Raw genomic sequence first — 54,078 nt, 5'->3', positions numbered from 1 at the left:
AACCACCATGGACGGCAATTCCGTGGTGCTCGAGGAACAGATGCTGAAGATGGCCGAAAGCCGCATGCAGTTCGACGCGGCGGTCGGTTTTTATCAGAAGTCGCTGGCCATGGTGCGCATGGCGGCGAGGCCCCCGGGACGGTAACTCCCTGAAAGACGATGGCAAGTAGGAGTATCAAATGGTAAAGCCGGTTATTCATTCCGATCAGACCATGGCGGTCGCGGCCTCGGCGCTGAAGGCGCAGCAGGCACGGATGCGTATCATCGCGGAAAACATCGCCAATTCGGATTCGACCAGCCGCGTGAAGGGCGGGGATCCCTATCGCCGCCAGCAGCCGGTCTTCACCGCGGCGCCGATCGATGGCGCAACCGGCGTCAAGCTGGCCCAGGTCGTTCCGGACACGTCCGAATTCACCATGGAATACGATCCCGCCCACCCCGCGGCCGACGCGGAAGGCTACGTCAAGAAGCCGAATGTCAATTCGCTGATCGAAACCATGGACATGCGCGAAGCGCAGCGCGCCTATGAGGCCAACCTCAACGTCATCGACACGGCGCGCGCCATGAAAACCAAGACGCTCGACATCCTCCAGCAGTAAGAGATTAAACCATGGATGCCCTGATCGCCGCCCGCGCCTATGGCGCCGCCATCAAGCAACAGGCCGCCGCCATCAGTGATGACGGGGCGCAAGCTGCGCAAGGTCCGGACTTCGGCAAGATGCTGCAGGGCGCCCTGGAGCAGACCTACAAGGCGACGCAAGGCGCCGAAACCATGATGGCTGGCCAGCAGTCAGGCCGGGTCGAGCTGATCGACGCCGTCACCGCCGTCGCTTCGGCCGAGACGCAGTTGCAAAGCGTCATCGCCATCCGCGATCAGGTGATCTCGGCCTACCAGGAAATCATGCGCATGCCCATCTAGGCCACGCTGCTGGTCTGCAAACCGCAATCGTCTTCCGCGCCCTTGCTCGTGTACCTAAGTACACGTCGCTGCGGGTGCTCATGCAATCACGGTTTTCGACTCAGCATCACGGCCTAGCTCCCAAGTTATTCAATCCATCTTGGGCGCGGGCCCGTCCGGGACTTTTCCTTCCCCGTTCACGGGGAAGGTGGCATCGAGGCCTTTGGCCGATGATGACGGAAGGGGGAAGGCCGCCTGATATCCCACTCGCCTCCTACAAAGAATCTCTCCATCCTTAATGCGCTATTAACCGTGCACAGGGCAATTTCCGCAGGGTATGCCCGGCAAGTTTTGCCGGGTGCGTAGACCAGGGTAGTAACGATGAACGGTGGCGAGGTTCTGGCTTTTGGACGCGATGCAATCTGGCTGACGATCCAGCTGTGCACGCCGATCCTTCTGGTAGGCCTCGTTGTCGGGGTGGCGATCGGCCTGTTCCAGGCCCTGACCCAGATCCAGGAACAGACCCTTATCTACGCCCCGAAGATCATTGCCATCTTCGTTGCCCTGCTGCTCTTCCTGCCCATGATGGGGGCCCTGTTGTCGAGCTTCATGCACCAGGTCATGAACCGCATCGCGAGCATGTAAGATGCTGTTGGCGGCGCCTCCGCTGCGCCTGGCACCCCTGGCGGCCACGCCGGGCAGCGAGCTCACGTCCATGTTTGGCACCTCCGCCGAGCTGTGGGCCGTCGGATTGATCTTCATCAGGCTGTCCAGCCTGATCATGCTGATGCCGGGCGTCGGTGACCAGGCCGTGCCGCCGCGTTACCGCCTGAGCTTCGCGCTGGTACTGGCCGTCGTTGTGACGCCGATCGTGCGCCATACCCTGCCGCCCATGCCGCTGACCCTAGGCGGCATGACGGGCCAGGTCCTGCACGAAGTCATTATCGGCCTGATGCTGGGAACCCTGATGCGCGTGCTCATGTACGCCATGGTCACCACCGGAGAAATCATGTCGTTGCAGACGACCCTATCCTTCGCCCAGACCGCCAACCCGGCCCAGGCGCAGCCGTCGACCAGCCTCGGCACCTTCATGGCCATGCTCGGCCTGGTGCTGATCTATGCGACCAACCTGCACCACCTGTTCATCCGGGCCATGGTCGATTCCTTCACCGTCTTCCCGGCCACCAAATCGGTGATGGTCGGCGACGCGGTGACCCTCATGGTCCAGACGGTTTCGCGCAGCTTCGTACTGGCCATGCAGATGGCGGCGCCGCTGCTCGCCTTCGGCCTGATCTTCAACATCGCGGTCGGCTTTGTCGGCCGCATGATGCCGAACTTTCCGGTCTTCTTCGCCGCCACCCCTCTCAGTGTCCTGCTGGGCCTAGCGCTGATGGCGCTCAGCCTTGGCGCCATCGGCATGCTCTTCATCGAGCACTACCAGGATTTCCTCGCTGTCTTCATAAGGAACGGAAATGGCTGAGGGTGGCGAACATATTTGTGCTCAGGCGCCGCACGGGCTCGCTGCATTGGGCGATGCGCTAACGCTCTGCTCCTTGAGCGCGCCCGCAGCGACGGCCGCTTGGCCTTGCCTGATCGCCACAGGAGGCCTGAAACATGGCTGAGGGTGGCGATCAGGAGGACAAGACCGAAGAGGCCTCGGCCCGAAAACTCCAGCAGGCGCGGGAGAAGGGTGACGTTGCAAAGTCGCAGGACCTGCCGCAGGCCATGTCGCTCATCGGTGCGGTGGGTGTCCTGGCCTTTGCCGGACCGTCCATCTGCATGGACCTGGCGCGCGACCTGCTGCCCTTCATAGCGCATCCGGAACAGCTGCTGAACTCGATGGACGGCGACGGTGGCATGACCATCTTCCGCGATCTGCTGATGAGCGTGTTGCCGGTCCTGATCCTGGTCATGAGCGGCGCCCTGTTCCTGGGTGTCGCCGGCAATGTCATGCAGACGGGCTTCATGTTCACGCCGTCAAAGCTGAAGCCCAACTTCGCCGTCCTCAACCCGATCGCGGGACTGGGAAAACTGTTCGGGCCCGACGCCCTCATCCAGTTCGGCAAAACCCTGCTTAAGCTGATCGTCACCGGCATCATCGTCTGGAATGTCCTCAAGGACCGGCTGAATGGCATTGTCAGCCTGACGCATGTGTCGCCGGCGCTGATCCTGCCCTACTGCCGCGACATCCTGCTGGTCCTGGCCATCTCGGTCTGCATCTTTCTGTTCGTCGGCGGCGGCGCCGACTACATGCTGCAACGTTTCCGCTTCATGCAGAAAATGAAGATGTCGAAGGAAGAGCAGAAGGAAGAATACAAGCAAACCGAAGGCGACCCGCACATCAAGGCCAAGCTGCGTCAACTGCGCATGGAAAAAGGCCGCCGCCGCATGATGGCGAATGTCGCCACCGCCACCGTGGTCGTCACCAACCCGACCCACTACGCCGTCGCCCTGCGCTACGAGGCCGGTGAAACCGCCGCGCCCGTCTGCGTCGCCAAGGGCGTCGACGCGCTGGCCCTGAAAATCCGGGAAGAGGCCGGCAAGCATGAGGTGCCGATCGTCGAAGATCCGCCCCTGGCGCGCGCGCTTTATGCCGCCATCGATATCGACGAGGTCATTCCGGAAGAACATTTCGCCGCGGTCGCCAGGCTGATCAGCTTCGTTCTGACCCGCAAGCGCAGAGGTTTTTAAGGCAACCTTTCTTGACGCGCGCGAATTCTCCAAATGCGCTAAACTCATCCGTGATTCGCCGCGTCCCTGTACCGTGAGGTAACCGTTTTGTCCGCACGACCGATGAACCCTGCCGACCAGCCCGAGGTCGCATCTCCCAGCTGGCGTGACCGCTTTACCGTGGCGCGCTTCCGCGAGGCGGTAAATGTCTGGACACTGAGCATTGTGTCGGCCGTCGTGGTCTTTGCCTGCATCGCCGTGTGGCTGGTCGCCGGTCACCTGCCGGCCGGGCTGCTGCTGGCCATCTTCCTGATGACCTTCGCGGTCGTCATCTTCCTCAGCATGTTCACCTTTTCCAGCGACACCGAAATCCTGACCAATGAAGGTTTTCGCGCCGCCGATCTCGTCGGCTCCCTTGAAGAAGCCGCTGCGGTCGCGGGCTATGATGGTCATATCGTCGCCGCCAACGCTGCCTGGACCGAGGCCGGCGGGGGGGCGAAACGCCTGCCGCAGGGTGATGAGGCGCCGTCGCTCTTCGTCGCCATGCGCGAAGCCAAGGCCAATGGCATGGGCCGCGCCCTCGTCAAGCTGGGCGGCTTTGATTTCGAAATGGTCGTGTCGCGTCTGGGCGAAGACCTGGTGCTGGTGCGCGCCGGATCGCAAGGCGTGCTGGGCCAGGGCGTCATGCTGAAGCACGAAGGCCGGGTCGCCGGCGATGCGCCGCAGTCCAACCCGCAACCGGAAACGCCGCCAGAGCCGCTGGCCGAAGCCAAGCTCGACACGTTTGCCGAAGCCGCGCCATTCGGCGCCGCCTTGGTCATGGGCGACGACGTCTTTTCTGCCCACATCAGCGAATTCAACCGCGTCTTCGCGCAATTGACCGAGCAGAACCCCGACACGCTGGCCGGGCGGACGTTCGGCGAACTGGTCCACGACAATTCGCGCGCCGACCTGATCGAGCGCCTGGCTGTCAGTCGCGATGGCGGCAAGACCGGGCCGTTCGACATTTCACTGCGCACCAAGGCCGATCGTCCGATCCAGATTTATGTCTCGCCGGTAGCCGGTGGATTCACGCTCTATCTCTTCGACGTCTCCGAACAGAAGAAGCTGGAGACCACGCTCATCCAGTCGCAGAAGATGCAGGCCATCGGCCAAGTCGCGGGCGGCATGGCGCACGACTTCAACAACCTCCTGACCGGCTTCAAGTTTCGCAACGACCAGCTGCTGCTCAACCACCCCCTCGGCGATCCGTCCTATGAGGACCTGAACGGCATTCGCCAGATCATCGCCCGCGCCGAAGACCTGGTGCGCAACCTGCTGGCCTTTGCGCGCAAGCAGACGGTCAAGCGCGTGACGCTCAATGTCGGTGAGATGGTCTCCGAAGCCGAAGTTCTGTTGCGCCGGTTGGTGCGTGAAGACGTGAAGCTGGAGACCGAATACGGCCGGAACCTGCCCAATGTCCATGTCGACAAGGGGCAGATGGAAATGGTCATGATGAACCTGGTCGTCAACGCCCGCGACGCCATGCGCGCCCAAGGGGGCGGCAAGGTCATGATCCGCACGGCACCGCTCAGCCAGGCGGAAGCCAAGGCGCGCGGCTGGCCCGAAGCGCCGGCACAAGGCGCCGCCCTGATCGAAGTCAGCGATACCGGTCCAGGGATCCCACCGGAAATCATTTCGCAGGTCTTCGAGCCGTTCTTCACCACCAAGCCGCTGGGCGAGGGCACGGGGCTTGGCCTGTCGACCGTGCATGGCATCATCAACCAGGCCGGTGGCCATATCCTGATCGATTCGAAGATGGGGCAGGGCGCGACCTTCCGCATCTTCTTACCCGTCTGGATCGAGACCGAAAAGGAACTGGCGGCGCCCAAGCCCGTGGCCGAAGCCAAGCCGGTGCCGAAGGACCTGTCGGGCGTCGGCCGCATCCTGTTCGTCGAGGACGAGCAGATCGTACGCGGCATCGCTGCCCACCTGCTGCGCCAGCGCGGCTACGAGGTGCTGGAGGCCGAGGACGGCGAACAGGCGCTTGAGATCATCGAGGCCGAGGGCGGGCGTTTTGACCTGCTGATTTCTGACGTCATCATGCCCGGCCTCGACGGTCCGTCGATGCTGAAGCGCGCCCGGCCGCTGATCGGCAATGTGCCGGTCATGTTCATCTCGGGTTATGCCGAATCGGAATTCTCGGATCTGCTGGAAGAGGAAAAGAACGTCTCATTCCTGCCGAAGCCGTTGGACATCAAAACTCTTGCTGAAAGAGTCAAAGAGCAACTCGCTGCTTAGGAATCGTTATGCGCGATCGCTCCTCCCTGTCGCGTAGCGATGGGGAGGAGAGATCGCACAAGGCGGTGCTTTGGCTGCCGCCGAGGCCACCGGCGCGATGCGGTGGTGGGGTATTCCGTCGGAGCCGCCCCCCACCGTCATCTTCGCTTACGCTCGATGCCACCTCCCCATCGCTGCGCGACAGGGAGGAGGGTTTTCAGCGCGTTTCTACTATTTCCTTAAGCCGCCGGATTACGCTTTCCTTCTCCAACGCCAAGCCTTTGTATTCCAATTGCTCGGGCGTCAGTTCGCGGATTTGCGTGATCAGAGCGCGCGCAATCGCAGGCCCGTCGGCGTGGCTGTCCAGCGCCTCCAGCGGATCGACATAGATGCGGATGGTGAACAGGATCGCGCCCGATTGCGGCAGCTTGCGCAAGGTCTGGCGCTCGACGCGCAGATAAACGTGCTCGGCGATTTCGCCCTCGCCGAAACGGCGGCCGCCATTGCCAGCTTCGGGATGATGCAGCACATCGTCGCCATACAGCGACCAGTTCCAGCGCATCACCGGCATTTCGGGTTTCAGGTTATCGAACATGCGCTCGATCATCATGGCGTTGCGCGTACCGGCGTTGAAGTCCGGCACTGGACCATGGACATCGTGCATCGGCTTGCCCAGCTTGTCCGACAGGCGCCACGACGACGGAAAGGCCAATGCGCCTGCCGTCACCGTCCAGCCATCCTCGCGTTTTTGCAGGATGACCAGATCTTCCTGCACCAACGCGGACGCCAGAAGCAGGCGCGGCATTAGCGGGTCATCGAGCCGGATGCGGCGAAAGGCCGGCACAATATCGATCTGTGGCCCCATGCGCTGATAGATGTCGGGGAAACGTTCGGGCAGGTAATCGGCCAGCAGCATCAGGACTTCGTCCTGCGCGGCTTCGCTGCCAGGCAAGGCGGCGAAAACCTCATGCGGCACCCGGGTCATCAGCCGGTCTTTTTCGTCGAGATAGGCGCGTAAAGCTTGGTCGCACTCGATCCAGTCGGCGAGGTCGAGCGGCTTCAGACCGATCGTGAACAGTTTGGACGTGCCGTCATAGGGGGTGTGCATCTCGCCTGATTAACACAGAATCAGGCGATGCGCTCGCGGCGTGCGGCTTCGACGACCAGGGCAAGGATGGCGCCGGCCGTATAGAAGACAAGGTCCTTTACGTCGAACACGCCGCCAAGCGTGAACCGCACCAATGCGCTGTCGGACAGGTCGAGCAGGTCGCGGATGTGGAACAACTGTCCAAGCTCGATGGCAAACGCGACACCCAGCGCCGTCAAGGCCGCCGGCAGTGGCCGCCACGGCAAGATGGTCCGCAAACCCAGATACACGAGGATAACCGCCAGGGCATCGCCGACGTGCGGTCGGATCAGGGGATCGTTGAGAAAGATGGCGATCGCCAACTCGATGCAGAACACCGCGGCCGTGGCCAGCGCGTATCCCCAGCGAAACACCATGCTCTTCCTCCAAAACAAAAATGCGGCGCCCGAGGACGCCGCATTTTCCAATTTCGCTTGTCGCTTACTTCTTGAGGAAGCCGGCGAACTTGTTGTTGAAGCGCGAAACGCGGCCGCCACGGTCGAGCAGCGTGCCCGTGCCGCCCGTCCATGCCGGGTGCGTACGGGGGTCGATATCGAGGTTCAGCACGGCGCCTTCCTTGCCATAGGTCGAGCGCGTCTTGTAGCTCGAGCCGTCGGTCAGGGTGACGGTGATCCAGTGATAGTCGGGGTGGCCTTCTTTTTTCATTTTCGCGATCCTTCACGTCCAGCCAGCAGAGTGCGGACGCCGAATTGTTTGAGCTGTGGTCAGCGGAAGCGGCGCTCTTACATGAAGGCGCGTTGCCATGCAAGGAAATTACTCGCCCGTAGCTCCTCGTTACTCGGCAGATGGTGGTGGGGGCATATGTCGCAACGCCCGTTCAACAGACCGGTTCCAATTCCCCGGCCAATCCTCTAAAGCACGGCGGATGCCCGATAATACTCCTCAAAGCGATATTCAGGACCGCCCAAGCACTGGCGCCGAACTGGCCGGCCAGATTCGCCACGCCGCCGGCCGCCGCGAAAAGACGCGTGACCTGCGGCCATTAATCCGCCTTTGGCCCTACATGAAACGCCAGGCCGTCGATCTTGCCCTGATGCTGGTCTTCCTCGTCATTTCGGCGACGACCACGCCGGCCATGACCTTCGTGGCGCGCGAACTGATCGACAGCGGTTTCGGCTCCGGCGACATTGCCGTGCTTAACAGGTGGTTCCTGGTCCTCGGCGGCGTCGCGCTCCTGATGGCGGTCGCCACCGCCTTGCGTTACTTCTTTATCACGCGCCTGGGCGAGCGCGTCGTTGCCGATATACGCGAAGATGTCTTTGCCCATATCCTCAAGCTCGATCCGGCCTATTTCCTGAAAATTCGCACCGGTGAAGTGATCTCGCGTCTGACCGCCGACATCCAGATTATCGAGACCCTGGTCGCGGCCTCGATCTCGATCGCCTTGCGCAACCTGTTGATGTTCGTGCTGGGCCTGATCATGATGATGGTGGTCAGCCCGAAACTGACCCTGATGGTGCTGGCCATCTTCCCGCTGGTGCTGGTGCCGCTGATCGTTTTTGGCCGCCAGGTCGGCAAGGTGACGCGCGAGACGCAGGACCGCTTCGCCCGCGCTGTTGGCTTCGCCACCGAGTCGCTCGATGCGCTGGAGACGGTGCAGGCATTCGTCCGCGAACGCTTCACGCAAACCCGCTTCAACGACAGCGTCGAGGACGCCTACAGGAAGTCGGTCAGCCGCATCGCCACCCGCGCCACCATGACCGCCATGGTCATCTCGCTTGTCTTCGGCGGCACGGCGATTGTGCTGTGGTTAGGGGCGCAGGACGTCCTGGCCGGCAGGATGTCGAACGGCGTGCTGATCCAGTTCGTCATGCTGGCCGTCTTTACCGCCGGATCGGTCGCCAATCTCAACGAGACCTGGGGCGATGTGCAAAAGGCTGCCGGCGCCATGAGCCGGATCGACGAGCTGCTGGGCTCCGAGCCGTTGATCAAGGCGCCGGAAAGGCCGGCTACCCTGCCGGAGCCGCGCGGCGAGATTGCGTTCACGGGCGTGACCTTCGCCTATCCGTCGCGGCCAGACCAGTTGGTGCTCAACGACTTTTCGCTTGAAGTGCGCCCGGGCGAGACAGTGGCCCTGGTCGGGCCGTCGGGCGCCGGCAAATCGACTGTCTTCAAGCTGCTGCTACGCTATTACGACTTCGAAAGCGGCGTGATTACGCTCGACGGCGTCGATATCCGTAATGCCGATCCGAAAGATGTCCGCGACCGCCTGTCTTTGGTGGCGCAGGACACGGCGCTGTTCTCAGGCTCGCCTGAGGACAATATCCGCTTTGGCCGCGAGGACGCCTCCGATACCGAGGTCCGGCTCGCGGCCGCCAAGGCGCAGGCGCTTCAGTTCATCGAGGCCCTGCCGGAAGGCTTCAAGCAGCCCTTGGGCGAGCGCGCCAAGTCCTTGTCCGGCGGCCAGAAGCAGCGCCTGTCGATCGCGCGCGCCCTCGTGCGCAACTCGGCGGTCCTGTTGCTCGATGAAGCGACCTCGGCGCTCGACGCCGAAAACGAACGCCTGGTTCAGGCGGCGCTTAATGAAGCCATGCGCGAACGCACGACCCTGGTCATCGCCCATCGATTGGCGACCGTACTCAAGGCCGACCGCATCGTTGTCATGGATGGCGGTCGCGTGGTCGATAGCGGCACGCACGCCGAACTGATGGCGCGGGATGGGCTGTATCAGCGGCTGGCGTCGTTGCAGTTCGAGAGCTAATTCCTTCTCCCTGCTGGCGCTATACCCCGCAAGCAGGGAGAGGGAGCTACCCCGCGAACTGACCCGTCGGCAGGCCGGTATGGCCGCGCAGCAGCGCTTTCGGGACTTCGAACAGCGTCCCGGCTTGCGGATCATCGGCGTCGACCGGCGGTTGGGCGGCCGTCGTGACGAACATGCGATCGAGATTCGGGCCGGCAAAGGTCATGCTGGTCGACTGCTTCGCCGGAATGGGAATGACGAAGTCGATCGAGCCGTCAGCGTTGAAGCGCGTCACCCGCCCGCCGTTGTAATGCGAAATCCAGATGCCATTCTGTGCATCCACGGTCACGCCGTCCGGCAGGCCTTCGCCCTTGCCGAATTTCATAAACACGCGCTTGTTCGACAGCGACCCGTCGGGTGCGACATCGAACTGGTACGAAATGCCTTCGGAGGTTTCGTTGTGGTACATGCGCGTGCCGTCGGCATTGAAGCCCGGACCGTTGGTGCAGAGATAGGGCGCATCGACCTTATGCAGGCTCAGGTCCGGATCGATGCGATAAAGCGCCGCCGTCTTTTTATTGAACGGCATGTGCATGGTGCCGGTCCACAGCCGGCCATGGGGATCGACCTTGGCGTCGTTGAGGCGATTGTCGGTCTGCTCGGCTTCGATTTCGAACAGCGGCGTCAGCTTGAAGGGATCGAGCGTCAAGGCATGGACTGTGCGCAGGATGCCGACCAGAAAGCCGCCGGACTTGCGCAAAACGATCCAGTCGATCAGGTCCGGCATATCCCAGCTTTTGACGCCGAACGAATCCGCGCCCTCAAGCGTAACGCCGATACCCAGCGCGTTGAGCTTCTTGCCGCGGATATCGACCCAGTAGAGCGTGCTGTCGCGCTCGGACCACAAAGGCCCTTCGCCCAGAATCGCGCCGGATTTCGAGCGCGGAACCGGAACCTCCCCGGCGGTGGCGGCGAAAGGCGCGGTGGCCAGGGCGGCCAGTCCCGCGCCGATAGCGGTGCGGCGGGTGAGTGTCATGATTGTCTCCCAATATGTTTTTTTGGGAGTGTGCCTCACATGACGGCGCTGTCAATCACAATGCTGGTATAACAAATCGGGAAATTTACTTCGCAAGCTTCAGCTTTTCGAGAAGTTGCGGGTAGATTTCCGGATTGCCGCAGACGATCTCGCCTGAGTTCATCGGCGACTCCTCGGTATCGATGTCGGTGATCTTGCCGCCCGCTTCCTGGATCATCAGGATGCCGGCCGCCATGTCCCAGGGCTTCAGGCCGCGTTCCCAGTAACCGTCGAACTGGCCGGCGGCGACATAGGCCAGGTCGAGCGAGCAGGCGCCGTTGCGGCGGATGCCGGCGGTGCGCTGCATGACCTGGTGCAGTTCCTTGAGAGCCTGGGCGTGGCCGGGCTTGCCAACGAAGGGCAGGCCGGTGCCAATCAGGCTCTCATCGAATTGCTTGCGCTGCGAAACGCGCAGGCGGCGGTCGTTCTGATAGGCGCCCTTGCCCTTTTCCGACCAGTAGAGGTCATTGAGGATCGGGTTATAGGTGACGCCGGCGACGATTTCGCCGTCGCGTTCCAGGGCGACCGTGCAGGCAAAGTGCGGGATGCCGTGCATGAAGTTGGTTGTGCCGTCGATCGGGTCGACGATCCAGCGGTGGGTGCGGTCGGTGCCTTCGACAAAGCCCTGTTCTTCCCCCAGGAAGCCATAGCCCGGACGGACGCGTAAGAGTTCTTCGAACAGGGCGGCTTCGACGCGCTTGTCGGCGGCGGTGACGAAGTCGCCCGGACCCTTCTTGGAGACCTGAAGTTCGGTCACCTCGCCGAAGTCGCGCGAAATGCCCTTGCAGGCCTTGCGCACGGCGCCGACCATGACCTGGATGAGTGAGGATTGAAGAACGGTCATGGGAGTGTGTCCGTGTCAGGCGCGAAGGCGCGCATTACCAAAAAGAGTCAAACCTGGGCGAAGACGCGCTTCGAGCCCAGGTTTGCCGTTACTGAATTCCATGCACATCGGATCGATGTGCGAACGCATTAATCCGCGCGCTTCATATATTCGCCGGTCTCGGTCGAGACCACGATGCGTTCGCCGACGCCCATGAACGGCGGGATCATGACGCGCATGCCGTTGGAGGCCTTGGCGGGCTTGTAGGACGAAGACGCGGTCTGGCCCTTGATGGTCGGCTCGGTCTCGACGACTTCGAGGACGACGGTGTCGGGCAGGCTCATGCCGATCGGCTTTTCGTCGTGCGATTCGATGACGACGATCATGCCATCGTGCAGGAAGCGGACCTGGTCTTCGCCGACCCATTCCTTGGACAGGCTGATCTGTTCGTAGTTTTCCTGATCCATGAACACCAGCATGTCGCCGTCTTCGTACAGGAACGAGTGGTCGCGCTGTTCCAGCACGGCACGCTCGACCGTATCGTCGGAACGGAAGCGCTCATTGAGCTTGGTGCCGGTGACCAAGTTCTTCATTTCGACCTGGGCGAAGGCTCCGCCCTTGCCCGGCTTGACATGCTCGGTCTTCACAACCGCCCACAGGCCGTTCTGATACTCCAGGATCATGCCCGGCTTGATGGTATTGGCGTTGATTTTCATGGATTCAACTTGTCAAAGAAGGAGGTAAGTTGGCCGCGTTACTACTGGTTACGGGTGCGGAAGGCAAGGGGACTTTGCGGCGAGGAGGTTAACGCCTATAGTCCCGAGCCAAGGGGAAGCTTTGATGCGATCATATCCTGTAATCTGTGCATTGGCCGTTCTGGCCTTCAGCGGTTGTTCGGACAAGGCGGACGGCCCGAGCAAGCCGGTCAAAGCCACGTCCGAGCGGTGGGTGCCGGTCCCAGCCGAGGGCGAGCCTTCCGGTAAACCTGCCGAAGCCGTCAGCGCCAATAAGATTGACTGCCTGACGCCGGTGCATGTCGGCGACACCTATCAGTCTCTTGCGGTCGCTTATGGCAACAATGCGCAACTGGGCATGATCCCCGGCGCCGAAGGCACCGAAAGCCGGGGGCTGCTGCTCTACGCCATGGTGCCATCGCGCAAGCTCTATATCAGCTTCTGGGACGCGGCCATGCGTCACGTATCGCGGATTGAACCGGCGGATCGCGCCGTCGCCTGGACGGGGCCTGAAGGCATCCACGTCGGCTCGACGCTCGACTATGTCGAAAAGGTCAATGGCAAGCCCTTTACCATCAGCGGCTTCGGATGGGACTACGGCGGGTACGCCGCCGACTTCAAGGGCGGGCGGCTTGAGCATTTGAGCGGCGGCTGTTCGATCTCATTGCGCTTCGACAGCGATATCCTGCCAGAAGGCGTCAGCGGCGATGGCGTCATGGTCGAATCGAACGATCCGCGTTTGAAGGACGCCAAGCCCAAGGTGGTTGAAATGTCGTTCGGCTGGCCGCTGCCGGCTGGTGTGACGCCCGCGGAATAAGGAACGGATATGCGCAACCTTCGTTTGTTGGCGCTTGGCGCCGTGTCGTTGCTGATCCTGGCTTCGTGTACCGATCCGCAATCGACGCAGGACCAGACCGATGCGTCCAGCGAGGCCGCGCCCGAACCGCGCGTGTCGGACCAGCCGCTGAGTTGTGATCATCCGGTCAAGCCGGATGCGACGGCTGAAAGCCTGCTGGCCGAATATGGTGAGCGCGCGGTCACGGGTCTGCTCAGCATGCCGGACAATGAGGTGGTCAATGGCGTGGTGCTGTTCCGCGACAAGCCCGATGAGCGCATCGAGGTCATCTTCCGCGACAAGGAGATGACCAAGGTGGCCGAGGTCCGTCTGGGTGAAGCCGCAACCGCCTGGCGCGGTCCGGGCGGCGTGGGGAAGGGCACGACACTTGCCGAGGTTCAGGCGGCCAATGGGCCCTTCCTGATGTCGGGCTTCCGCTTCGACTGGGGCGGCGAGGTCATCGACTGGCGCGGCGGCAAGCTGGAAACGCTCGAAGGCGGCTGCGCCTTGAAGCTGCGGCTGCAACTGCCGGCCGGAGCGAAAGCCAGCGCCGACGAGGAGATCGAGTCGAACGACGAACGGCTGAAGGGGCTTGATCCGGCAGTGGTCGATATGGCGATCGTGTGGAAGAAGAAGGGCCTGTTTGGTGGCTAGGAAATCTCCTCCCTACCGAAGGTGGGGAGGGGGACCGCCAGCGGCGCGAAGCGACTGCGCAGCGGTGGAGGGGGATTGCTACCGGAGTCATCCCCCCTCCGTCAGCGACGCTTCGCGCGCTGCCACCTCCCCATGCCTTCGGCACAGGGAGGAGAATTAAGAAATCGCCTTCAGCAGCGCCTTGACGCCTTCGGCCGGTCCTTGTGGATGGTTCCAGACCGCGCCCGAGACGGCGATAAAGTCCGCCCCGGCCTTCGCGACGTCCGTGGCGTTTCCAGCGGTGATGCCGCCGATGGCGACGCATGGCGTTTCCATGGTTTCCTGCCAGATCGACAGGGTTTCCAGTTCCGCCATGTGTTCGACCGTCTTGGTCGCGGTCGGATAGAAGGCGCCAAACGCTACATAGTCGGCGCCGGCTTCGGCGGCGTCCATGGCCAGGTGGCGGCTGTTGTGGCAGGTGACGCCGATCATGGCGTTGGGCCCCAGAATGCGGCGGGCGTCGCGATAGGCCATGTCCGACTGGCCGACATGGACGCCGTCGAGCCCCAGTTCCCTGGCCAGCTCGACAAAGTCATTCATCAGCACGGCGGCGCCATGACGGTGCGCGATAGGCGTCAGCACCTTCGCGACGGCGCGGATATCATCGGGTGATGTGTCCTTCAACCGGATCTGCACCGCCGCGACCTCGCCGGCCGACAGGGCAGCGTCGAGGTCGTGCGCGAACGCTTCGGCGTCGCGAACCTTTGGCGGCGTGATGAGATAGAGGCGGCAGTCGTGGGTTTTCAAAGACATGTTGCCGGAGTGCCTTAAGCGGGCAGGCGGGTCAAGCAAAACCGCGCATTGAATCTTATGTCAATTTTACCCTGAAGGGGGCGGTTCACATTGTTTTGTATGCGTCCGAACGCCTAATTTTCCGCCATCTGACAGCCGAAGACGCGTCGGAGACCAAAGGAGAAATACCCATGACCATGACCAAGACAAAGTGGGCGGCTGGGGCGGCCATGGCTCTGGTAGTTGCAGCCGGATCGGCTGTACCTGCCATGGCGCAAGATACGGATTATGATGGCTACTGCTACACCAAGCAAAACAACGCCAAGACGACCGGCACAGTCGTCGGCGCGGTTGCCGGTGGCGCCCTGGGCAGCCAGATTTCCAAGAATGAGCGCGGCCTCGGCACGGTTGCCGGTGCCGTCATCGGCGGTGTTGTCGGCCGTAACATCGGCAAGAACAGCGTCAAGTGCCTGAACGGGGAGTACTATTCCTACCAGAACGGCTATTACTCGCCGGCCTCGGCGCCGGAAGGCTATGACGTCGCCTATTTCCGTGAGCGCCCGAACTCGAGCACCTACACGACGACCTATTACGATCGTGAAGCGCGTTCGACATCGCCTTACGACCGCTACGCCTATAACAGCAGCTATAACAACAATAGCAGCAACTATGGCCAGAGCGGATATAACAGCAACCGTTACAGCTCCACGACCTACCGCACCGAAGGTTTCCGCGACGAACGCGGCACCTGGCGCGAAGGCCGGCCGGTCGCCTTTGGCTGGAAGGACGAAAGCGGTCGCTGGCATGAAGGCAACGTCCAGGCCTACGGTTACAAGGACAGCAATGGCCGCTGGCGCGAAACCAGTTCCGCCACGGCCTACAACAACGGCTACTAGGCCAAGGTTGAGCTACCTTTGAGAAAGCCCTCCGGTATTCGTCGGAGGGCTTTTTAATGATTATATCATGTCCCTGTTATAAGCATGAGGCTGTTCAGCGCACTCTGTAACGATTTCAGGTCAAGGGCCTGTGGTCCTTGTGCGAATGACTTGCATTTGAATCGGGCGTGTGTTAGTTGATACGCATTCGCATTATCAAGTTCGTGGCTGTCAGGGTTTTACGTGTACGTCTGTAATTGTAACGCTATTCGCGAACGCCAGGTGCATCAGGCCATTGCGTGCGGTGCATCGACTCCCAAGGCCATTTTCGCCCATGCCGGCTGTCAGGCGCAGTGCGCCAAGTGCGTCTGTGAGATGCGCGAAATGATCGACGAGGCGCAGGCCGCTTTGAAGATGGCCGCCGAATAGTTTGGCGCTTGCGAATAAAACCTATTTTCATTCGCATAAGTTTTTGTTTTATAGAGCATTTTTTGCTTCACATGCCCGCGCCCCGGCGGTATGAGTCGCCCTGATTTTCTTTTCAGGAGGCCGCCATGCAGGGCAACCCCGACATCATCAAGCTGCTCAACAAGGTTCTGACCAATGAGCTGACGGCGGTAAACCAGTATTTCCTCCATGCGCGCATGCTGGAAAACTGGGGCCTCTATCACCTGGGCCGCATCGTCTACAAAGAATCGATCGAGGAGATGAAGCACGCCGACCTGCTTATCAAGCGCATCCTGTTCCTTGATGGCCTGCCGAACCTGCAGGACCTGAACAAGCTGCGCATCGGTGAGACGGTCGCCGAGACCCTGGCCTCGGACCTCAATGTCGAAACGGGCGGCCATGCCCTCTTGGTCGACGGCGTCAAGTTCTGCGACGACCAGAAGGACTATGTCAGCCGCGAACTGCTGCGGAAGATCCTGGAAGACACCGAACACCACATCGACTTCCTCGAAACGCAGCTGAACCTGATCCGCCTGATGGGCGAGGCCAACTACATCCAGAGCGGGATGAAGGAAATCGAAGGCGAGGGGTAGATATTCTGCCCGCGCGGGCGGTTTTGATCGGCAGCCGACCGAAAAGCGCTTCACTCTTTTCGGAATGCGCTCTAACGTGCCGGGCGAAGTTTTCGTTTTTCGTCAACGAAAACAAATAATGCAGGCAGGGTATTGGGCGGTATCACGCGCAGACAGCTAAGCCTTGGTCTGGCCGCCGCCTTGCCGGCGGCCGGTCTGCTGGGCTGTGGCCGCAAGCCGGAATCCCAACAGGAAGGCACGCCGCAATGGGCGGTGTCGGGGCGGTGGCGCAACAGCCTGGACAAGGGGCGTGATCCCTTCCGTCATCCGCTTGAGATGATCGACTTTTTCGAGATCCAGCCACGCGATGTCGTGGTCGATATCTGGCCGGGCGCCGGCTATATGACCGACATTTTGGGGCCTTACCTGACGCGCGGAAAAGGCCGTTATATCGCGGCGCTGTTTCCGTCGACTGGCGGCGCCCAAAGCGCCACGGGCACGCTCACTGAAAAGTACCGTGAGCGTTTTTCCAGCAACAAGAAGCTCTACGGCGGAATCGAATTCAGCGCCTTCGGGCCGGAAAGTCAGGCCATTACCGAGGCGGAGACCGCCGACGTCGTTCTGATGCTGTTGGTTGTGCACGACCTGATGGCCGCGGGCATCGCGGAAAAGGCCTTTGCCGATGCTTTCGCCGCGCTGAAGCCGGGCGGGCTCCTGGCCATTGAACAGCACCGCGCCGATATCGGCAATGTCCAGGATCCGGGCGCGACCAACGGCTATGTCCAGGAACCGTTCGTCAAGCAACTGGCGTTCGAGGCCGGCTTTGCTTTTGACGCCGCCAGCGAGATCAATGCCAATCCAAAGGATGACAAGGATCATCCCTATGGAGTATGGACGTTACCTCCGCAACGTTTGACGTCGCCGCGCGGGCAGCCGCCAAACCCTGAGTTTGACGGCACTCTTTACGAATCGATTGGGGAAAGCGACCGTATGACGCTGAAGTTCAGGAAACCGCAATGAGCCGGATTGCAGCGCTGTCGCAGAGTGCCCCCCTTATGTCGATCCCCGAGTCGCAGGCGCCCGAAGGCGGCAGCGGCGAATGGTATCGCGGCGCCGGTGGCCTGCGCCTGCGTCTTGGCTACTGGGAGCCGGCGGGCCGTCCGCGGGGCACCATCTTCATCAGTCCCGGCCGTTCCGAACCGATCGAAAAGTACTATGAAGTCGTGCGCGATCTTTTGGCGCGCGATGTCTGCGTCGTCGTCCACGACTGGCGCGGGCAGGGTCTGTCGGCCCGCCTGCTGCCGGACCGGCTGAAGTGCCATGCGCGCGCGGCGGATGAATTCCTTGACGACTATCAGCGCCTGCTCGATTCATTCGAGGATCGCGCGCCCAAGCCATGGATCATGCTGGGCCATTCCATGGGCGGGGCGCTCAACCTGGCCACCCTGATCAAGGGCGAGGCCCGCATCGAAGGCGCGCTGTTCATCAATCCGATGCTGCGCGTCAAGACTGGCCGGCATGCCCTGTGGGCCGTGCATTTCCAGACCAACTGGCACGTCAATCACGGCCGCGGCACCGACTATGTGCCCGAGCTGTTCGACGACCCGTTCGAGCATACCTTCGAGAACGACGCCCTGACGCACGATACGGCGCGCTACAATATCTGGCGCGAGCAGCTGTTCGCCTGTCCGCACCTGGCGGTGGGCTCGCCCACCTGGGGCTGGCTGTCCTTCGCGCTCAAGCTGGGCGAGACGATTCTGAAGGACAAGAACAAGGTCGCCAAGAAGGTCAGGACCCCGGTGACCATCCTGTGTTCGGGCGATGACCACCTGATCGCCAAGCAGCCGTCCAAGGGTTTCGCCAAGAAGCTCGGCAAGGCGACCTATGTCGAGATCGCCGGGGCAGAGCACGAAATCCTGATAGAGGCCGAGGAGTATCGTCGCGAAGCTTTCGCCGAGATCGACAAGCTGCTGGACTTCGTTGCCCCCCGCGGCGCCGTGCGGGCGCCGAGCCCTGCCAAGGTCCCGGACGAAGGGCTGGACGAGGTCGCGATGGCGGCGACGGATGCCCTGGCGCTCGACGACGAGCACTTGCCCGAGACGGAGCCGGGACTGACCCCGAACGACGCCGAGAAGCGCGCCTGATCTTATTGAATCCTGATGGCCGGTTGCGGTAGCGTGCGGCCATGCTCAGTGCACTCATGCCATCGCCCCTGCCAATCCCGGCGCTTCTGACGCGGGCGGCGGACGATGCCTATGCGGCCCTTCTGAAGCCCGATGGCGCGCCGGCGGTGAATTTCCGCAAGCCGGCAGGCGAGGCGGCCCTGGTGCCGGCGCACTCGCTGTCGTGGCGGATTTTCAAGAATCCGGTCAGCCTATTCATCGGCGGGATTACGGCGGTTATCCTGGAACTTGCGCAACCCGGCGTGCGGTCGGGCGTCTGGGAGCATTCGAGCTTTCGGCATGATCCTGTTGGCCGCCTGCGCCGGACGGGGGTTGCGGCCATGGTCACCGTCTATGGCGCGCGCAGCGTGGCGGAAGCGATGATCGCCGGTGTCCGGCGCATGCATGACCGTGTCTCGGGCACCCTGCCGTCGGGGGAGGTTTACCGCGCGAGCGACACAGTGCTGCTCGACTGGGTGCAGGCAACGGCGACCTTTGGCTTTTCAGCGGCCTACAGCGCCTATGTGAAGCCGTTGCGCCGCGTGGAGCTGGACCAAGTCTACGCCGAGGGCCAGGAGATCGCGAGGCTTTATGGCGCGGTTGGTGCGCCGGCGTCAGAAGCGGAGCGCGAGCGGCAGTTCGACGCCATGCGCGATCAGTTGGAAGCTTCGCCTATCGTCTTTGAGTTCCTTGACCTGATGCATGGGGCGAAGGCGATGCCTCCGGCTTTGCGGTCGCTTCAGCCATTGCTGGTCCGCGCGGCGGTCAGTCTGACGCCGGATTGGGTGCGGGAAAGACTTGGGCTGACGGACGCATATGGCTTACGGGCCTGGGAAGGGCCGATCTTGCGCGAAGCCGCGGGACTGGCAGACAAGGTGATGCTGAAGTCGAGCCCGGCCGTGCAGGCGTGTTTAAGGTTGGGATTACCGGAAGAGTATCTCTACAAGTGACAGGCCCCACCACCACATCTCATTCGCCATCTATCGATGGCTCACTCGTGCGGTCCCCCTCCCCAAATCTATTGGATTTGGGGAGGCAGAAGATACAGAAGTCCCTTCCTTCGTACGGCTCAATTTACGCGACGCCGTACTTCCTGCCTCCCCAAATCCAATAGATTTGGGGAGGGGGACCATCTGCGAAGCAGATGGTGGTGGGGCGTCGTGCTTAACTTGCCGCCGGGCGCAGATGCGTCAGAGCCTGGTCGATCAGCACACGCGAACTGGCGGCGATCACCTGTCCGGCTTCGGCGGGAACGTCCTCCCCGCGCCAGTTTGTCACCACTCCGCCGGCGTTTTCGATCACCGGGATGATGGCTTCGATGTCCCACGGCTTCAGGCCGGTCTCCAAAGCGATATCCATCGTCCCTTGCGCCACCATGGCGAAGGCATAGGCGTCGCAGCCATAGCGCGCCAGCTTCGTCGCCTTGCGCAGGGCGTTATAGGCGTCGCCCTCGATGCCGGGGAAAAGATAGGGATCCGTCGTGCCGATCACAGCCTCATTGAGATTGGCGCAGTTGCGGACCCTCAACGGCTTCCGGCCATGAGGCGTGATCAGTTTTGACCCCAACGGCGAGCCGAGGAAAACCTCTTTCAGCACCGGCTGGGCGATCACTCCCAGGACGGGGCGGCTGAGATAGCGCAGGCCGATCAGCGTGGTCCACAAAGGCAGGCCCGAGATAAAGGCGCGCGTGCCGTCGACGGGATCGAGCACCCATATGAAGTCGGCGCCGGTGTTTTCCTCGCCATATTCCTCGCCGATGATGCCGTGATCGGGGAAATGCTGGCTGATCATGGCGCGAATGGCGCGCTCGGCGCCCTTGTCGGCCTCGGTGACCGGATCGAAGCTGGACAGGTGGGCCAGCTTGTTGTCCTCACCAAGCCCCAGCAACCGGAAATGGGGCAGGGCGGCCTTGGCGGCGGCTGCGGCGAGGTCGAGCGCGAAGGCTTCGAGGCGAGCATAGTCGGGCTGTAAAATCATAGAGACCCGCATACCGTCTCAGGGCATGCGGGTCCATACGAAATCGGTGGCGTGCGCCGGCGGTGGTAATCCCGCGAGCCCGCCGGCACTTATGCCGATTATGGTTTAGGCGGCCTGCTCATTGTCGCCATTCAGCGACTTGGCGAGGTCGAGCAGTCGGCGGCGCGGACGCTCCGACAGGCGGTAATAGGCCTGGATGAGGTCGAGCGTTTCCTTGCGCGAAAACACTTCGATGCCTTCGTTCTGAACGGCGGCGACTTCGGTCTTGTCGTCGGTCAGGCCGTCGTAGAAATAGTTGATCGGGGTTTCCAGCGCCTTGGCCAGCTGGAAGAGGCGGGCGGCCGAGATGCGGTTCGCGCCGCATTCGTACTTCTGGATCTGCTGGAAGCGGATGCCGACGGCGAGCGCCAGCTGCTGCTGGGTCAGGCCCAGGAGACGGCGGCGGCGGCGCAGGCGTTTACCGAGGTGCAGGTCGATGTCAGTGGCCATGGTGTTTAAAACCCCTTGTTCGTGTGTCGCGGGCGTCTCGTTGTGAGACGGCTCGCCTCTCAGGTTTCAAACGCCGTGCCAAAGGCGTTCTCATAACGGGGCTATGCACTTCTCCGGTGAATTATGACCGGAGGCTGGCGCACACCGCCTCCTGAAAGAACAAAGATATTCAACCACATATACGCTGTTGGAAGTCTGACGGTCCCCTTCAACCCCCGTTCATCTACCTGAACGGGCATGAACAAAAAAGGCGCCGGATCGACCGGCGCCTTACGTCACGAATCCTGTTCTGAACCGGATCAGAGACCATTGATATTGTCGGCGCTGAAAGCGCTTTGCAGGCGCTGCAGCTGGCTGATGACCGGGTTGACCGCGGTTTCGGGCTCGGCGTCGATGAACATGCGCTTATCCATGTGCGAGATGCGCTCATAGAGGCGGTTCGAGCGGTCGAGCAGGTTCAGCAGGCCGCCCGGCAGGGTCTTGGTGTTTTCCGTCGCGTCTGCGCTCAGGGGCGAAATGCGATACTTCTCGTCGCAGGCGTCCGACGCTTCCATGTCGCCTTCGCGTACGGCCCGCTGGACCAGAAGCCACGAGGCGATCTGCATCAGGCGGGTCGTCAGGCGCATGCTTTCGCCCGCATAGACCAGGGCGTCTTCGCGGCTCAACAGGCGCGAGTCGCGGCGGCCGTCGCCATCGAGGTACGAGGCCGTCTCTTCGACCAGGGCCATGCCTTCCTTGAACGTGCGGTCGAACAGATCGCTGGAGGCAAAGTCACGCACGATGTGGGTGCGCGAGGTCTGGGGCGAGGCGGAACTGTCGGACATACTTAAGGAGCCTTATGCTGAAATCGTGTCGGCGCGGTCGTCATTCTGACCCCGCGTATCCCATATCCATGGGAAAGGGCGGTGTGTCATCGGTCGGACCTGTCCAGACTTTCCGTGCAACCGCCATGCCACCCATTGGCCGGTCGCGGCGCCAGACAGGGTTAGTAATCCTTAACTTCCCTTAAAAGAGAATAAAGCGTCGGCCGCCGAGCGGCGATTTTTTTTGCGTTCGACGGCTTCGCGCGCGCGGCGGATTTCGCCTTCGAGGGCCTGGATGCGGTCTTCCAGATCCTCGACGCTGTAAGGATCGAGATCCTCGCGTGCAAGGCCACTCAGCGCCGCAGCGCCCTTAGCCGGTGTTTGCAGGGACATCGGCAGTTCGTCGTCAATCATGAGTGGACCTTTCTCCCGGCAGGCGTCAATCACGCTGGACATTCCGGCCCGTTCCGGCCATTCGTCCTTAACCTTATGAAACGCCTCTTGCGCGAAGAAAGCAAGGAAAACGAATCACCATGAAGGCCGTCCTCGTCACCGGCAGCGGTGAAAATCCGACCGATCTGGTACTCAGCGATGTGCCAAAACCGGAATTGGAACAAGGTTTTGCCCTGGTCCGCACCCGGTTCGCCGGGGTCAACCGCCCCGATATCCTGCAAAGGCGCGGGCTTTATCCGCCACCGCCTGGGGCATCGATCATACTGGGGCTCGAGGTATCAGGCACGATCGAGGCAATTCATCCGTCTACCCCCTATGGTGCGGCGTGGAAGGTCGGCGATGAGGTCTGCGCGCTCGTCAATGGCGGCGGCTATGCCGAATATGTCGCCGTCGATATCCGGCACCTGCTGCCCGTGCCCAAGGGCTTGAGCTTGCAGGACGCAGGGGCGCTGCCCGAAACCGCGCTGACCGTCTATGCCAACCTGATGGAGCACGGCGCGCTGAAGGCCGGCGAGACGGTCCTGGTCCACGGGGCCAATTCAGGCATCGGCTCCATGACCGTCCAGATGGGCAAGGCGTTTGGCGCGCGGGTCGTCGCCACGGCGCGCGGCGAGGACAAATGCACGTTTGCCAAATCCCTGGGCGCGGACCTGGTTATCGATACCGAGGGCGGGGACTTTGTTGGGCCCGTGAAAGAATTCGGCGGGGCCGATGTGGTGCTCGACATCATCGCCGGCGACTTTGCGCCCAAGAACCTGCTGTGCCTGAACCCGAAAGGGCGTATCGTCCAGGTCGGTACCAGCCGCCAGGCCGAGGTCTCAATAGACCTGCGCCGCATCATGCAGAAACAGGCCATCCTGACAGGCTCGATGTTGCGGCCGCGATCGGGCGATGAAAAGGCGCGGCTGACCGAAGCCGTGCGCGAAAGGGTCTGGCCGTTTGTCGAAGCAGGCAGGATCAAGCCTGTGATCGACAAGGTGTTAGACTTCGGCGATGTGGCGGCGGCGCACGCCTATATGGATTCCGGCGCGCACAAGGGTAAGGTCGCCCTCAAGATTTGAACGGCGTTCAAACTCGCTTGATGGGTGGCATAGTTTGTGCTATTAATTTGAACGTAGTTCAAATTGGGACGCAAAATGAACCTGTCGCGCCTTGTTGCTGTGGCTTCCGGCCTCGTGGCGGTTGCGGCCGCCGGCATTGCCTTTCATGCCCTGGCGGCGCCCGCGCCATCGCCCTTCGGTTCGGCCGAAAGCGGGGTGGCCTTCGCGGTTGAGAACGGCTGCCTGACCTGGCTGCGCGAAGGTGGCCGCGTCGAGGACTATGTCGGCCGCCGCGCCCGCACGATGCAGGAGGCGGGCAAGCCGGTCCAGAAGATCTATGGCGGTGGCCGGGTAACCGTGCGCGAAGACGAAAGCAGCGGCTGCTATGTCCGCGCCGAACGCGGCGAGGGCGCCAAGCTGCGCGACACGGTCATCAATACCCTGGCTTCGGCGGGCATGCGCACCGAGGCCTTCGCCGACTACGCGCCGCATCTGAAAGGCCGCGACTGGTCCTTCGTCCAGGAAAGCCACTGTTTCCGCATGTACGGCAAGGTCTATGTCGCGCTGATTTCCAGCTCTGCCAACCGGACGCGCACGCCCTTGCAGGTCACCATCCTGCCCGATACCGACGGCACGGCGGCGAAGCGCGGGTTGTGTCTCTCGTAACGTAGCGAATCCTTTCCTCTTTTCTTCCGTCACAAATCATCCTATACCATGGCCAACCCCCGCGCCCGGCTGCAAAAGCCGGGCGTAGCCATTTCTGGGCCGCCCTTTCAGCGGCTCCAAAACCAAGGATAGACACCATGTCAGACATCCTGATGCCTAAGGCCACCGCCGTGTGGCTGGTCGACAATACGAGCCTGAGCTTCGAGCAGATCGCGGATTTCTGCGGCCTGCACCTCCTGGAAGTCAAAGGAATCGCCGACGGCGAAGTGGCGCGTGACATCCGCGGCGCCGACCCGATCGCCAATGGCCAGTTGACCCGCGAAGAGCTCGACAAGGCCGAGGCCAAGCCGACCTACCGCATGGCCGCGCAAAAGAGCCGTCACGCCGAGCTGCTGAAGCCGACCAAGAAGGCGCCGCGCTACACGCCCGTGTCCCGCCGCCAGGATCGCCCCGACGCCATCGCCTGGTTCGTCAAGAACCACCCGGAAGTGACCGACGCGCAAATCTCGAAGCTCTTGGGCACGACCAAGTCGACCATCGAGCAGGTCCGTTCGCGCGGCCACTGGAACACCGCCAACATCAAGCCGGTCGATCCGGTGACGCTGGGCTTGGTGTCGCAGATCGAACTCGACGGCGTGGTCCGCAAGGCTGCCGAAGCCAAGCGCAAGCAGGCTGAGAAGCTGGGCATCCCGCTGGATGATCCGTCGCTGAAGCCGGCGCAGACGCCGCAGCCGGCCTTTGAGGAAGAGGACGACACCCCCTATGCGCGCAAGAGCGACCTGTCGGCTGAAGATGTCTTCGGCGGCGGCGCCTTCACCAATCGCGAAGAGGAAGACGACGAGGATTAATCCTCGAACGTCGAATAAGAATAAAAGAAGGCCCGCTGGTTTCGCCAGCGGGCCTTTTTAGTTTGGGTTCTGGGTTCTCAGGGGAGTCACGCCTTGAGGTCGAGCAGCCGGCCGGTCATGTCCAGGGACGTCTTGATGACGGACACACTGGCCTCGAATGCTGTCCGCGCTTCGATTTGTTCGACGAAGTCGCTGACCACATCCCGTCCCTGGTTCATATTGGACACTGTCTGCATCGCCGCGCGGTCGAACCGCGCCGAAGCGTTCATAACGCCGCTGATGCCTGAAATAAGTGCCGACATGGGTCACCGGAACTGAACTGGAACTCTACTGCCGTGACGATGCGCCGGTAAGTTTAAGGTGAGGTGCAGAAATAAGGTTAAAATAAAAAACTGATATGGGAGAATGGGTATTCTTATAAAGGCCCCGCCCACCATCTGCTCCGCAGATGGTCCCCCCTCCCCATAAATGGGAGGGCGAGATACGAACGGTCCATCATGTAAATTTCAGAATAATTTGAAGTTTTATGCTTCGCCCTCCCTATTTATGGGGAGGGGGGACCGCCGAAGGCGGTGGGCGGGGCCTGCCTTAGACGAAGTATCCCATGTCCGAAGTCGCGAAATTGCCGATCCGGGGCAGAATGGTCGACAGTTCGCTTCCGGAGGCGCCGAACCAGCGGGCCAGTGTCCCGGCCATCTGATCGACCGCCGTCGAGGGCAGCAGGCGTCCCTGGCCGACCTGGTCATCCGACGTCACCGATACGTGCGGCGCCGTGCCGTAGAACCGGCCGCCCTTCACCGCGCCGCCCAGAACGAAATGATGCGACCCCCAGCCGTGGTCCGAGCCATTACCGTTCGAGGTCAGGGTGCGGCCGAAATCCGATGCCGTGAAGGTCGTCACCTTGTCCGCGACGCCCATTTCGACCGTAGCGGCATAGAAGGCGGACAGAGCCTCGTCCAAGGCCGCCAACAGGTTGGGGTGATCCTCCATCAGTTCGTCATGGGTATCGAAACCGCCCAGCGATACAAAGAAAACCTGACGCTTTGAGCCCAGCGCATTCCGTGCACCGATCAGACGGGCGACGATCTTCAACTGATCGGCCAGGCCGTTCTTCTTGCCGTCAGTATCGAACGAGGTCGTCAGATTGACCGGATCAAGCGCCGTATTGACGATCCCTTCCATGGTCATCGAGCGCTGGGTGACGCGGGTGAACTCGTTCTCCAGCACGTGCGTCCGTGGCTGGGTGATCAGGGTTTTCAGGACATTCGACGCCTGGGCCGAATTGAAGCTCCAGCCCTTGGCCGCCCAGATCGGGATCGCACCTGTGGGACCGATCTGGTACTGGAGCGCATTGTTGCCGGAAACAAAAACGGCATTGCCCGACGCTGAAATGCAGGTCAGCAAGCTGTTGGCATTGCTGGACAGGGCCAGATCGCCCAGCCGTCCGCCCCAACCGACGGTCGCGCCTTCGGCGCCAAGCGCCTGCCAGACCGACTGTTGGTCGTTGTGCGAGAACAGCTTGGGTGGCAGGGGCGTGCCGCCGGCCGTGAACTGCGCCTTGGTCAGCGGCACGACCAGCGGCCCGACATTCAGTTGAACGGCGGCCTTGCCGGCATTGAACAGGGCGGCGACTTTCGGCATCGCCGGCGCTAGGCCGTAGGAAATATTGTCTGTCAGGGTCTGCGACACGACGGGCGTCAAGGCCAGCAGTTCGTCGCGGCCATAGGCGATGCCGCCGCGCGTCCGCCCAGACCCGCCGCCACGAATGTCGCTATAGAGATCGTAATTGGCGTTATCGCGCGGGACGACGGTATTGTGGCAATCATTACCACCATAGAGAAATACGCAGACCAGCGCCTTGTAATCGTTGGCGTCGAAGGCGGCGGCCTCGCCGACCGCAGCGAGGTTCAGCGCCATAGGAGCGGCAGCGCCCATGGCGGCCATGGCGCCAGCGCGTTTCATGAAAGCGCGGCGGGTCAGGTCGGGGATGTTGTTCCGGTGCATGCGCTTCGCCTACTTCTGGATCAGATATTCAGGACAGGCCATGATCAGCAGCACGGCATTATAGATGCGGTCGAGCTTGGCCGACTCCGGCGAGGTGGCGGTGACGGTCTGCGCATCCAGCGCGCCCTGGATGAGGGCGATGGTCGTCTCCGATACCTGGTTGGCACTGAGGTGCAGGTTCAGCCAGTCGAGCAGCTCACGCGAATTGTGCGCAATGCCCAGCACCGCTGCATAACTCGGCTTGACGTCGCTATAGCCGTCCTTGAGGACCGAGGTCAGAAAGTTGATATAGCCGGCCGTCGTCGTCTCATTGTGGATCTGGAATTCCGGCGCGACGTCGCCCGATGTCGCCAAGGCCGTCTGGGGCGGGATATAGCCCGGACGGAAATAGTTGAAGACCGATGGCGGCCGAAGCGGGCTCTGACCCAGGCCCCAGTCGCCGTTCGACGTGTCGTAGATCTCCCACTTGCCGGTGGCGCTGGTGACCGTAAAGGTCCGCGCCCATTGCGCCCAGCGGATGATCGGTTCGCGTAGCTTGCCGGTGCGGTTATTGGTGGGCAGGGTACGGGCTTCGGTGTCCGTCAGAATGGCGCGCCACACGGCCTGCATGTCGCCGCGCACGCCTGACCCGTTGTTGGCAAAGGCCGTCGCCACGCGCCCGACATAGGCAGGCGATGGATTGGAGGTCACCAGGCGCTGGATCATCTGATGCGCGACGAACGGCCCGGTATTGGCGTGGTTGAACAGAGTGTCTAATGCGATCTTCAGTGCTTCCACGCCCGGCGTATTGGCTGGAATGGTGACCCCTAAGAAGGTCACGGCCTGGGTCGAATGTTTCGACGCATCAAACTTCATGCGGTCGCGGGCAAATTCGGTCGACGGCACCTTGTAGGTCAGCCACGACACGGTCTGCCAGTTGACCCGATCGTAGTTCCAGTCATAGCCGGTGAAGACGCGCGCCAGGTTGGTGATGTCGCTCTGACCGTAGGTTTCCTTCGGCTTGCCTGCGCCATCGAGCTTGAGCGTGCCGTCGGCATTCAGCTCATACAGGCCGATGGTGAAAAGCTGCATGATCTCGCGGGCGTAGTTCTCATCCGGCACGCGGCCGGTCGCCGGATCTTCCTTCTGGTTGCCCTTGGTGTTGAGATAAAAGCCCATGGCCGGGTTGAGGGTAATTTCCTCAAGGAGGGTCCGGAAATTGCCGAAGGCGTGGGCGTTGAGAATGTCCCAGTAGCCGGCGATGACATAGGGCGGCCAGAAGCCATCGATGGGGTTGGCAGACGCCACCATCATTTCCGACAGTGCCAGGGCGCAGCGTTTGCGCAACTGGTCCGAGCCGGTCATCATCATCCGCCACGCCATCCAGTCGCAGGCAACGGGATTGAAGTACTTGTCCTTTTCATCCGGCAGATGCCAGTTGCGCGAATTGAGCCATTCCGTGCCGCTCTGGCTTTGAACTCCGTTGAACTGCTGGGTCAGCCAGGCGTCGTAGCCGAGCGTGCGGACGCTGGTGATATCGGCGGGCGTTACGGCGAACTGCGCCTGGAGCAGGAAGCGCGCGGCTTCAGTGTCGGTATAGTTCAGCGCAGGGGGAGGTGGGGGCGGAGGCGGTGTGCCGCCACCGGATGAGCCGCCACCGCCGCCTCCGCCGCAGGCGGTGAGGCCGGACGCGAGAACGCCAAGCGCGGCGGCACCGCTCAGGCGTGTGTGTGTCGTGGAATTGCTTGTTTCATCAGCCATTTCACCGGCTGATGGCTCCCCTGTTTCGCCCCGCACCCCTGCACTCCCTAATTCTTATATTTGATAAAGGTAACATAAAAATACCGGTTGGCCAGACCGCTCGACGCACAGTTATCCGGGGTGAGGCTAAAAAGATGTTTTATTGCAAGGGTTAAGCGGGATTAACTATTTCTCGTAAAGCGCGGACCAAAGCCATACCAAGGCGTGCAAACGAAAGTCGCCCGGCGCCTGATGGCGGCCGGGCGGCAAATGCGCAAGCCTGTTGCGTGGCGGGGTGATCAGGTGCGGAGTGTTGCGCCGGCCTTGCCCGCCGCGGCGATGACCTTGCCCGCGACCGCTTCGATTTCCGGCTCGGTCAGGGTCTTGTCGACCGGTTGCAGGGTGACTTCGATGGCCAGCGATTTCTGGCCGTCGGGGACGCCCTGACCGCGATAGACGTCGAAGACGCGAGCATCAGAGATCAGTAGTTTGTCGGCGCCCTTGACGGCCTTGACGACGTCGGAGGCCGCGACGGCTTCATCGGCCAGGAAGGCGAAGTCGCGCGTCAGCGGCATGAAGCTCGATAGCGTCAGCGCGCCCTTTGACTTGCCGGATTTGGCTTTCGGCAGCGGCAGGTTGTCGATGCGGATTTCGAAGCCGACGTAGGCACCGTCGAGGTCCATGGCCTTGAGCACGGCCGGATGCAGTTCGCCGAACTCGGCAACGACCTGCTTCGGGCCCAGTTGCAGGCGCGCGGAACGGCCGGGGTGCCAGTGTCCGGCGTTAGAACCCTGCACCAGTTGCAGCGAAGCGACCGGTGCGCCCATGGCGTCGAGCAGGCTGAACAGATCGGCCTTGAGCGCGAACAGGGCGTCCTCGCCCGCATTCTGCCAGTGGCGGGCCTTTGACGGCGCGCGGATGGCGGCGACGGTCGGTTTCTGGTCGCCGGGCTCCAGGCCCTGATAGACCGGCCCAATCTCAAACAGCTGCGCACCATGCAGGCCGCGCGCGGCGTTGCGGCCGGCGGCTTCAAGCAGGTTGCTTAGCGCCGTTGGGCGCATGCAGTTCAGTTCCGAAGCGATCGGATTGGCTAGCAGCAGGGCATCGTCGCCACCGCCAAACAGCTTGGCCCAGTCCTGACGCATGAACGACCAGGTGACGGCTTCGCTGTAGCCGAGCGCCGCCAGAGCGCGACGGCCGGCGCGGGCCTTGGCCTGCAGAGCGGTCAGGACGCCGCCCGGACGCGGCTGGACGACCGGAAGGGGCGTGGCGGGAATAGCGTTGAAGCCGTGGATACGCGCAACCTCTTCGACCAGATCGGCCTTGCCGTCGACGTCGCGGCGCCAGGACGGCACGGTGACGTCATAGCCGGTGCTTTGGGCGTCGAGCGCAAAACCGAGCGCGCGCAGGATGCGCTTGATCTCGTCATTCGAGACTGTGAGGCCGGTCAGCTGGCCGACATAGGCCGGATCGAAGCTGACGTTCGGACGGCGGGCGGGCGCCTTGCCATCGACGACGATGTCGGAGGCTTCGCCGCCGCACAGGTCGAGGATCAGTTGCGTCGCCAGCTCAAGGCCGGGCACGACGAATTCCGGATCGACGCCGCGCGCGAAGCGGTATTGCGCATCCGAAGTGATGCCGGTCGCGCGGCCGGTCTGGGCGGTGCGGATCGGGTCGAACCAGGCGCTTTCCAGGAACAGGTCGGTGGTGTTGTCATCGACGCCGGTCGACTCGCCGCCCATCACGCCGCCGATGCCGATCGGGCGTTCGCCGTTGGCATCACTGATGACCGACATGTCCGGCGTCAAGCTGTAGGTCTTGCCGTCGAGCGCGATCAGTTGTTCGTGCGTGTGGGCATCCTCGCCTTCGGCCTTCGGGTTGTCGTGGCCGAGGCGCGCGATGATCTGGGTGCCGACGAGTTTTGACAGGTCATAGACGTGCAGCGGCCGGGCGCGGTCGAACGACATGTAGTTGGTGATGTCGACCAGGGTCGAGATCGGCTTCAGGCCGATGGCCTTCAGCTTGTCCTGGAGCCATTTGGGGGATGGACCATTCTTGACGCCGCGGATGACGCGGCCGGAGAAGATGGCGCAGGCGTCGCCGTCGGCCTTGACGGTGATCGGACAGGGGAAGGCGCCCTTGACCGGGGTGATCGGCTTGTCTTCGAAGGTGCCGAGGCCGGCGGCGGCCAGGTCACGGGCGATGCCGTGGACACCCAGCCAGTCGGGACGGTTGGGGGTGACTTCGAAATCGATGACCGGTTCGGCGCCGAAGACTTCGGCGGCGGGGGTTCCCACTTCCAGTTTATCGGAAAGGTCGAGGATGCCGTCGGCATCGGTGTCGATTTCCAGTTCGGCGCCGGAACACATCATGCCGTTGGAGACGACGCCACGCACGGGCTTTTCAACCAGGGTGACGCCGAGGCCCGGCACATAGGCGCCGATCGGGGCGTAGATGGTGGTCATGCCGGCGCGGGCATTGGGGGCGCCGCAGACGATTTCCTTGCGGCCATCGACCGTGTCGACCTGCAGGACCTGCAGCTTGTCGGCGTTCGGATGGCGCGCGGCCTCGATGACCTTGGCGACCGAAAAGGGCTTTAATGCCTTTGCCGGGTCGTGGATGTCCTCGACCTCGAGGCCGGCCATCGTCATGGCGGCGGCGACCTGGTTGATGTCGGCCGAGGTGTTGAGGTGGTCTTTAAGCCAGGAGAGAGAGAATTTCATTTCCGGTTTCTTTGTATCGAGGTCGAGGAGGCTCGCCTCCTCGCCTTAAAATTCTTAAGAGAGGCCACTCGCGGAGTTCGGTGCGGCAAACGCGCTGAAGCCATAGTGCGCAAGCCAGCGTGTATCGGCGGCGAACATGTCGCGCAGGTCCGGCACGCCGTACTTCAGCATGGCCAGGCGGTCGACGCCCATGCCCCAGGCAAAGCCCTGCCACTCATCCGGATCGACGCCGCACGCCTTGAGCACGTTCGGGTGGACCATGCCGCAGCCGAGAATTTCCAGCCACGAGTCGCCTTGGCCGACCTTAAGCTCGCCCTTTTCCCACGAACAGCGCACGTCCATTTCGGCCGACGGTTCGGTGAACGGGAAGTGGTGCGGGCGGAACTGGGTGACGACGTCGTTTGTTTCGAAGAAGCGGGAAATGAAGGTTTCCAGCACCCATTTGAGGTGACCCATATGGGCGCCCTTGTCGATGACCAGGCCTTCGATCTGGTGGAACATCGGCGTGTGCGTCTGGTCCGAGTCACAGCGGAAGACGCGCCCCGGCACGATCAGGCGGAAGGGCGGCTTGCCCGAGATCATCGAGCGAATCTGGACGGGAGAGGTGTGGGTGCGCAGCAGCTTGCGCACGCCGTTTTCGTCGGGGTTGAAGAAGAAGGTGTCGTGCATCTCACGCGCCGGATGCTTCTCGGGGAAGTTCAGCGCGGTGAAGTTATGGAAGTCGTCTTCGATGTCCGGACCTTCGGCGACTTCAAAGCCCATGTCGGCGAAGATGGCGACCATCTCGTCCATGACCTGGAGCGTCGGGTGGACGCCGCCCTTGGCGCGGGGTGCCGACGGCAGACTGAGGTCGATGCGCTCGGCGGCCAGGCGGGCAGCCAGGTGGGCGGCTTCGAGCTCGCCCTTCTTGGCGTCGAGCACGGCCTGGATCTGGTCGCGGATGGCGTTGATGGCCGCGCCGGTCGACTTGCGCTCTTCCGGCGGAAGCGAGCCCAGCGTCTTGAGCAGGCCCGAGATTCGGCCGGTCTTGCCCAGCGCCGACACGCGCACGGCGTCAAGCGCGGCGAGGTCGGAAGCGGAAGCGATTTCGGCCGTGATTTCGGCGGACAGGGTATCGTATTCGGTCATGATGGCACTTCAAAGGTGAGTGCGCTCATTTAGGCTAAAGCGACCGGCGGATAAAGGGCAAAGTGTGTCAGAGTTTGAGCGGCGCCGGGCCGAAGGCCAGTGGGTCGGACAGGGATGGCTGGCCGTTTTCGACGTGGCCGGCCAGGCGTTGATGGAAACCATCGCCCTTGAGCGTCACGTCATACCAGCCCGACGTCGCGCCCAGGTCGAGCGTCACTGTCTCATAAACCGTCATGTGGCCGTCTTTGTGCGGTGGCTGCGGCGCCATGTAGAAGACCTGTTCGCGGCCGCCGTAATGATCGGTGAGCGTGATCTTCTGTGGCGCCTTGAACGACGGATTGCCGAGGCGCAGTTGCGCGCCCTTCAGCCAGGCGTCGATTTCGTAGACCTCACCCACGAAATGACGGAAAAAGCCGTTTGGACCGATGACCCGCCAGTCGTAACCCTTGCTGGCAGCTTCGCCGTAGGTCTTCAGCTTCATGTCCGCGACCGGAGCGTAGTTACGGCTTTGGCCGGGGGCAAGCGTAAAGCGCAGCGGCGGTTGCGTCAGGTCGAGGCCGTTATAGAGGTGGAAGACGGTGGCGCGATCAGAACTGCGATTGTCGAACTGGATATAACGGAAGACTTCGATGTGGTCCCAGCCGAGATGCGCTCCAAGATCGTAAGGCGTCGCGCGGCGTGGCCGCTGGCCTTTTTCCTGGACCGGCGCGACCAGGGTGTCGGGCGTTCTCGGCTTGGTTTCGCCGCCAAGCTTGCGCGCCTTTTCGGCCAGTTCGGCGGTCTTGGGTATGTGCGCAAAGAAGGGTTGGTCGTTCGGCGTCTTGAAATCGAAGCACGAGGTCAGGTCGCCGCAGACGGCGCGCCGCCACGCTGAGATATTCGGCTCCTGCACGCCGAAGCGCCTCTCCAGGAAGCGGATGACCGAGGTGTGGTCGAAGACTTCGGAGGCGACATAGCCCCCTTTCGACCAGGGCGAAATGGCGTACATCGGCACGCGCGGGCCCAGGCCATAAGGGCGGTTCCCGTACTTGTCGTCGCCCTGGTGGTATTCGGCCTCGGCGCCTTCGGCAAAGCCCAGTTGCTTGCCGTCCGCGCCGATTGACGGCGGGGCCGGCGGTGGCACGTGGTCGAAATAGCCGTCGTTTTCGTCGAAATTGATCAGGAAGACCGTCTTGGCCCAGACCTCGGGATTGCTGGTCAGGGCGTCTAGCACGCGGGCGGTATAGTCGGCGCCTTGCGCCGGCGACGAGGTCGAAGGGTGCTCGGAACCTTCCGCCGTGCCGACGATCCACGACACCTGCGGCAGCCTGTTGGCCAGCACGTCTTCTTTCAGCTTGTCGAGGTCGCGCGTACGGATCGAGCGCCGCGCCAGGTCCATCAACTTTTCCGACGTCGCCTTGTCGGCGGCGCGGTAGGTCTTGAAACCGGCTAAAGGGTTGTCGGTGAAGTTGTCCTTCATGTCCTGATAGACCTGCCAGTTGATGCCGGCGGCGCTCAGGCGCTCGGGGTAGGTCGTCCAGTCGTAGCCGCCGTGCCCCTTTGGATCAGCGCCCAGATTGTCATAGTCGTTGTTCGTCACCGGACCGTTTGGACCGACATTTGTGCCGGTCCAGTGGAAGGTGCGGTTCGGATTGGTGCCCGAATGCATGGAGCAGAAGTAGGCGTCGCAAAGGGTAAAGGCCTCGGCCAGGGCGTACTGGAACGGCATGTCGACGCGGCTGAAATAGGCCATCGAATGGTTGTGCTTGGCGTCTGGCCAGCGGCCCATGCGGCCAAGGTCCCAGGCGTCCTGGGCGTTCGCCATGTTGTGCGGCGTGCCTTCGACGCGCATCAGGCGGAAGTCTTCGGCTGTGTTGAGATAGAAGGGCGCGATCAGAGTTTCCGGCTTGTCCTCGCGCGGCTGGGCAAAGACAGTGCGGCCTTTATTGGTTTTCGTGTCGGGCGCGGGAATGGCGAAGCGGTCGCCGAAGCCCTGCACGCCGTTCATCGTGCCGAAATAGTGGTCGAAGCTGCGGTTTTCCTGCATCAGGATGACGACGTGCTCGACATCCTTGATGGTGCCAGTGCGGACGCGGGCGGGGATGTCGAGCGCCCTGGCAATGGCCGGCGGAAGTGCGCCGAGCGAAGCGGCGAGGGCGGCGCTCAGGAACTGGCGGCGGCTGGTCATGCGAGATTCCCCTGGTGGAACTCACTCTCTACTCGCCCTGTTTAACAGTTTTACGGCAACGAAAAAGCCCCGCTGCGTTTCCGCAGCGGGGCTCATATCTTCAATTCCCTGCGGAATTAGGCAGCCAGGGCCGTACGGACCTTGGCGGCGATGGCGCTGAAGCCAGCGGCATCGTTCATGGCGACGTCGGACAGGACCTTGCGGTCCATGTCGATGCCAGCCACGTTCAGGCCGTGGATGAACTGCGAGTAGGTGAAACCTTCCAGACGCGCGGCAGCGTTGATGCGCTGGATCCACAGGCTGCGGAAATTGCGCTTCTTGTTGCGGCGGTCGCGATAGGCGTATTGGCCGGCCTTGTCGACGGCCGCCTTCGCGGTGCGGATGGTATTCTTGCGGCGGCCATAGAAACCCTTGGCGAGCTTCAGGACCTTCTTGTGCTTGGCGTGGCTGGTTACGCCTCTTTTAACGCGGGCCATGTGTCAGTGCTCCCTTACGCGTACGGCATGTAGGATTTGATCTTCTTCGCGTCGGCATCCGACAGAACCACGGTGCCGCGGTTCGTACGGATGTACTTGGCGTTGTGCGAGATCAAACGGTGACGCTTACCGGCGACGCCGGCCTTCACCTTGCCAGAGGCAGTAATGCGGAAGCGCTTCTTGGCGCCCGACTTGGTCTTCAGTTTTGACATTTTCCTGCGGCCCTTGTCGGACCGTCCTCTATATAGAGCGAAACCCGCCAAGGCATGTCATGGGCCCGGCCGGTTATGAGAACGGCGGCTGATACAGGAAAAGCGTTTGGGTGGCAAGTGCGAATCCGAATGCGGTGCGGATTCGACAAATCGAAAATCCGGGTTATTGGTTATGTCATGAGCAATACCGAATCCACACCAATCACAGAAGCCCCGGCGCGAGTCGGCGCTATCGACATCCTTCGGGCCCTGACCATGGTGCTGATGATCTTCGTCAACGATCTGTGGTCGCTCAAGGACATACCGGCATGGCTGGGCCATGTTGAAGTCGGCGTCGACGGCATGGGCCTCGCGGATTCGGTCTTTCCGGCCTTCCTGTTCATCGTCGGCCTCTCGCTGCCGTTCGCCGTCGAGGCCCGGCGGCGCAAGGGCGATGGCACGGGCAAGCTGATCCTGCACGTGCTCGGCCGGTCGCTGGCGCTTCTGGTCATGGGCGTCTTCCTGGTCAATGGCGAGACGATCAATGGCGACGCGACCGGCCTGTCGCGCGGCGCGTGGAATGCCTTGAGCTGCCTGGCCTTTATCCTGGTCTGGAACAGCTATCCGAAATCGATGTCGATCTGGCTGCAGCGGGGCATAAAACTCGTGGGCGTCGTCGCTTTGGCGATTATGGCGTTTGTGTATCGTGGCGGAGACGGAGATGTCCTCTTCGGGCCGCAGTGGTGGGGCATTTTAGGGTTGATAGGCTGGGCCTATCTCGGCGCGGCACTGGTGACGGTGCTGGCGCGCAGCCACCCTGCCGGGTTGGTGGCAGGGTGGCTGCTCTTTGCAGGCGTAAGTCTGGCCTGGGCCGCCCGGCTTGTGCCGGAGCCGCTGCACTTTATTCCCGAACCGCTGATCGGCGGTACCCTGACGGCCCTGGTCATGGGCGGCGTGGTCATCGGCCGGCTGTTCCAGATCTGGCAACCCAAGGGCGAGAATGTCCGCATGACCCTGGTCTTCGCAGGCATCGTCGTTGCGCTGATTGTGCTTTACGCCCTGACGCGTCCGGCCTGGGGGCTGTCGAAGCTGGGGGCGACGCCCGCCTGGCTGTTCCTGTGCAGCGCTTTGACGCTGACCGCCTTTATTGTGATCTACTGGATTGCCGATGTCGCGAAGCAGGCGCGCTGGTTTGCGGTCGTCAAACCCGCCGGAACCGATACGCTGCTAAGCTACCTGATCCCGTACTTCGCCTATGCCGCCTTCGTGGCGTTCGGCCTTGGCTTGCCGGAGACCCTGCTTACTGGCAGCATAGGGCTGGTTAAGGCGCTGGGCTTTGCGTTGATCTGCGTGTGGATCGCCGGTGGCTTGAGCAAGGTGGGGATCAGGCTGAAGCTGTAAGCTCGCAGCTTTGCAGCTCATTCTGCGTCCCCAAATCTATTGGATTTGGGGAGGCAGAATGTTAATTCCCCAGCGACTTCTGCAGCGCGGCGGCGGCGGATTTCGGCAGCTCGAAGCGCGTATCCTTCATCTGCGCCGGATCGAAGCGCAGCAAGCCCTGCCCCGGCACGGGCAGCCAGCCGTAATAGCGGCTGATCAGCTGGATAAGCTCCGCCGGCGTCGGCTGCGAGACGAAGAGCCCGGCGACATGGGGCGCCACGACCGCGCCGGTCCTGGCGTTCATCAGGATAATGTCGGCCAGCTTTTCATTATAGATGTCGAGAAACAGCCGGTCGAAATGCAGCGGCCGCCAGGTGTGCTGCGCCGCTTCGATCTTGTAGACAATATTGTCGGTCGCGCTGAAAAAGTCCCACTGCCAGAAGAGGCGATAGCGCGCGCGGAAGCGCCGCCAGCGCGCACGTTCGACAGGATCGGGAGCTTCGCGCGCCCAGGTCGGCGCCTGGCGGTCGGGCACGATCAGCCAGAAGGGCTCGCCGTCGCCCAGAACCTCGGTCGTCACCTTGTTAAAGCGCTCGATCAGCGAACGGTATTCCGGCCGGCTCAAAGCCGCGTCGCGGCCGCCGGGCAGGAGGTGAAAGCGCGTCAGGTTCCAGGTGCCGTTATCAGCCAGGGTATGGCCCACCGGCACGGCGTCGGGATGGAACTGTTGCCAGATCGGCTGGAAGGGCGTGGTCATGCGGCGCGTTTTTGCACGCGCCCGGACTGCAATGCAAGCAGTCCCGCCGGGATGGTCAGCGCCGCGCCCATCCACAGGGGCGCGTCCGGTCCGAAGGCAGTAAACAGGCCGCCCGCGACCATTGGACCCGAGATACGCGCGATGGCGCCGGTCGACATGTTGAGGCCCAGTGTCGCGCCGGTCTTGTCCGGCGGCGTGGCCAGCGAAATGATGGCGCAGATCGACGAAAAGATTACCGACTGGCCGATCGTGCCCAGAACGACGATAGGGGTGATCAGGAGTTCCGAACTGTTGAGCGCCTGAAGTGTGAAGCTGAGGCCGAACAAAAACAGGCCGCCGGCCAAGACCTTAGTCTCTCCATAGCGCCGGACCAGCGGGCGCATAACGATGATTTGCATTATGCCGGCTGTCAGGCCGATCAGCGGAAAAATCGCGCCAATCTCTTTCTTGTCCCAGCCGTACTGGGCATGAGCCCACAGGCCGAAGGTCGATTCCAGGCCAGCGAAGGCGCCCATGTAGCAAAGCGTCGCCAGGATGACGCGAACAATGACCGGATCGCGGAAAACCGCTTTCGCGGTCACTGCCAGGTTTGGAGGTGGCGCGGTCTGGATGCGCTCCCGGCTTTCGCGAATGAAGAATATTACGCCGAAGCACGCGATAGCCGACAGGACCGCGGCCGTCATAAGGGGCGCTCGGAACTGGTCGCCGGGAACGAAGCCGCCGACAGCGGGGCCGACGATAAAGCCCAGCGAAAAGGCTGCGCCGATCAGGCTCATGCGTGCCGCGCGCTGTTCAGGTTTCGACACGTCGGAAACATAGGACTGGATGGTCGATATATTGCCGGAGCTGATGCCGCTGAAAAAGCGGATGGCGATGGCCGCCCATATATTGGGGGCAAAGGCGAGGGCTGCATAGAAGGCGACCGACAGAGCCGTGGTAACGATCAGGACCGGCTTTCGCCCAATGCGGTCGGACAGGCGGCCAAAATAGGGTTCGGCGAAGAACTGGCCGAGGCTGTAGGCGCTGAACATGAGCGTCACCTGCCACGGCTGGGCATCCAGGCTATTGGCGAAGAACGGCATCAATGGGACGATGATACCGAAGCCGATCAGGTTGACGAAGACAACCGCCAGCATCGCGGCCAGTGGCCCGTTGTCGGAGATGAAATGGCGAATTTCGCGTAGCAGCCGCGCCCGGAAAAAAGTCCGTTCGTTGCGTTCCTCCTCGCTCGCCGGCGGCCGTGGCGGCAGGTCCAACGCCGCGCCGGCATCCACTTCGCTATCGGCGGGCTTGGGGAGGGTGTTCAACTCTGGCATCTACCGCTTATAGCCGATTTGATTTTCAGAGTAAGGGAAATTGTCGCAGGTGCAGCATGACACACCAAACTGTTATCGCGCCGCGCGAATCGTCGTCTCCGCCTTGGCTATGGTGCTGGCCTGGATGGCCGCCTCCAGTTCAGCCGGTGTCGCCGTGGCCGGCAGGGGCAGGGTCTCCACGCCCAGGGCATAGACGGTAACGACATAGCGGTGATCCTGGCCCCGCGGCGGGCAGGGGCCGCCATAGCCGGAGGCGCCAAAGCCGTTGACGCCTTCGCTGACGCCCAGGGCCGCCAGGGCGGGGGAGTGGCTGACCCCGGCCTCCAGCCCCTTGGTCGTCGCGGGGATACCGCTGGCCAGCCAGTGCCAGAAACCGCCGCCAGGCGCATCCGGATCAAAGATGGTGACGGCAAAGCTCTTTGCATTGGCAGGCGCGCCTTGCCAGGCAATGGCGGGGGAAAGATTCTCGCCCGTGCAGCCGTGGCTTGAGGCATACTGCGCGGGCGTGAAGCGGCCGCCTGAGGCATCCGTGACGGCGACGGAAAAGGGTTGGGCGGAGCTCGTTTGCTGGGCGCAGGCCGGCAAGGCCAGCACGAAAGCCGCCATGATCCATGCGGATTTCATTTGCGACGTCCTCTTATGGCATTTTTGATGACGGTGCGCCTGGAATGCGGCGTCAAGGTGTTGATTTTATAAAAAATAGCTAAGGTGCCGGCGCGAATTTATAAGTGCATTCATGCTGACTTTTTATGGCAGGCCTGTGATTAGCCTTCGCGCCATCCAAAGGAGGTCACCATGCAGTTTCATCGCGGGCGTCTGCTCGATCACGTCGAAATTCACAGCAATGACATGGCTGCCAGCGAACGATTTTATCGCGCCGTGCTGGCGGCGGTTAATCCGGCTATCGAAGTCGAGGTGGGTGATGAGGGCTTCTTTTTCGACGAGGTCTATGTCAGTCCCGCAAAGGGCGGGAACCTCCCCAAGGGGCACTTTGCCTTCCAGGCCTTCGACAAGGAGACCGTACACCGCTTCTATGATGCAGGCCTGGCCGCCGGTGGCCGCGACAACGGCGCGCCCGGCTTTCGCAAATACCATTCTAACTACTACGCCGCCTTTCTGCTCGACCCGGACGGGCACAATGTCGAAGCCGTCTTCCATGGACCGGCCGAGCGTTCGGCCGAGTCAGTGGTGTGGGAGGTGGATATGGGTGAGAACGGGTAAGACGCGCCGGTTGACGCGCAAATGTGTTCTTGTTACGTTCTTGGTGCGGCAGAAGGCGCGAGAACATGACACAGGCCATCACAAGAGAGCGGCAATGGGAGGACGGCGGCCGGTTACGCTGGCTGTACCTCGACATGAATTCGTTCTTCGCGAGCGTCGAACAGCAGGACAATCCGGGCTTGCGCGGCCGGCCGACGATCGTGGTGCCGGTCATGTCGGACTACACCTCGGCCATCGCCGCCAGTTATCAGGCCAAGGCCTACGGCGTCAAAACCGGCACCAGGGTGCTGGACGCAAAGGCGCGCATTCCGGGTTTGCGTATTGTCGAGGCACGACCCGACCGCTATGTCGATGTCCATAACCGCATCCTGGCCGAGATCGACCAAGTCATCCCGATCGACCGGGTCTGCTCGATTGATGAGTTCGCCTGCAAGCTTATGGGGCCTGAGTGCCACGAGGCGGCGGCGACCGCCATCGGCCACCGCATCCAGCGCCGCATTCTGGAAAATGTCGGGGAATGCCTGACGGCGTCAGTCGGCATCGCGCCGTCGCGTCTGCTGGCCAAGACCGCCGCCGATATCCGTAAGCCCTTGGGGCTGACCGTCCTGCGTATGGATCAGTTGCCGGGGGAGCTTCTGACGCTCAAGCTTGACGATTTTGCCGGTATCGGGCCATCGATGCTGAAGCGACTCAACAAGGTCGGTATCCATGAGGTCCGTCAGCTATGGGAAATGAGCCCTTCGCGGATGCGCCAGGTCTGGGGCGGGATCATGGGCGAGAACTTCTGGTACGCCATCCACGGCACCGATCCGCCGGACATAGAGACCAAGGGCGCCAGCATCACCCACGGGCATGTCCTGGCGAAGGAATTGCGGCCGGTCGAGCACGCCCGCGGCGTGGCGCGGAGATTGACGGCCAAATGCGGCTCACGGCTGCGGCGCATGGGGTTCAAATGCGGCGGATTGCACCTCTATGTCCGGAATGACGATGGCCGGGCAGAGGCCTCGACGCGTTTCGCTGTCACTTCTGACAGTTTCCGGCTGCTCGAGGCGGCCGATGGGTTGTGGGAGACCTGCGTACGTCAGCTGCGCGCGCCGAGGATCAAACAGGTTGTCGTCACCTGCCTGAACATGGTCGAGGCCGACCGGCCAGCGGACCTGTTCGGCTGGACGCCTGATGCCGGAGAGGACGGCCGGCATATGAAGTTGCTAAATGCTTTGGACGGTTTGAACCAGCGCTTTGGCAAGGACACGGTGACCATCGGTCCGCGCACCAAGATGCACGGCTTTGTTGGCGCCAAGATTGCCTTCAACCGCATTCCCGAAAAGCCGGAGTTCTGGGAGTAGGTGTTAAGGGATTTGCGCCGTGGTTATGTTTTGGCGCGATATCTCCCATCGCAAGTCTGCTGCGATCAGGCGTAGCCTTGTTGCATAAGGAGATTTGCCATGACTACGGTTACCTACAAGATTGTCGAACACGACGGCGGCTGGGCCTATCAGGTGGGCGATACCTTCTCCGAAACCTACCTGACTCACGACATCGCCCGCGCCATGGCGGAAGAAGCCGCCCGCGAGCAGACCCAGCCGGGCGAAAACACCGGCATCAGCTATGACGATAAGGCGGGGCAGTGGCACGAAGAGGCCGTCAGCGGTGAGGACCGGCCGGAAACCAAGGTCGAGGGCTGACCGGGAGCGATTTCCCGCCAGACTTCGTAACCATTGTGACAAACCGCAAGAACCGGAGCGACAGACCTGGATAGCGGTGCCATATGACGGCCACAGGAGGTCGTCATGTCTGCCGCGAACGTCATAAAGCTGCTTCTGCTCGCCGCCATCTGGGGCGCATCGTTTCTGTTCCTGCGCATTGCCGCGCCCGTGCTTGGGCCGGTGGCGGTCGTGACAGCGCGGCTGACACTTGGCGCGGTCTTTCTTTTGGGCGTGGCGCTCATTCAGCGCCGAAGCCTGGATATCCGTGCGCACTGGAAGCACTTCCTTATCCTCGGCTTTCTCAATACGGCCTTCCCCTTCATACTGTTTGCCTACGCCGCGCAGACCCTGCCGGCTTCGCTGCTGTCGATCCTCAATTCGACGGCGCCGATTTTCGGCATGGTCATTTCGGCTGTGTGGCTGCGCACCGCCTTTACCTGGAAGTCCGGTGCCGGCCTGGCGCTGGGTGTGCTGGGGGTGGCCATTCTGGTCGGACTTGATACCGGCAATCTGACGCCCGCCGCCGGACTGGCTGTTGGGGCGGGACTGCTCGCCGCCCTGTGCTACGGCCTGGCGTCGGCCTATGCCAAGCAGGCCAGGAGCGTCGACGGATTTTCCAATGCGCACGGCAGCCTGTGGGCGGCGGTGCTGTTTATCCTGCCTGTGGCGCCCGCTTATCCGCCGGTGCATATGCCGTCCATGCTTGTGATCTTCGCCGTCCTGGGGGTCGGTATTTTATGTAGCGGCCTGGCCTATCTGCTTTATTTCGACCTGATAGAGAAGGTTGGCGTTGGCCCCGCGCTCAGCGTCGGTTTCCTGATCCCGGTCTTCGGCGTCCTGTGGGGCAGCCTGTTCCTGCACGAGCATATCGGCGTCCAGACCGTGCTCGGCGGCGCCGTCGTGCTGGTGGGCACAGCATTGATCACCGGCTTCGATCCGCGCAGTCTGTTCCGCAAGCCCGTTACGGCATGATGACGACAAAGGTCTTGAGGACCGGATCTACAACCTTCCACGTGCCCTTGAAGCCCGGCCGGAAGACGAAATGCGCGCCGGCTGTCAGATCCCAGGTTTCGCCGCCGTCCTCGGTGACGACCGCATAGCCTTCGAGAAGCGAGCAGTATTCCCATTCGTCGTAGGCCACGCGCCATTCGCCGGGGGTCGATTTCCAGTAGCCGGCGAACGCCGTGTCACCGGGCCGTGCTTCGACCGTCCACACGGTAAAGCGCGGATCGCCATCCAGCACCTTTTCGGGATCGGGGCCGGTGTGCTCGGGCTCGGGCAGGTTCTGAGGATCGAACAGGACGAAATTTGGCATGGCGGAGCATTTCCAGATCAGTTTGCTTTGTCGCGATATTCCGTCGAAACCGCTGCACACTTTTCGACATATCGCTTTGGTGGACGCGGTTGATCGCGGGAAATGCGACCAGGCTAAATGGCCCTCCGTACGCGTCAACATATGACCTGTACGGACAAAACAAAACCCCTGACCGGGAGATCAGGGGTTTTGTTTGCTGAAATGACCGGTGCCCTTACTTCGGAGCGAGGATCATGATCATCTGCTTGCCTTCCATCTTGGGTTCGTATTCGACCCGGGTGGTTGGCTCGAAGTCGGCCTTGACCTGCTGAAGCAGCTTCATGCCGAGTTCGGGGTGGGCCATTTCACGGCCGCGGAAGCGGAGCGTCACCTTGACCTTGTCGCCTTCTTCGAAGAAGCGATGCATGGCCTTGGCCTTCACTTCGTAATCGTGCTTGTCGATATTTGGACGAAGCTTGATTTCCTTGATTTCGACGATCTTCTGCTTCTTGCGCGCTTCGGCCTTCTTCTTCTGCTCCTGGAAGCGGAACTTGCCGTAGTCGAGAATTTTACAGACGGGGGGATCGGCGGTGGGAGAGACCTCGACGAGGTCCAGGCCAGCTTCTTCTGCGGCTTCAAGTGCGGCGGAGGTCGGCATGATGCCTTGCTTCTCACCGTTATGGTCGATCAACAAAACGCGTGGAACTTTGATTTCCTGGTTGATGCGGGGGCCGTCTTTGGGAGGCGGGGCTTGGATCGGGCGACGAATAGGTCGTTCTCCTGTGACTGTTGATACGGTGATCGGATTCTGCGGCGGGATTATGAACCTGCCGGGGCTTCGGATCAATCCCTGTCTACGCGCAAAAGGTTAAATTTTGAGGGCATTCTTGCTGCTCAAGCGCCGCTGGGCTCGCGCAAACATGCGCGGCGGCCGTCGGCCTTGCCGAACGTGACGAGGGTTCGGAATGCAAGCTGGCTAAGGATGATACTTGCCTGACGCCAAGATAAGCAGCGCGCGGTAAACATCAAGGGTACGGTCGCACATGACGTCGAGGCTGAACAGGTCGCGGACGTGGGCGCGGCCCTTGACGCCCATGCGGAAGCGATCGGGTTCGGGCAACTCGATCGCCGTCTTCATGGCGGCGGCCCAGGCATCGGCATCACCCGGCGTCACCAGCCAGCCGGTCTCGCCCGGCAGCACGGTTTCGACAGTGGCGCCATGCGCTGAGGCCAAAGGCGGACGGTGCATGGCCTGGGGCTCGACCGCCGTGCGGCCAAAGGCTTCGGGTTCGATCGATGGCGCCAGCGCGTACTGGCACATGGCGTAGGCCGACGGCATGTCGGAACAGTGCCCGACCAGCTTGATATGCTCAGCTAAACCGTGACTGTCTATCTGCCTCAGCAGGGTTTCGGTATAGTCGCGGCGGCCCTGGTCGTCGCCGGCCATCAGGATCAGGAAGTTGTCCGTGCCCTGCGCTTTCAGTTTCGCGGCGGCCTCGATGACCAGCGCCTGGCCCTTCCACTTAGTCAGGCGCGCCGCCAGCAGGAAGCGCACGCGTGTGTCCTCGGCGGCGATACCCCACTTTTCTTCGAGATCCATCACCCGGCGCACATCGAAGGCTTCCGGATCGAAACGTTTCAGGTCGATGCCGCGCGGAATGGCGATGACGCGTTCGGGCGGCACGTCATAGATGTTCAGGATATGGGCGCGGGTGAATTCCGAATTGGCGATGGTCAGGTCGCCGCGCGTCATCTGGCTGTTGTACCAACGCTTGAGGCCCGACTTCGCGTTGTAGATACCGGCATAGGTGCCGACGGAACGCGCGCCGCATGCCTTCGCGGCCCCAAACCCGGCCATGGCCGGCGCACGCGAGCGGACGTGGACGATATCGACCTTCTCGGCGCGGATCAGGCCTTTGAGCGCGTTGAAGTTCTGCCACTGTACGAACGGGTTCTTGCTGTGGACCGGCATGTGGACGACAGTCGCGCCGGCCTTCTTGAGCCTTTCCTCCAGCCGTCCGCCTTTGGACACGACGATCGATCGGCCGCCGGCCTTGATGACGGCCTTGGCGACATCGAGCGTAGTCTGTTCGACGCCGCCGGTGTCGAGTTCCGGCACGATCTGCAGCACGCAGGCTTTGAAGGGGTCAGGCATAGGGACTTGTGGAGCGCGGGGCGGGCCGGTATTCAACGGCAATGACCACGATAATCCCGACAGATCAAGAGCCTGCGTCCTTTCTGGAGACAGGAGACGGTGACCGCATCGCCTGGCGGCGCGTGACAGGCGACGGCCCGACCATCCTTTGGCTGGGCGGCTTCCTGTCCGACATGACCGGATCAAAGATCACGCGGCTCAGCGCCGAGGCGCGGACGCGCGGCTGGGATTTCCTGTGCTTCGACTATTTCGCCCACGGCGAAACCGGGGGAAACTTCGATGAGGCAAGGGTTGGACGCTGGCGCGACAACGTGTTGGCGGTGGCGGACCGATTGACGCAAGGCCCCCTGGTCGCGGTGGGGTCCAGCATGGGTGGCCATATGCTGTCCCTGTTGATCAAGGCGCGGCCCGAGCGCGTGAAAGCCGCGGGCTTCCTGGCTCCGGCGGCTGATTTCGCCACGGCCCTGATGCTGCCCGCCCTGTCGCCCGAGGAAAAGCGGCAACTGGAGGTGTCGGGCGTGCACATGATGCCGGGCTATGACCGGCCGGTGCCGCTCAGCCAGGCGTTTTTTGATGAGGCGCGGACGCATGAGGTTCTGAACGCGCCGATCGCCTTCGACGGCCCGGTGCGGGTACTCCACGGCATGCAGGACGACCTGGTTCCCTGGCAGCACGGGGTGAGGTTGATGGAAACACTCACCAGCCCTGACGCGCGCATGGAACTGATCAAGGACGGGGATCACCGGCTGTCGCGCCCTCAGGACCTCGACCGGCTGGTCGAGATGGTCGCGGAACTGAGAGGATTGGCCGCCGCGTAAGCTTTTCCTTGCACGGACGATAAATTCGCGCCTTAATTCGGCTGCATGCCGGGCGCAGTTTGCGGCCCTCGGAGGTGGTGTTCATGTTTGCGTCGCGTCTTGCCCTTATCTGCTCGCTTCTGGTTCTGCCGGGCGTCGCCATGGCCGAAGAAGAGGTCGTGAAAAGCAACCGCGCGGCTCTGCCGGCGGCGACCGAAACGACCAGAGCCGATGTCATCGCTCTTCCTCCGACCGATACCAAGGCCCAGTTCATGTCGCGATTGAACGAAGAGGTGCTTTCGGACGAAAAAGCGCGCATCGACTACGAATCGTGGGCAGGCGCCGAGGAAGACTACAAGAAGCGCCGCGTGCATGGCTCGGCCAGTGTCAGCGTCGGCACGGGTGGTTACCGCAGCGCCTCGGTCTCGGCCGTCATGCCGGTCGGCGACAATGGTTGGCTGGGGCTGGCCTACAGCCAGACCGATTTCGGCGAAAACGGCGCCTATCCCTACATGTACGATGATCTTGGTTATGGCTACGGATACGGCCATGGCTACGGGCGTTATGGCCGGGGCGGGCGCGGCGGCACGTCGCAATCCTTCGCTCTGTCGTTCGAGTCGAACAGTGCGGGCGAAGATGGGTCCGGCTGTCCGTCGGCCTTCCATGAGCGCTATGACGATCCAGTTGTCGGCGCGCGCTTCGACCGCCGCTGCATGAGGCCGCGCGATTAGGTTTCGGCCAGGATGGCCTTCAGCCCTTCCCGATAGGTTGGATACTGCAGCCGCCAGCCCAGCACGGCCTTGGCGCGGGCATTGGCGACGCGTTTGTTGTCGTTATAGAAGCGGCGCGTGGCTGGGCTTAGGGATGGATCGTCCCACGCAATGGGTGCAGGCAGGGGCAGGCCGGTCAGTTCCACGGCATGGATCAGCACGTCTTCGCTCGACGCCGGTTCGTCGTCGCACAAATTGAAGATGTCGCGGGTTCGTCGTTCGAAGCTGGAGAGAAGTGCCTGGGCGCAGTCATCGTGATGCAGGCGGGAAAAGACGTGGTCCGGCTTATGGATACGCCGTGCCGTGCCGTCGCGCAGTTTTTCGATGACGTTGCGTCCCGGCCCGTAAAGCCCCGGCAGGCGGAAAAGATTCGCTCCATGGCTCAGCCATTGCGTCTCGGCCAGGACACGGCGCCGACCTTCGGTCGAGGAGGGGGTAGGGGCATCCTCTTCGTACACCCAGCCGCCATTGCGGTCGCCATATACGCCGGTCGTCGACAGATAGCCGATCCATTTGCCTTCGAACGGCTGACAGCCGATCGCCGCAAAGGCCGGACAGCCTGCATCGTCAGGCGCGGGTGTGATCAGCACACCATCGGCATCGGTAACCGCGCGCGCTATGGCGGCCTCATCCTGCGGATCGATTGCCGTGATGCCTTGCCCTTCCAGTTCCTGACGTTTTTCAGAGGTGCGCGCGGTCGCGAAAACGCTGTGTCCGGCAGCCTGAACCGCATCGGCAAAGGCCTTGCCGATAAAGCCGTAGCCATAGATCAGTATGGAACTCACTGGGCGGCGGCGGAGGCCGAAGCGGCTTCGGCGGCGGCCTTGGCGCGCGCCTCTTCCTTTTCCTTGGCTTCGCGAGCCAGGCGGGCATCGCGCTCACGCACCATGCGGTAATAGTCGGGAAGTTCGATGGCGTGGCCGAACGGTTTCGGCGACGGCGCCCCCAGACCTTGCGGCCACACGAAGCTGATCGCGATCAGGACAATGGCGATCACGGCGGCGGCTGGGTAGAAGATCTTGTCTGGCAGCATAAGCGCCTTATAGGCGGATTGTGCGCGGCATTCCAGAGGTTTTGGCCAGAGGTTTTGGCCAGAGGATTGTGGTTAAGGTGGCAGGCCACAATTTCGTCCCGGTTCCTCTTGTGTAACCCAAATGCCACACTATATCCCGGCTATCCATTGTCCCGCCGGTTGCTTGCTTTGAGGACCGAAGGGGCTTATCCGCCTTTCAGGGGAGCCACTATGAACATCGAAAAATATTCCGAGAAAACCCAAAAGGTTATCCAGAGCGCACAGGGTATCGCGCAAGCCAACAGCCATCAGTATTTTATGCCGCAGCACGTCCTCAAGGCGCTGGTCGAAGACAAGGATGCCCTTGCGCCACGCCTGATAACGCTTGCCGGCGGCAATGCCGACGCCTTTACCGGTGCGGTCGATGTGTCGCTGTCGAAGCTACCTTCGGTCAGTGGCAATGCCCAGCTTTACATGCACAACGACACGGCGCGCCTGTTCAACGAAGCCGAGACCGAGGCCCAGAAGGCCGGCGACAGCTTCGTCACCGCCGACCGCCTCATGCTGGCAGCCCTTGGCGGCAAGGAATCCGAACCGTTGCTGAAGGCCACGGGCATTTCGCTGAAAGCTTTGAAGGACGCCGTGACCAATTTCCGCAAGGGCAAGACCGCCGACAGCGCCACCGCCGAAAACGGCTTCGATGCGCTCAAGAAATACGCGCGCGACCTGACCCAGGCCGCGCTCGACGGCAAGATCGACCCGGTCATCGGCCGCGACGAGGAAATCCGCCGCACCATCCAGGTCCTGGCGCGCCGCACCAAGAACAATCCTGTCCTGATCGGTGAGCCCGGCGTCGGCAAGACCGCCATCGTCGAAGGCCTGGCCCAGCGCATCGTCAATGGCGATGTGCCGGAAAGCCTCAAGGACAAGAAGCTGTTGTCGCTCGACATGGGTGCGCTGATCGCCGGCGCCAAGTACCGCGGCGAGTTCGAAGAACGCCTGAAGGCCGTGCTCAATGAAGTCACAGCGGCCGAGGGCGAGATCGTCTTGTTCATCGACGAGATGCACACGCTTGTCGGCGCTGGCAAGGCCGACGGCGCCATGGATGCGTCGAACCTGCTGAAGCCTGCTTTGGCGCGCGGCGAACTGCACTGCGTTGGCGCGACTACCTTGGATGAATACCGCAAACACGTCGAAAAGGACGCGGCCCTGGCGAGACGTTTCCAGCCGGTCTTCGTCACCGAGCCGACGGTCGAGGACACCATCTCGATCCTGCGTGGCCTGAAGGAAAAGTACGAGGTTCACCACGGCGTGCGTATCTCCGACTCGGCCATTGTGTCGGCGGCGACCCTGTCAAACCGCTATATCCAGGACCGTTTCCTGCCCGACAAGGCCATTGATCTTATTGATGAAGCGGCGTCGCGCGTCCGCATGGCCGTCGATTCCAAGCCGGAAGAGCTCGATGAACTTGACCGCCGCATCGTCCAGCTCAAGATCGAGCGCGAGGCGCTGAACAAGGAAACCGATCCGGGCTCCAAGGCGCGGCTGGAAAGACTGGCGAGCGAACTGGAAGACCTGGAAGGCCGCTCATTGGGGCTGACCCAACGCTGGAAGGCCGAAAAGGACAAGGTCGGCGCCGCCGCCCGCGCCCGCGAAGCCCTGGACCGCGCCCGCGTCGAACTGGCCAACAGCCAGCGCGCCGGTGATCTGCAAAAGGCGTCTGAAATCCTCTATGGCCGCATCCCGCAACTGGAAAAGCAGCTTCAGGAGGCTGAAAACGCGCCGCAGGATGCACCGTTGACGCCGGAAGTCGTCGATGCCCAGCAGATTGCGGCGGTTGTGTCGCGCTGGACAGGTGTGCCGGTCGACAAGATGCTGGAAGGCGAGCGCGAAAAGTTGCTGCGTATGGAAGATGACCTGCGTAAGCGCGTCGTTGGCCAGGATGAAGCGCTAACGGCTGTGTCCGATGCCGTGCGCCGGGCGCGTGCCGGCCTGAAGGACCCGAACCGGCCGATCGGTTCGTTCCTGTTCCTGGGGCCGACGGGTGTCGGCAAGACCGAGCTGAACAAGGCCCTGGCCGAGTTCCTGTTCGATGATGATACCGCGATTACGCGGCTCGACATGTCGGAATATATGGAGAAGCATTCCGTATCGCGCATGATCGGCGCGCCTCCGGGCTATGTCGGTTATGACGAAGGCGGGGCGTTGACCGAAGCGGTGCGCCGGCGTCCGTATCAGGTGGTACTGTTCGACGAGGTCGAAAAGGCGCACCCGGACGTGTTCAACATCCTGCTGCAGGTGCTGGACGACGGGCGGCTGACGGACGGTCAGGGGCGTGTGGTCGATTTCCGCAACACCCTGATCGTCATGACGTCGAACCTCGGTTCCGAAGTCCTGGTCAATATGGATGAGCACGCGTCGGTTGAAACCGTGCGGCCGCTGGTCCTGGATGTGGTGCGCCGGCATTTCCGGCCGGAATTCCTCAACCGGATCGATGAAATGATCCTGTTCCACCGCCTGGACCGCGTGCACATGCACGATATCGTTCGTATCCAGTTGAAAGGCCTGGAGAAGCTGATGGCCGACCGGGAAATGACGCTGAGCATCGACGATGCGGCGCTGAACTTCCTGGCGGACAAGGGCTTTGACCCGGCCTATGGCGCGCGGCCGCTGAAGCGCGTGGTGCAGAAGCTGCTGGTCGATGGGATCGCCAAGCAGATCCTGTCCGGCCAGGTGTCGGATGGCGATGTCATCCAGGTCGGCTTCGATGGCGAGCATCTGACGATCGGGAAACCGACCATGAACTAGAGCGATATGGCGAAAAGTGTAAGCGGCTTTCGCCTTAAATATCGCGACAAAACAAAAACTTAGAGCATGATGACATTTCTATCTAATGTCATCATGCTCTAATGGGGTTTTGGGGCCTGAGGCCCCAAGGCCTTTAAAATCAAAAGAAAAGCCTGGCCCCAAAAGGCCAGGCTTTTCTTTTGATACAGACTGCTGACAAAGTCTGTGGACAATTTTCATGCGGTATATTGCCACCTGATTCACGGAACGTCTCGGAATCAAGCGGTGAACATATCGGAATCAAATTGTGGCAATTGGCCCTTCTCAAAAAAGATAGGGGGTTTGTCAGTAGCCTGAATCAAAAGAAAAGCCTGGCCCCAAAAGGCCAGGCTTTTCTTTTGATATCAGAAGATTTTGTGGGGTCGCCCTTCGCATGGCTCCGGGCGTTCGTCGCGGAAATCAGTACATTTAATACTGATTTCATCCGATTTGCTCTTGAGCAAATCGGCGCTCCTCACCCCCACGCCCCATTAGTCATTCTCGATGTCCTCGAGCGACCGGCCCTTGGTTTCCGGCATCCTGAACCAGATAAACATGAAGCCGAGCACGCAGATCACAGCATAGAGCCCGAAGGTGCCGTGCGCCTTGAGCGTGCTGTTCAAGAGCGGGAAGCTGTAGGTCAGCACGAAAGACGCCAGCCAAAGCGCCCCCACCGCCACCGCGATCGCGGCACCCCGGATGCGGTTCGGGAAAATCTCCGCGATCACCACCCAGGTCACTGGCGCCAGCGACATGGCGTAGCAGGCAATTGCCGCCAGCACCAAAAGCAGGGTCGGCAAACCGCCGATCCCCAGTGCGAAACACACCGCCATCGCCGTGTAGATCACCGCCAGCCCGGCCGCGCCAAACAGCATCAGCGGTCTGCGCCCGGCGCGGTCGACCAGGTTGAGCGCCAGCACCGTGAAGGCGAGGTTGACCGAACCCGTCCAGGCAATATTGGCGATGACGCTCGACAGATCGTAACCCGCCGCCTTGAACACCTCTTCGGCGTAATTGAAGATGACATTGATGCCGCACCATTGCTGGAAGACGGCCAGGACGATCCCTATCAGCAGCGCGCCGCGCACCTTGGGCGACAGCAGGTCGCTTAAACGCACTTTTTCGCCCGGCTGGTCCAACGTCGCTTCCACCTGTACCAAGGCCGCGTCGGCGTGGCTGTCGCCGCCGATCCGGCTCAGAACTTTGCGCGCATCGTCGCGGCGGCCGCGCGTCAGCAGCCAGCGCGGGCTTTCCGGCGCGAACAGCATGCCCAGCAGAAAGACGACCGATGGCACGGCGCAGATGGCGAACATCCATCGCCAGGCCTCCGTGCCATACCACGAAGCCGCCAACGCCGCTGTTTCCATCCCGGCCGGCAGATCGCGCACGATCCACCAATTGGTCAATTGCGCCCCCAAGACGCCGATGACGATGGTTAGCTGATTAACCGCCACCAATGCGCCGCGAATTCGCGCCGGGGCGATTTCGGCGATGTAAAGGGGCGACAGCGATGACGCCAGGCCGATGGCCACACCGCCGGCGATGCGCCAGGCCACGAATACATCGAAATTGTTCGCCAGGGCGATGCCGATCGACGTCGCGCCGAACAGCAATGCCGAAGCGATCAGCGGCCCCTTGCGCCCGAACCGGTCGGCCGAAGCCCCGCCGAGGACGGCGCCAAAGAAACAGCCGATCAGGGCGCAACTGTTGGCCCAGCCCGAAACCGCTGGGTCGGTAATGCCGAAATAGCTTTCGAAAAAGGGCTTGGCGCCGCCGATGACCACCCAGTCCCAGCCGAACAAAAGGCCGCCCATGGCCGCGCTGAGCGTGATGGCCAGGACGAAGCCGAGGCGCCACTGGCCGTTTAGGGCAGGACCGTCCGTGGATGGCGGAGGCATGGACATGGGGGCATTTCCTTTTGTATGATTTTTTCGTATTTCACATTTGATAGCCTGTTTTTCCCAAGCGGAAAAGCAATGGCTACGCGTCTTACATACTGAGAACACACAGACAGGGACATCGCCACATGACCGACGTCATCACCCAAATTGAAACCTTTCTGGTGCCGCCGCGCTGGCTGTTCGTGCGCGTCGAGACGGCCGAAGGGCGTATCGGGTGGGGCGAGGCGTCGCTGGAAGGCCACGCCGAGGCGGTCGAGGGCGCGTTTGAATCCCTGCGTGACCGCTTCCTCAACACCGATCCCGAACGCATCGAGGACGTCTGGCAGACCGCCTACCGCCTGGGTTTCTATCGTGGCGGGCCGGTGCTGATGTCGGCCCTGTCGGGACTGGACCAGGCCCTGTGGGATTTGAAGGGCCAAAAGCTGGGGGTGCCGGTGTGGCAACTGCTGGGCGGACAGGTGCGCGATCGCATCGCCGTCTATGCCTGGATCGGCGGCGACCGGCCTTCGGACGTCGAAGATGCGGCAAAGCTCCGCAAGTCCCAGGGCTTCAAGGCCGTCAAGATGAACGGCACGGAAGACCTGAACTGGCTCGATTCGCCGCGCGCCCTCGATGCCACCGTCGAACGCGTTCAGGCCGTGCGCGCGCTCGGCATGGATACCGGCATCGACTTCCACGGCCGCGTGCACAAGGCGATGGCCAAGCAACTGGCCGTCAAACTGGAGCCGCTCGGGCCGCTATTCATCGAGGAACCGCTGTTGAGCGAGCACCCCGAAGCCATCGCACAACTGTCGCGCCTGACCTCACTGCCGATCGCCCTGGGCGAACGGCTCTACAGCCGCTGGGACTGCAAGCCGTTCCTGGAGGCCGCTTCCGTCGATATCCTCCAACCCGACCTGTCGCACGCCGGCGGCATTTCCGAGGTGCGGCGCATCGCAAGCCTGGCCGAAGCCTATGATGTGGCACTGGCGCCGCACTGCCCGCTGGGACCGATTGCCCTGGCGGCATGCCTTCAGGTCGCGGCGGCGACGCCCAACTTCGTCATCCAGGAAATGTCGCTGGGCATTCACTACAATGACCGCGAACACGACCTGCTGACCTATGTGACGGATGCTTCGGTGTTCGACGTGACGGACGGCCACGTCGCCGTGCCGATGGGCGCAGGCTTGGGCATCATCATCGATGAAGACAAGGTCCGCCAAGCGGCGCGCGACGGCCACAGGTGGCGCAATCCGGCCTGGCGCGGCGCGGACGGAGGTTTGCGGGAATGGTAATGCGTTTTGACGGTAGAACAGCGCTGATCACGGGTGGCGCCGGCGCCATCGGCTTCGCCATCGCTGAACGTCTTACAGCAGAGGGCGCGCGCGTGGTCCTGCTCGACCGCTATGAGGACCGGGCGATGGCGGCGGCGGAAAAGCTGCCGGGCGCCCAGGGCTTCGGCGTCGATGTCGCGGACGCCGAAGCGGTTGCGGCGGTCTACGAGATGGCCGAAGGCCGGATGGGACCGATCCATCACGTTGTCTCGGTCGCCGGCCAGATGATCTACAAGAACCTGGAAGAGATATCGCCTTCCGACTGGTCGGCATTGGTGGGCGTCAACTTCCTGTCGGTGGCTTATCTTACCAGCCTGGCCTTCGGGCGCATGCCGGCCGGCGGT

At 62.2% G+C, this 54,078-nt stretch carries 57 protein-coding genes (2 of these 57 running past the window's edge); 29 read left to right on the top strand and 28 right to left on the bottom strand.

Annotation, left to right across the window (positions count from 1 at the left end; genetic code table 11):
• The 7 genes from flgB to cckA all read left to right on the top strand — a co-directional run.
• Nucleotides 1-145, top strand: the 3' portion of a protein-coding gene (gene flgB, locus J2X24_RS00560) for a flagellar basal body rod protein FlgB (RefSeq protein ID WP_209715052.1). Its footprint begins 269 nt before the window's first position; 145 of the gene's 414 nt are visible here — the last part of the coding sequence; the start codon falls outside the window, past its left edge; it ends in the stop codon at nt 143-145.
• A 34-nt stretch (nt 146-179) separates the two neighbouring features.
• Entirely contained in the window at nt 180-599 is a 420-nt protein-coding gene (gene flgC / locus J2X24_RS00555) for a flagellar basal body rod protein FlgC (protein WP_245344341.1), read from the top strand.
• Between the two features lie 11 nt (nt 600-610).
• On the top strand, nt 611-919 hold the full coding sequence (gene fliE, locus J2X24_RS00550; protein WP_209715049.1) for a flagellar hook-basal body complex protein FliE: 309 nt from the start codon (nt 611-613) through the stop codon (nt 917-919).
• 360 nt (nt 920-1,279) lie between these two features.
• Nucleotides 1,280-1,543, top strand: coding sequence for a flagellar biosynthesis protein FliQ (fliQ, locus tag J2X24_RS00545; protein WP_209715046.1), 264 nt, complete (start codon nt 1,280-1,282; stop codon nt 1,541-1,543).
• Nucleotides 1,544-1,613: 70 nt separating this feature from the next.
• Complete coding sequence (fliR, locus tag J2X24_RS00540) at nt 1,614-2,378, top strand: flagellar biosynthetic protein FliR (protein WP_245344390.1); 765 nt, start codon at nt 1,614-1,616, stop codon at nt 2,376-2,378.
• 134 nt (nt 2,379-2,512) lie between these two features.
• Nucleotides 2,513-3,589: a flagellar biosynthesis protein FlhB gene (gene flhB, locus J2X24_RS00535; protein WP_209715040.1), complete on the top strand. Its 1,077-nt coding sequence runs from the start codon at nt 2,513-2,515 to the stop codon at nt 3,587-3,589.
• A gap of 87 nt (nt 3,590-3,676) precedes the next feature.
• The gene (gene cckA, locus J2X24_RS00530; RefSeq protein ID WP_245344340.1) at nt 3,677-5,848 is read left to right on the top strand and encodes a cell cycle histidine kinase CckA; all 2,172 of its coding nucleotides are present in this window, start codon (nt 3,677-3,679) and stop codon (nt 5,846-5,848) included.
• 196 nt (nt 5,849-6,044) lie between these two features.
• Here the strand turns inward: cckA and J2X24_RS00525 are convergent, their stop codons facing one another.
• The 3 genes from J2X24_RS00525 to rpmE all read right to left on the bottom strand — a co-directional run bounded on the left by J2X24_RS00525 (nt 6,045) and on the right by rpmE (nt 7,619).
• Nucleotides 6,045-6,935 (bottom strand): heme-dependent oxidative N-demethylase family protein, encoded by an 891-nt coding sequence (locus tag J2X24_RS00525; RefSeq protein WP_209715037.1) that lies wholly within the window; start codon nt 6,933-6,935, stop codon nt 6,045-6,047.
• Between the two features lie 20 nt (nt 6,936-6,955).
• A complete protein-coding gene (locus J2X24_RS00520; protein ID WP_209715034.1) occupies nt 6,956-7,330 on the bottom strand; it encodes a ribosomal maturation YjgA family protein in 375 nt (124 codons plus the stop codon).
• A gap of 64 nt (nt 7,331-7,394) precedes the next feature.
• Entirely contained in the window at nt 7,395-7,619 is a 225-nt protein-coding gene (gene rpmE / locus J2X24_RS00515; protein ID WP_209715031.1) for a 50S ribosomal protein L31, read from the bottom strand.
• A gap of 220 nt (nt 7,620-7,839) precedes the next feature.
• On the opposite strand from rpmE, the gene J2X24_RS00510 reads away from it, so the two are divergent.
• Entirely contained in the window at nt 7,840-9,675 is a 1,836-nt protein-coding gene (locus tag J2X24_RS00510) for an ABC transporter transmembrane domain-containing protein (protein WP_209715028.1), read from the top strand.
• 46 nt (nt 9,676-9,721) lie between these two features.
• Here the strand turns inward: J2X24_RS00510 and J2X24_RS00505 are convergent, their stop codons facing one another.
• From J2X24_RS00505 to efp, 3 genes are all read right to left on the bottom strand, one after another.
• Nucleotides 9,722-10,690, bottom strand: coding sequence for an SMP-30/gluconolactonase/LRE family protein (locus J2X24_RS00505; protein ID WP_209715025.1), 969 nt, complete (start codon nt 10,688-10,690; stop codon nt 9,722-9,724).
• A gap of 85 nt (nt 10,691-10,775) precedes the next feature.
• Complete coding sequence (locus J2X24_RS00500; RefSeq protein WP_209715022.1) at nt 10,776-11,573, bottom strand: inositol monophosphatase family protein; 798 nt, start codon at nt 11,571-11,573, stop codon at nt 10,776-10,778.
• 128 nt (nt 11,574-11,701) lie between these two features.
• Nucleotides 11,702-12,268, bottom strand: a complete 567-nt coding sequence (gene efp, locus J2X24_RS00495) for an elongation factor P (protein WP_192620983.1) — start codon at nt 12,266-12,268, stop codon at nt 11,702-11,704.
• 124 nt (nt 12,269-12,392) lie between these two features.
• Here efp and J2X24_RS00490 point away from each other — a divergent pair, with 124 nt between their 5' ends.
• A complete protein-coding gene (locus J2X24_RS00490; protein WP_209715019.1) occupies nt 12,393-13,103 on the top strand; it encodes a hypothetical protein in 711 nt (236 codons plus the stop codon).
• A gap of 9 nt (nt 13,104-13,112) precedes the next feature.
• Nucleotides 13,113-13,775: a hypothetical protein gene (locus tag J2X24_RS00485; protein ID WP_209715016.1), complete on the top strand. Its 663-nt coding sequence runs from the start codon at nt 13,113-13,115 to the stop codon at nt 13,773-13,775.
• A 156-nt stretch (nt 13,776-13,931) separates the two neighbouring features.
• Here J2X24_RS00485 and thiE read toward each other — a convergent pair whose 3' ends face one another.
• On the bottom strand, nt 13,932-14,567 hold the full coding sequence (thiE, locus tag J2X24_RS00480; protein ID WP_209715013.1) for a thiamine phosphate synthase: 636 nt from the start codon (nt 14,565-14,567) through the stop codon (nt 13,932-13,934).
• Nucleotides 14,568-14,737: 170 nt separating this feature from the next.
• Here thiE and J2X24_RS00475 point away from each other — a divergent pair, with 170 nt between their 5' ends.
• From J2X24_RS00475 to J2X24_RS00450, 6 genes are all read left to right on the top strand, one after another.
• Nucleotides 14,738-15,442 carry a glycine zipper 2TM domain-containing protein gene (locus tag J2X24_RS00475; protein ID WP_209715010.1) on the top strand — a complete coding sequence of 235 codons (705 nt, stop codon included), beginning with the start codon at nt 14,738-14,740 and terminating at the stop codon, nt 15,440-15,442.
• Nucleotides 15,443-15,664: 222 nt separating this feature from the next.
• A complete protein-coding gene (locus J2X24_RS00470) occupies nt 15,665-15,850 on the top strand; it encodes a (2Fe-2S)-binding protein (RefSeq protein ID WP_209715007.1) in 186 nt (61 codons plus the stop codon).
• A 125-nt stretch (nt 15,851-15,975) separates the two neighbouring features.
• A complete protein-coding gene (bfr, locus tag J2X24_RS00465) occupies nt 15,976-16,461 on the top strand; it encodes a bacterioferritin (protein ID WP_209715005.1) in 486 nt (161 codons plus the stop codon).
• Between the two features lie 132 nt (nt 16,462-16,593).
• Nucleotides 16,594-17,460 carry a class I SAM-dependent methyltransferase gene (locus tag J2X24_RS00460; RefSeq protein ID WP_209715003.1) on the top strand — a complete coding sequence of 289 codons (867 nt, stop codon included), beginning with the start codon at nt 16,594-16,596 and terminating at the stop codon, nt 17,458-17,460.
• Nucleotides 17,457-18,584, top strand: a complete 1,128-nt coding sequence (locus tag J2X24_RS00455; RefSeq protein WP_209715001.1) for an alpha/beta hydrolase — start codon at nt 17,457-17,459, stop codon at nt 18,582-18,584. The genes J2X24_RS00460 and J2X24_RS00455 overlap by 4 nt, the downstream gene beginning before the upstream one ends.
• A gap of 41 nt (nt 18,585-18,625) precedes the next feature.
• Nucleotides 18,626-19,552 (top strand): oxygenase MpaB family protein, encoded by a 927-nt coding sequence (locus J2X24_RS00450; RefSeq protein ID WP_245344339.1) that lies wholly within the window; start codon nt 18,626-18,628, stop codon nt 19,550-19,552.
• A 214-nt stretch (nt 19,553-19,766) separates the two neighbouring features.
• On the opposite strand, the gene hisN is transcribed toward J2X24_RS00450, so the two are convergent.
• The 4 genes from hisN to J2X24_RS00430 all read right to left on the bottom strand — a co-directional run bounded on the left by hisN (nt 19,767) and on the right by J2X24_RS00430 (nt 22,285).
• A complete protein-coding gene (gene hisN / locus J2X24_RS00445) occupies nt 19,767-20,579 on the bottom strand; it encodes a histidinol-phosphatase (protein ID WP_209714999.1) in 813 nt (270 codons plus the stop codon).
• Nucleotides 20,580-20,684: 105 nt separating this feature from the next.
• Nucleotides 20,685-21,068 carry a helix-turn-helix domain-containing protein gene (locus tag J2X24_RS00440; protein ID WP_209714998.1) on the bottom strand — a complete coding sequence of 128 codons (384 nt, stop codon included), beginning with the start codon at nt 21,066-21,068 and terminating at the stop codon, nt 20,685-20,687.
• Between the two features lie 299 nt (nt 21,069-21,367).
• Nucleotides 21,368-21,892: a protease adaptor protein RcdA gene (gene rcdA / locus J2X24_RS00435; protein WP_209714996.1), complete on the bottom strand. Its 525-nt coding sequence runs from the start codon at nt 21,890-21,892 to the stop codon at nt 21,368-21,370.
• Nucleotides 21,893-22,063: 171 nt separating this feature from the next.
• Nucleotides 22,064-22,285 (bottom strand): DUF1192 domain-containing protein, encoded by a 222-nt coding sequence (locus J2X24_RS00430; protein WP_209714994.1) that lies wholly within the window; start codon nt 22,283-22,285, stop codon nt 22,064-22,066.
• 119 nt (nt 22,286-22,404) lie between these two features.
• Between J2X24_RS00430 and J2X24_RS00425 the strand changes: the two genes are divergently transcribed.
• The 3 genes from J2X24_RS00425 to J2X24_RS00415 all read left to right on the top strand — a co-directional run bounded on the left by J2X24_RS00425 (nt 22,405) and on the right by J2X24_RS00415 (nt 24,878).
• Nucleotides 22,405-23,385 carry an NAD(P)H-quinone oxidoreductase gene (locus tag J2X24_RS00425; protein ID WP_209714992.1) on the top strand — a complete coding sequence of 327 codons (981 nt, stop codon included), beginning with the start codon at nt 22,405-22,407 and terminating at the stop codon, nt 23,383-23,385.
• A 75-nt stretch (nt 23,386-23,460) separates the two neighbouring features.
• Nucleotides 23,461-24,030, top strand: coding sequence for a hypothetical protein (locus J2X24_RS00420; protein WP_209714989.1), 570 nt, complete (start codon nt 23,461-23,463; stop codon nt 24,028-24,030).
• Nucleotides 24,031-24,167: 137 nt separating this feature from the next.
• Complete coding sequence (locus J2X24_RS00415; protein WP_209714986.1) at nt 24,168-24,878, top strand: DUF1013 domain-containing protein; 711 nt, start codon at nt 24,168-24,170, stop codon at nt 24,876-24,878.
• A gap of 86 nt (nt 24,879-24,964) precedes the next feature.
• Here J2X24_RS00415 and J2X24_RS00410 read toward each other — a convergent pair whose 3' ends face one another.
• The 8 genes from J2X24_RS00410 to rpmI form a co-directional block, all read right to left on the bottom strand.
• Complete coding sequence (locus tag J2X24_RS00410) at nt 24,965-25,180, bottom strand: flagellar basal body rod protein (RefSeq protein ID WP_209714984.1); 216 nt, start codon at nt 25,178-25,180, stop codon at nt 24,965-24,967.
• 286 nt (nt 25,181-25,466) lie between these two features.
• On the bottom strand, nt 25,467-26,882 hold the full coding sequence (locus tag J2X24_RS00405; RefSeq protein ID WP_209714980.1) for a DUF1501 domain-containing protein: 1,416 nt from the start codon (nt 26,880-26,882) through the stop codon (nt 25,467-25,469).
• 9 nt (nt 26,883-26,891) lie between these two features.
• Nucleotides 26,892-28,622, bottom strand: a complete 1,731-nt coding sequence (locus J2X24_RS00400; protein ID WP_209714977.1) for a DUF1800 domain-containing protein — start codon at nt 28,620-28,622, stop codon at nt 26,892-26,894.
• 278 nt (nt 28,623-28,900) lie between these two features.
• Nucleotides 28,901-31,324 (bottom strand): phenylalanine--tRNA ligase subunit beta, encoded by a 2,424-nt coding sequence (gene pheT / locus J2X24_RS00395; RefSeq protein ID WP_209714974.1) that lies wholly within the window; start codon nt 31,322-31,324, stop codon nt 28,901-28,903.
• A gap of 54 nt (nt 31,325-31,378) precedes the next feature.
• On the bottom strand, nt 31,379-32,452 hold the full coding sequence (pheS, locus tag J2X24_RS00390) for a phenylalanine--tRNA ligase subunit alpha (protein ID WP_209714971.1): 1,074 nt from the start codon (nt 32,450-32,452) through the stop codon (nt 31,379-31,381).
• Between the two features lie 67 nt (nt 32,453-32,519).
• Entirely contained in the window at nt 32,520-34,619 is a 2,100-nt protein-coding gene (locus tag J2X24_RS00385) for a phosphocholine-specific phospholipase C (RefSeq protein ID WP_209714968.1), read from the bottom strand.
• Nucleotides 34,620-34,735: 116 nt separating this feature from the next.
• A complete protein-coding gene (gene rplT, locus J2X24_RS00380) occupies nt 34,736-35,095 on the bottom strand; it encodes a 50S ribosomal protein L20 (RefSeq protein WP_209714966.1) in 360 nt (119 codons plus the stop codon).
• Nucleotides 35,096-35,109: 14 nt separating this feature from the next.
• Nucleotides 35,110-35,307, bottom strand: coding sequence for a 50S ribosomal protein L35 (gene rpmI, locus J2X24_RS00375; protein WP_209714963.1), 198 nt, complete (start codon nt 35,305-35,307; stop codon nt 35,110-35,112).
• A 177-nt stretch (nt 35,308-35,484) separates the two neighbouring features.
• On the opposite strand from rpmI, the gene J2X24_RS00370 reads away from it, so the two are divergent.
• Complete coding sequence (locus J2X24_RS00370) at nt 35,485-36,687, top strand: heparan-alpha-glucosaminide N-acetyltransferase domain-containing protein (protein ID WP_209714961.1); 1,203 nt, start codon at nt 35,485-35,487, stop codon at nt 36,685-36,687.
• Between the two features lie 61 nt (nt 36,688-36,748).
• On the opposite strand, the gene J2X24_RS00365 is transcribed toward J2X24_RS00370, so the two are convergent.
• From J2X24_RS00365 to J2X24_RS00355, 3 genes are all read right to left on the bottom strand, one after another.
• Nucleotides 36,749-37,423 carry a DUF3885 domain-containing protein gene (locus tag J2X24_RS00365; protein ID WP_209714958.1) on the bottom strand — a complete coding sequence of 225 codons (675 nt, stop codon included), beginning with the start codon at nt 37,421-37,423 and terminating at the stop codon, nt 36,749-36,751.
• Complete coding sequence (locus tag J2X24_RS00360) at nt 37,420-38,739, bottom strand: MFS transporter (protein WP_209714955.1); 1,320 nt, start codon at nt 38,737-38,739, stop codon at nt 37,420-37,422. The genes J2X24_RS00365 and J2X24_RS00360 overlap by 4 nt, the downstream gene beginning before the upstream one ends.
• 72 nt (nt 38,740-38,811) lie before the next feature.
• The gene (locus J2X24_RS00355; RefSeq protein WP_209714952.1) at nt 38,812-39,363 is read right to left on the bottom strand and encodes a YbhB/YbcL family Raf kinase inhibitor-like protein; all 552 of its coding nucleotides are present in this window, start codon (nt 39,361-39,363) and stop codon (nt 38,812-38,814) included.
• Between the two features lie 171 nt (nt 39,364-39,534).
• On the opposite strand from J2X24_RS00355, the gene J2X24_RS00350 reads away from it, so the two are divergent.
• The 4 genes from J2X24_RS00350 (at nt 39,535) to J2X24_RS00335 (ending at nt 42,638) form a co-directional block, all read left to right on the top strand.
• Complete coding sequence (locus J2X24_RS00350) at nt 39,535-39,960, top strand: VOC family protein (protein WP_209714949.1); 426 nt, start codon at nt 39,535-39,537, stop codon at nt 39,958-39,960.
• Nucleotides 39,961-40,025: 65 nt separating this feature from the next.
• Nucleotides 40,026-41,306 carry a Y-family DNA polymerase gene (locus J2X24_RS00345; protein ID WP_209714945.1) on the top strand — a complete coding sequence of 427 codons (1,281 nt, stop codon included), beginning with the start codon at nt 40,026-40,028 and terminating at the stop codon, nt 41,304-41,306.
• Between the two features lie 99 nt (nt 41,307-41,405).
• Nucleotides 41,406-41,645: a hypothetical protein gene (locus J2X24_RS00340; RefSeq protein ID WP_209714942.1), complete on the top strand. Its 240-nt coding sequence runs from the start codon at nt 41,406-41,408 to the stop codon at nt 41,643-41,645.
• 105 nt (nt 41,646-41,750) lie between these two features.
• Nucleotides 41,751-42,638 carry a DMT family transporter gene (locus J2X24_RS00335; protein WP_209714939.1) on the top strand — a complete coding sequence of 296 codons (888 nt, stop codon included), beginning with the start codon at nt 41,751-41,753 and terminating at the stop codon, nt 42,636-42,638.
• Here J2X24_RS00335 and J2X24_RS00330 read toward each other — a convergent pair.
• The 3 genes from J2X24_RS00330 to J2X24_RS00320 all read right to left on the bottom strand — a co-directional run bounded on the left by J2X24_RS00330 (nt 42,628) and on the right by J2X24_RS00320 (nt 45,115).
• Entirely contained in the window at nt 42,628-42,981 is a 354-nt protein-coding gene (locus J2X24_RS00330; RefSeq protein WP_209714936.1) for a cupin domain-containing protein, read from the bottom strand. The genes J2X24_RS00335 and J2X24_RS00330 overlap by 11 nt on opposite strands.
• Nucleotides 42,982-43,195: 214 nt before the next feature.
• Nucleotides 43,196-43,717 (bottom strand): translation initiation factor IF-3, encoded by a 522-nt coding sequence (gene infC / locus J2X24_RS00325; protein ID WP_209716368.1) that lies wholly within the window; start codon nt 43,715-43,717, stop codon nt 43,196-43,198.
• A gap of 219 nt (nt 43,718-43,936) precedes the next feature.
• Nucleotides 43,937-45,115: a glycosyltransferase family 4 protein gene (locus J2X24_RS00320; protein ID WP_209714932.1), complete on the bottom strand. Its 1,179-nt coding sequence runs from the start codon at nt 45,113-45,115 to the stop codon at nt 43,937-43,939.
• A 41-nt stretch (nt 45,116-45,156) separates the two neighbouring features.
• On the opposite strand from J2X24_RS00320, the gene J2X24_RS00315 reads away from it, so the two are divergent.
• Both J2X24_RS00315 and J2X24_RS00310 read left to right on the top strand, forming a co-directional pair.
• Nucleotides 45,157-45,933: an alpha/beta hydrolase gene (locus tag J2X24_RS00315; RefSeq protein WP_209714929.1), complete on the top strand. Its 777-nt coding sequence runs from the start codon at nt 45,157-45,159 to the stop codon at nt 45,931-45,933.
• A gap of 83 nt (nt 45,934-46,016) precedes the next feature.
• A complete protein-coding gene (locus J2X24_RS00310; RefSeq protein WP_209714926.1) occupies nt 46,017-46,643 on the top strand; it encodes a hypothetical protein in 627 nt (208 codons plus the stop codon).
• Here the strand turns inward: J2X24_RS00310 and J2X24_RS00305 are convergent.
• Both J2X24_RS00305 and J2X24_RS00300 read right to left on the bottom strand, forming a co-directional pair.
• Nucleotides 46,640-47,467: an NAD(P)-binding domain-containing protein gene (locus tag J2X24_RS00305; protein WP_310002280.1), complete on the bottom strand. Its 828-nt coding sequence runs from the start codon at nt 47,465-47,467 to the stop codon at nt 46,640-46,642. The two genes, J2X24_RS00310 and J2X24_RS00305, sit on opposite strands and share 4 nt — an antisense overlap.
• On the bottom strand, nt 47,464-47,715 hold the full coding sequence (locus J2X24_RS00300; RefSeq protein ID WP_245344337.1) for a hypothetical protein: 252 nt from the start codon (nt 47,713-47,715) through the stop codon (nt 47,464-47,466). The genes J2X24_RS00305 and J2X24_RS00300 overlap by 4 nt, the downstream gene beginning before the upstream one ends.
• A gap of 210 nt (nt 47,716-47,925) precedes the next feature.
• Between J2X24_RS00300 and clpB the strand changes: the two genes are divergently transcribed.
• Nucleotides 47,926-50,502: an ATP-dependent chaperone ClpB gene (gene clpB, locus J2X24_RS00295; RefSeq protein WP_209714923.1), complete on the top strand. Its 2,577-nt coding sequence runs from the start codon at nt 47,926-47,928 to the stop codon at nt 50,500-50,502.
• A 509-nt stretch (nt 50,503-51,011) separates the two neighbouring features.
• Here clpB and J2X24_RS00290 read toward each other — a convergent pair.
• The gene (locus tag J2X24_RS00290) at nt 51,012-52,424 is read right to left on the bottom strand and encodes a sugar porter family MFS transporter (protein WP_209714920.1); all 1,413 of its coding nucleotides are present in this window, start codon (nt 52,422-52,424) and stop codon (nt 51,012-51,014) included.
• A 122-nt stretch (nt 52,425-52,546) separates the two neighbouring features.
• Here J2X24_RS00290 and dgoD point away from each other — a divergent pair, with 122 nt between their 5' ends.
• Together dgoD and J2X24_RS00280 are read left to right on the top strand one after the other, a co-directional pair.
• The gene (gene dgoD, locus J2X24_RS00285; RefSeq protein WP_209714917.1) at nt 52,547-53,695 is read left to right on the top strand and encodes a galactonate dehydratase; all 1,149 of its coding nucleotides are present in this window, start codon (nt 52,547-52,549) and stop codon (nt 53,693-53,695) included.
• A protein-coding gene (locus J2X24_RS00280) for an SDR family NAD(P)-dependent oxidoreductase (protein WP_209714915.1) crosses the window boundary here: on the top strand, nt 53,695-54,078 show its 5' portion. Its footprint extends 339 nt past the window's final position; only the first 384 of its 723 coding nucleotides appear in the window; it begins with the start codon at nt 53,695-53,697; its stop codon lies off the right edge, out of view. The genes dgoD and J2X24_RS00280 overlap by 1 nt, the downstream gene beginning before the upstream one ends.

The organism is Asticcacaulis solisilvae (assembly GCF_017875235.1).
Taxonomy (GTDB): Bacteria; Pseudomonadota; Alphaproteobacteria; order Caulobacterales; family Caulobacteraceae; genus Asticcacaulis; species Asticcacaulis solisilvae_A.
This window is presented reverse-complemented; position numbering and strand designations above follow the sequence as displayed.

What these genes read in the sequence shown, in the direction of transcription:
- J2X24_RS00370 (WP_209714961.1), top strand. Translation starts at nt 35,485, where the DNA reads ATGAGCAATACCGAATCCACACCAATCACAGAAGCCCCGGCGCGAGTC.
- J2X24_RS00440 (WP_209714998.1), bottom strand. Translation starts at nt 21,068, where the DNA reads ATGGCCACTGACATCGACCTGCACCTCGGTAAACGCCTGCGCCGCCGC.
- J2X24_RS00300 (WP_245344337.1), bottom strand. Translation starts at nt 47,715, where the DNA reads ATGCTGCCAGACAAGATCTTCTACCCAGCCGCCGCCGTGATCGCCATT.
- J2X24_RS00315 (WP_209714929.1), top strand. Translation starts at nt 45,157, where the DNA reads ATGACCACGATAATCCCGACAGATCAAGAGCCTGCGTCCTTTCTGGAG.
- dgoD (WP_209714917.1), top strand. Translation starts at nt 52,547, where the DNA reads ATGACCGACGTCATCACCCAAATTGAAACCTTTCTGGTGCCGCCGCGC.
- efp (WP_192620983.1), bottom strand. Translation starts at nt 12,268, where the DNA reads ATGAAAATCAACGCCAATACCATCAAGCCGGGCATGATCCTGGAGTAT.
- J2X24_RS00345 (WP_209714945.1), top strand. Translation starts at nt 40,026, where the DNA reads ATGACACAGGCCATCACAAGAGAGCGGCAATGGGAGGACGGCGGCCGG.
- J2X24_RS00320 (WP_209714932.1), bottom strand. Translation starts at nt 45,115, where the DNA reads ATGCCTGACCCCTTCAAAGCCTGCGTGCTGCAGATCGTGCCGGAACTC.
- J2X24_RS00335 (WP_209714939.1), top strand. Translation starts at nt 41,751, where the DNA reads ATGTCTGCCGCGAACGTCATAAAGCTGCTTCTGCTCGCCGCCATCTGG.
- J2X24_RS00520 (WP_209715034.1), bottom strand. Translation starts at nt 7,330, where the DNA reads ATGGTGTTTCGCTGGGGATACGCGCTGGCCACGGCCGCGGTGTTCTGC.
- J2X24_RS00510 (WP_209715028.1), top strand. Translation starts at nt 7,840, where the DNA reads ATGCCCGATAATACTCCTCAAAGCGATATTCAGGACCGCCCAAGCACT.
- J2X24_RS00355 (WP_209714952.1), bottom strand. Translation starts at nt 39,363, where the DNA reads ATGAAATCCGCATGGATCATGGCGGCTTTCGTGCTGGCCTTGCCGGCC.
- J2X24_RS00505 (WP_209715025.1), bottom strand. Translation starts at nt 10,690, where the DNA reads ATGACACTCACCCGCCGCACCGCTATCGGCGCGGGACTGGCCGCCCTG.
- J2X24_RS00450 (WP_245344339.1), top strand. Translation starts at nt 18,626, where the DNA reads ATGCTCAGTGCACTCATGCCATCGCCCCTGCCAATCCCGGCGCTTCTG.
- J2X24_RS00475 (WP_209715010.1), top strand. Translation starts at nt 14,738, where the DNA reads ATGACCATGACCAAGACAAAGTGGGCGGCTGGGGCGGCCATGGCTCTG.
- J2X24_RS00365 (WP_209714958.1), bottom strand. Translation starts at nt 37,423, where the DNA reads ATGACCACGCCCTTCCAGCCGATCTGGCAACAGTTCCATCCCGACGCC.
- J2X24_RS00330 (WP_209714936.1), bottom strand. Translation starts at nt 42,981, where the DNA reads ATGCCAAATTTCGTCCTGTTCGATCCTCAGAACCTGCCCGAGCCCGAG.
- clpB (WP_209714923.1), top strand. Translation starts at nt 47,926, where the DNA reads ATGAACATCGAAAAATATTCCGAGAAAACCCAAAAGGTTATCCAGAGC.
- pheS (WP_209714971.1), bottom strand. Translation starts at nt 32,452, where the DNA reads ATGACCGAATACGATACCCTGTCCGCCGAAATCACGGCCGAAATCGCT.
- flhB (WP_209715040.1), top strand. Translation starts at nt 2,513, where the DNA reads ATGGCTGAGGGTGGCGATCAGGAGGACAAGACCGAAGAGGCCTCGGCC.
- J2X24_RS00405 (WP_209714980.1), bottom strand. Translation starts at nt 26,882, where the DNA reads ATGCACCGGAACAACATCCCCGACCTGACCCGCCGCGCTTTCATGAAA.
- J2X24_RS00310 (WP_209714926.1), top strand. Translation starts at nt 46,017, where the DNA reads ATGTTTGCGTCGCGTCTTGCCCTTATCTGCTCGCTTCTGGTTCTGCCG.
- J2X24_RS00430 (WP_209714994.1), bottom strand. Translation starts at nt 22,285, where the DNA reads ATGATTGACGACGAACTGCCGATGTCCCTGCAAACACCGGCTAAGGGC.
- J2X24_RS00290 (WP_209714920.1), bottom strand. Translation starts at nt 52,424, where the DNA reads ATGTCCATGCCTCCGCCATCCACGGACGGTCCTGCCCTAAACGGCCAG.
- J2X24_RS00485 (WP_209715016.1), top strand. Translation starts at nt 13,113, where the DNA reads ATGCGCAACCTTCGTTTGTTGGCGCTTGGCGCCGTGTCGTTGCTGATC.
- J2X24_RS00400 (WP_209714977.1), bottom strand. Translation starts at nt 28,622, where the DNA reads ATGGCTGATGAAACAAGCAATTCCACGACACACACACGCCTGAGCGGT.
- rcdA (WP_209714996.1), bottom strand. Translation starts at nt 21,892, where the DNA reads ATGTCCGACAGTTCCGCCTCGCCCCAGACCTCGCGCACCCACATCGTG.
- flgC (WP_245344341.1), top strand. Translation starts at nt 180, where the DNA reads ATGGTAAAGCCGGTTATTCATTCCGATCAGACCATGGCGGTCGCGGCC.
- thiE (WP_209715013.1), bottom strand. Translation starts at nt 14,567, where the DNA reads ATGTCTTTGAAAACCCACGACTGCCGCCTCTATCTCATCACGCCGCCA.
- fliR (WP_245344390.1), top strand. Translation starts at nt 1,614, where the DNA reads ATGTTTGGCACCTCCGCCGAGCTGTGGGCCGTCGGATTGATCTTCATC.
- J2X24_RS00420 (WP_209714989.1), top strand. Translation starts at nt 23,461, where the DNA reads ATGAACCTGTCGCGCCTTGTTGCTGTGGCTTCCGGCCTCGTGGCGGTT.
- J2X24_RS00455 (WP_209715001.1), top strand. Translation starts at nt 17,457, where the DNA reads ATGAGCCGGATTGCAGCGCTGTCGCAGAGTGCCCCCCTTATGTCGATC.
- J2X24_RS00415 (WP_209714986.1), top strand. Translation starts at nt 24,168, where the DNA reads ATGTCAGACATCCTGATGCCTAAGGCCACCGCCGTGTGGCTGGTCGAC.
- rpmE (WP_209715031.1), bottom strand. Translation starts at nt 7,619, where the DNA reads ATGAAAAAAGAAGGCCACCCCGACTATCACTGGATCACCGTCACCCTG.
- J2X24_RS00340 (WP_209714942.1), top strand. Translation starts at nt 41,406, where the DNA reads ATGACTACGGTTACCTACAAGATTGTCGAACACGACGGCGGCTGGGCC.
- bfr (WP_209715005.1), top strand. Translation starts at nt 15,976, where the DNA reads ATGCAGGGCAACCCCGACATCATCAAGCTGCTCAACAAGGTTCTGACC.
- J2X24_RS00350 (WP_209714949.1), top strand. Translation starts at nt 39,535, where the DNA reads ATGCAGTTTCATCGCGGGCGTCTGCTCGATCACGTCGAAATTCACAGC.
- rplT (WP_209714966.1), bottom strand. Translation starts at nt 35,095, where the DNA reads ATGGCCCGCGTTAAAAGAGGCGTAACCAGCCACGCCAAGCACAAGAAG.
- J2X24_RS00490 (WP_209715019.1), top strand. Translation starts at nt 12,393, where the DNA reads ATGCGATCATATCCTGTAATCTGTGCATTGGCCGTTCTGGCCTTCAGC.
- fliQ (WP_209715046.1), top strand. Translation starts at nt 1,280, where the DNA reads ATGAACGGTGGCGAGGTTCTGGCTTTTGGACGCGATGCAATCTGGCTG.
- pheT (WP_209714974.1), bottom strand. Translation starts at nt 31,324, where the DNA reads ATGAAATTCTCTCTCTCCTGGCTTAAAGACCACCTCAACACCTCGGCC.
- J2X24_RS00525 (WP_209715037.1), bottom strand. Translation starts at nt 6,935, where the DNA reads ATGCACACCCCCTATGACGGCACGTCCAAACTGTTCACGATCGGTCTG.
- hisN (WP_209714999.1), bottom strand. Translation starts at nt 20,579, where the DNA reads ATGATTTTACAGCCCGACTATGCTCGCCTCGAAGCCTTCGCGCTCGAC.
- fliE (WP_209715049.1), top strand. Translation starts at nt 611, where the DNA reads ATGGATGCCCTGATCGCCGCCCGCGCCTATGGCGCCGCCATCAAGCAA.
- rpmI (WP_209714963.1), bottom strand. Translation starts at nt 35,307, where the DNA reads ATGTCAAAACTGAAGACCAAGTCGGGCGCCAAGAAGCGCTTCCGCATT.
- J2X24_RS00425 (WP_209714992.1), top strand. Translation starts at nt 22,405, where the DNA reads ATGAAGGCCGTCCTCGTCACCGGCAGCGGTGAAAATCCGACCGATCTG.
- J2X24_RS00360 (WP_209714955.1), bottom strand. Translation starts at nt 38,739, where the DNA reads ATGCCAGAGTTGAACACCCTCCCCAAGCCCGCCGATAGCGAAGTGGAT.
- J2X24_RS00385 (WP_209714968.1), bottom strand. Translation starts at nt 34,619, where the DNA reads ATGACCAGCCGCCGCCAGTTCCTGAGCGCCGCCCTCGCCGCTTCGCTC.
- J2X24_RS00500 (WP_209715022.1), bottom strand. Translation starts at nt 11,573, where the DNA reads ATGACCGTTCTTCAATCCTCACTCATCCAGGTCATGGTCGGCGCCGTG.
- J2X24_RS00410 (WP_209714984.1), bottom strand. Translation starts at nt 25,180, where the DNA reads ATGTCGGCACTTATTTCAGGCATCAGCGGCGTTATGAACGCTTCGGCG.